Source organism: Brevundimonas aurifodinae, from assembly GCF_040195595.1.
Taxonomy (GTDB): Bacteria; Pseudomonadota; Alphaproteobacteria; order Caulobacterales; family Caulobacteraceae; genus Brevundimonas; species Brevundimonas aurifodinae.
Window position 1 is genome coordinate 167316 of sequence record NZ_JBEGDD010000006.1, and the last position, 54995, is coordinate 222310.

At 68.0% G+C, this 54995-nt stretch carries 56 protein-coding genes and 1 tRNA gene (2 of these 57 cut by a window edge); 33 read left to right on the plus strand and 24 right to left on the minus strand.

What is annotated here, in order from left to right:
• The 4 genes in view from ABN401_RS08995 to ABN401_RS09010 are tightly spaced (at most 2 nt apart) and all read left to right on the plus strand, a layout consistent with a single transcriptional unit that may run on beyond the window.
• Positions 1-853: the 3' portion of a leucyl aminopeptidase gene (locus ABN401_RS08995; RefSeq protein WP_349684501.1), read on the plus strand. It extends 620 nt beyond the left edge of the window; the window shows 853 of its 1473 coding nt (coding positions 621-1473); its start codon lies beyond the left edge, outside the window; the stop codon is at positions 851-853.
• A 2-nt stretch (positions 854-855) separates the two neighbouring features.
• Entirely contained in the window at positions 856-1317 is a 462-nt protein-coding gene (locus ABN401_RS09000) for a DNA polymerase III subunit chi (RefSeq protein ID WP_349684502.1), read from the plus strand.
• A complete protein-coding gene (locus ABN401_RS09005; RefSeq protein WP_349684503.1) occupies positions 1299-1649 on the plus strand; it encodes a hypothetical protein in 351 nt (116 codons plus the stop codon). Before ABN401_RS09000 ends, ABN401_RS09005 begins: the two co-directional genes overlap by 19 nt.
• Positions 1640-1921, plus strand: a complete 282-nt coding sequence (locus tag ABN401_RS09010; protein WP_349684504.1) for a peptidase inhibitor I78 — start codon at positions 1640-1642, stop codon at positions 1919-1921. The genes ABN401_RS09005 and ABN401_RS09010 overlap by 10 nt, the downstream gene beginning before the upstream one ends.
• 52 nt (positions 1922-1973) lie before the next feature.
• On the opposite strand, the gene ABN401_RS09015 is transcribed toward ABN401_RS09010, so the two are convergent.
• Positions 1974-3065 (minus strand): RcnB family protein, encoded by a 1092-nt coding sequence (locus ABN401_RS09015; RefSeq protein ID WP_349684505.1) that lies wholly within the window; start codon positions 3063-3065, stop codon positions 1974-1976.
• A 146-nt stretch (positions 3066-3211) separates the two neighbouring features.
• Here ABN401_RS09015 and ABN401_RS09020 point away from each other — a divergent pair, with 146 nt between their 5' ends.
• Entirely contained in the window at positions 3212-3937 is a 726-nt protein-coding gene (locus ABN401_RS09020) for a glutathione S-transferase N-terminal domain-containing protein (protein ID WP_349684506.1), read from the plus strand.
• Positions 3938-4112: 175 nt separating this feature from the next.
• Entirely contained in the window at positions 4113-4424 is a 312-nt protein-coding gene (locus ABN401_RS09025) for a sel1 repeat family protein (RefSeq protein ID WP_349684507.1), read from the plus strand.
• Between the two features lie 255 nt (positions 4425-4679).
• On the opposite strand, the gene ABN401_RS09030 is transcribed toward ABN401_RS09025, so the two are convergent.
• Complete coding sequence (locus tag ABN401_RS09030; protein WP_349684508.1) at positions 4680-5423, minus strand: polysaccharide biosynthesis/export family protein; 744 nt, start codon at positions 5421-5423, stop codon at positions 4680-4682.
• 71 nt (positions 5424-5494) lie between these two features.
• On the opposite strand from ABN401_RS09030, the gene ABN401_RS09035 reads away from it, so the two are divergent.
• Together ABN401_RS09035 and ABN401_RS09040 are read left to right on the plus strand one after the other, a co-directional pair.
• Positions 5495-6955, plus strand: coding sequence for a GumC family protein (locus tag ABN401_RS09035; RefSeq protein ID WP_349684509.1), 1461 nt, complete (start codon positions 5495-5497; stop codon positions 6953-6955).
• 48 nt (positions 6956-7003) lie between these two features.
• Positions 7004-7705, plus strand: a complete 702-nt coding sequence (locus tag ABN401_RS09040; RefSeq protein WP_349684510.1) for a P-loop NTPase family protein — start codon at positions 7004-7006, stop codon at positions 7703-7705.
• On the opposite strand, the gene ABN401_RS09045 is transcribed toward ABN401_RS09040, so the two are convergent.
• Genes ABN401_RS09045 through ABN401_RS09060 form a run of 4 tightly spaced genes read right to left on the minus strand, consistent with a single transcriptional unit; the run spans position 7686 to position 12595 of the window.
• Complete coding sequence (locus ABN401_RS09045) at positions 7686-8636, minus strand: glycosyltransferase family 2 protein (RefSeq protein ID WP_349684511.1); 951 nt, start codon at positions 8634-8636, stop codon at positions 7686-7688. The two genes, ABN401_RS09040 and ABN401_RS09045, sit on opposite strands and share 20 nt — an antisense overlap.
• A complete protein-coding gene (locus ABN401_RS09050) occupies positions 8636-9571 on the minus strand; it encodes a glycosyltransferase family 2 protein (RefSeq protein ID WP_349684512.1) in 936 nt (311 codons plus the stop codon). The genes ABN401_RS09045 and ABN401_RS09050 overlap by 1 nt, the downstream gene beginning before the upstream one ends.
• The gene (locus ABN401_RS09055; protein WP_349684513.1) at positions 9568-11016 is read right to left on the minus strand and encodes a lipopolysaccharide biosynthesis protein; all 1449 of its coding nucleotides are present in this window, start codon (positions 11014-11016) and stop codon (positions 9568-9570) included. The genes ABN401_RS09050 and ABN401_RS09055 overlap by 4 nt, the downstream gene beginning before the upstream one ends.
• A gap of 13 nt (positions 11017-11029) precedes the next feature.
• Positions 11030-12595: an exopolysaccharide biosynthesis polyprenyl glycosylphosphotransferase gene (locus ABN401_RS09060; RefSeq protein ID WP_349684514.1), complete on the minus strand. Its 1566-nt coding sequence runs from the start codon at positions 12593-12595 to the stop codon at positions 11030-11032.
• 152 nt (positions 12596-12747) lie between these two features.
• Between ABN401_RS09060 and ABN401_RS09065 the strand changes: the two genes are divergently transcribed.
• The 4 genes from ABN401_RS09065 (at position 12748) to ABN401_RS09080 (ending at position 19038) form a co-directional block, all read left to right on the plus strand.
• Entirely contained in the window at positions 12748-15210 is a 2463-nt protein-coding gene (locus ABN401_RS09065) for a DUF305 domain-containing protein (protein ID WP_349684515.1), read from the plus strand.
• Positions 15211-15342: 132 nt separating this feature from the next.
• Positions 15343-16392: an extracellular solute-binding protein gene (locus ABN401_RS09070; RefSeq protein WP_349684516.1), complete on the plus strand. Its 1050-nt coding sequence runs from the start codon at positions 15343-15345 to the stop codon at positions 16390-16392.
• Positions 16389-18005: an ABC transporter permease gene (locus ABN401_RS09075; protein WP_349684517.1), complete on the plus strand. Its 1617-nt coding sequence runs from the start codon at positions 16389-16391 to the stop codon at positions 18003-18005. The genes ABN401_RS09070 and ABN401_RS09075 overlap by 4 nt, the downstream gene beginning before the upstream one ends.
• A complete protein-coding gene (locus tag ABN401_RS09080; protein WP_349684518.1) occupies positions 17995-19038 on the plus strand; it encodes an ABC transporter ATP-binding protein in 1044 nt (347 codons plus the stop codon). The genes ABN401_RS09075 and ABN401_RS09080 overlap by 11 nt, the downstream gene beginning before the upstream one ends.
• On the opposite strand, the gene ABN401_RS09085 is transcribed toward ABN401_RS09080, so the two are convergent.
• Positions 19029-19220: a hypothetical protein gene (locus ABN401_RS09085; RefSeq protein ID WP_349684519.1), complete on the minus strand. Its 192-nt coding sequence runs from the start codon at positions 19218-19220 to the stop codon at positions 19029-19031. The two genes, ABN401_RS09080 and ABN401_RS09085, sit on opposite strands and share 10 nt — an antisense overlap.
• 98 nt (positions 19221-19318) lie before the next feature.
• Between ABN401_RS09085 and ABN401_RS09090 the strand changes: the two genes are divergently transcribed.
• The 3 genes from ABN401_RS09090 (at position 19319) to ABN401_RS09100 (ending at position 23178) form a co-directional block, all read left to right on the plus strand.
• Entirely contained in the window at positions 19319-21769 is a 2451-nt protein-coding gene (locus tag ABN401_RS09090) for a CehA/McbA family metallohydrolase (protein WP_349684520.1), read from the plus strand.
• Positions 21770-22037: 268 nt separating this feature from the next.
• Positions 22038-22706, plus strand: a complete 669-nt coding sequence (locus ABN401_RS09095) for a DUF5343 domain-containing protein (protein ID WP_349684521.1) — start codon at positions 22038-22040, stop codon at positions 22704-22706.
• A complete protein-coding gene (locus ABN401_RS09100; RefSeq protein WP_349684522.1) occupies positions 22699-23178 on the plus strand; it encodes a TIGR02391 family protein in 480 nt (159 codons plus the stop codon). Before ABN401_RS09095 ends, ABN401_RS09100 begins: the two co-directional genes overlap by 8 nt.
• 125 nt (positions 23179-23303) lie before the next feature.
• Here ABN401_RS09100 and ABN401_RS09105 read toward each other — a convergent pair.
• Positions 23304-23395, minus strand: a tRNA-Ser gene (locus ABN401_RS09105).
• Positions 23396-23480: 85 nt separating this feature from the next.
• Between ABN401_RS09105 and ABN401_RS09110 the strand changes: the two genes are divergently transcribed.
• From ABN401_RS09110 to egtB, 5 genes are all read left to right on the plus strand, one after another.
• Positions 23481-24473 carry a cupin-like domain-containing protein gene (locus ABN401_RS09110; RefSeq protein WP_349684523.1) on the plus strand — a complete coding sequence of 331 codons (993 nt, stop codon included), beginning with the start codon at positions 23481-23483 and terminating at the stop codon, positions 24471-24473.
• A gap of 61 nt (positions 24474-24534) precedes the next feature.
• Entirely contained in the window at positions 24535-26520 is a 1986-nt protein-coding gene (locus ABN401_RS09115; protein ID WP_349684524.1) for an SGNH/GDSL hydrolase family protein, read from the plus strand.
• 92 nt (positions 26521-26612) lie between these two features.
• Positions 26613-26918 carry an SCP2 sterol-binding domain-containing protein gene (locus ABN401_RS09120; RefSeq protein ID WP_349684525.1) on the plus strand — a complete coding sequence of 102 codons (306 nt, stop codon included), beginning with the start codon at positions 26613-26615 and terminating at the stop codon, positions 26916-26918.
• A 179-nt stretch (positions 26919-27097) separates the two neighbouring features.
• Positions 27098-28312 carry an acyl-CoA dehydrogenase family protein gene (locus tag ABN401_RS09125; RefSeq protein WP_349684526.1) on the plus strand — a complete coding sequence of 405 codons (1215 nt, stop codon included), beginning with the start codon at positions 27098-27100 and terminating at the stop codon, positions 28310-28312.
• A 118-nt stretch (positions 28313-28430) separates the two neighbouring features.
• On the plus strand, positions 28431-30587 hold the full coding sequence (egtB, locus tag ABN401_RS09130; RefSeq protein WP_349684527.1) for an ergothioneine biosynthesis protein EgtB: 2157 nt from the start codon (positions 28431-28433) through the stop codon (positions 30585-30587).
• A gap of 85 nt (positions 30588-30672) precedes the next feature.
• Here the strand turns inward: egtB and ABN401_RS09135 are convergent, their stop codons facing one another.
• Positions 30673-30900: a con-10 family general stress protein gene (locus tag ABN401_RS09135; RefSeq protein ID WP_349684528.1), complete on the minus strand. Its 228-nt coding sequence runs from the start codon at positions 30898-30900 to the stop codon at positions 30673-30675.
• 109 nt (positions 30901-31009) lie between these two features.
• Positions 31010-31156, minus strand: coding sequence for a hypothetical protein (locus ABN401_RS09140; RefSeq protein WP_349684529.1), 147 nt, complete (start codon positions 31154-31156; stop codon positions 31010-31012).
• 96 nt (positions 31157-31252) lie between these two features.
• Here ABN401_RS09140 and ABN401_RS09145 point away from each other — a divergent pair, with 96 nt between their 5' ends.
• A complete protein-coding gene (locus tag ABN401_RS09145) occupies positions 31253-31546 on the plus strand; it encodes a hypothetical protein (RefSeq protein ID WP_349684530.1) in 294 nt (97 codons plus the stop codon).
• 2 nt (positions 31547-31548) lie between these two features.
• Here the strand turns inward: ABN401_RS09145 and ABN401_RS09150 are convergent, their stop codons facing one another.
• Positions 31549-32250 carry an MBL fold metallo-hydrolase gene (locus tag ABN401_RS09150; protein WP_349684531.1) on the minus strand — a complete coding sequence of 234 codons (702 nt, stop codon included), beginning with the start codon at positions 32248-32250 and terminating at the stop codon, positions 31549-31551.
• Positions 32251-32483: 233 nt separating this feature from the next.
• Here ABN401_RS09150 and tig point away from each other — a divergent pair, with 233 nt between their 5' ends.
• From tig to ABN401_RS09165, 3 genes are all read left to right on the plus strand, one after another.
• Positions 32484-33827: a trigger factor gene (tig, locus tag ABN401_RS09155; RefSeq protein ID WP_349684532.1), complete on the plus strand. Its 1344-nt coding sequence runs from the start codon at positions 32484-32486 to the stop codon at positions 33825-33827.
• Positions 33828-34075: 248 nt separating this feature from the next.
• Positions 34076-34717: an ATP-dependent Clp protease proteolytic subunit gene (locus tag ABN401_RS09160; RefSeq protein ID WP_349684533.1), complete on the plus strand. Its 642-nt coding sequence runs from the start codon at positions 34076-34078 to the stop codon at positions 34715-34717.
• Positions 34718-35038, plus strand: a complete 321-nt coding sequence (locus ABN401_RS09165) for a hypothetical protein (protein ID WP_349684534.1) — start codon at positions 34718-34720, stop codon at positions 35036-35038.
• 168 nt (positions 35039-35206) lie between these two features.
• Here the strand turns inward: ABN401_RS09165 and ABN401_RS09170 are convergent, their stop codons facing one another.
• Entirely contained in the window at positions 35207-35854 is a 648-nt protein-coding gene (locus tag ABN401_RS09170) for an HAD-IB family hydrolase (protein ID WP_349684535.1), read from the minus strand.
• Positions 35855-36052: 198 nt separating this feature from the next.
• On the opposite strand from ABN401_RS09170, the gene clpX reads away from it, so the two are divergent.
• Complete coding sequence (gene clpX / locus ABN401_RS09175; RefSeq protein ID WP_349684536.1) at positions 36053-37315, plus strand: ATP-dependent Clp protease ATP-binding subunit ClpX; 1263 nt, start codon at positions 36053-36055, stop codon at positions 37313-37315.
• Between the two features lie 589 nt (positions 37316-37904).
• Here clpX and ABN401_RS09180 read toward each other — a convergent pair.
• From ABN401_RS09180 to ABN401_RS09195, 4 genes are all read right to left on the minus strand, one after another.
• On the minus strand, positions 37905-38984 hold the full coding sequence (locus tag ABN401_RS09180; protein ID WP_349684537.1) for a patatin-like phospholipase family protein: 1080 nt from the start codon (positions 38982-38984) through the stop codon (positions 37905-37907).
• Positions 38985-39011: 27 nt separating this feature from the next.
• The gene (locus ABN401_RS09185) at positions 39012-39860 is read right to left on the minus strand and encodes a 3-hydroxybutyrate dehydrogenase (protein ID WP_349684538.1); all 849 of its coding nucleotides are present in this window, start codon (positions 39858-39860) and stop codon (positions 39012-39014) included.
• Between the two features lie 96 nt (positions 39861-39956).
• On the minus strand, positions 39957-40721 hold the full coding sequence (yaaA, locus tag ABN401_RS09190; RefSeq protein ID WP_349684539.1) for a peroxide stress protein YaaA: 765 nt from the start codon (positions 40719-40721) through the stop codon (positions 39957-39959).
• 72 nt (positions 40722-40793) lie between these two features.
• Positions 40794-42200 carry an FAD-binding oxidoreductase gene (locus ABN401_RS09195; RefSeq protein ID WP_349684540.1) on the minus strand — a complete coding sequence of 469 codons (1407 nt, stop codon included), beginning with the start codon at positions 42198-42200 and terminating at the stop codon, positions 40794-40796.
• 59 nt (positions 42201-42259) lie between these two features.
• Between ABN401_RS09195 and ABN401_RS09200 the strand changes: the two genes are divergently transcribed.
• From ABN401_RS09200 to ABN401_RS09210, 3 genes are all read left to right on the plus strand, one after another.
• Positions 42260-42691 (plus strand): NUDIX hydrolase, encoded by a 432-nt coding sequence (locus ABN401_RS09200; protein WP_349684541.1) that lies wholly within the window; start codon positions 42260-42262, stop codon positions 42689-42691.
• Between the two features lie 87 nt (positions 42692-42778).
• Positions 42779-43756 (plus strand): SPFH domain-containing protein, encoded by a 978-nt coding sequence (locus tag ABN401_RS09205; RefSeq protein ID WP_349684542.1) that lies wholly within the window; start codon positions 42779-42781, stop codon positions 43754-43756.
• 15 nt (positions 43757-43771) lie between these two features.
• Complete coding sequence (locus ABN401_RS09210; RefSeq protein ID WP_349684543.1) at positions 43772-44230, plus strand: NfeD family protein; 459 nt, start codon at positions 43772-43774, stop codon at positions 44228-44230.
• A gap of 112 nt (positions 44231-44342) precedes the next feature.
• On the opposite strand, the gene rnhA is transcribed toward ABN401_RS09210, so the two are convergent.
• Complete coding sequence (gene rnhA, locus ABN401_RS09215; protein WP_349684544.1) at positions 44343-44795, minus strand: ribonuclease HI; 453 nt, start codon at positions 44793-44795, stop codon at positions 44343-44345.
• A 103-nt stretch (positions 44796-44898) separates the two neighbouring features.
• On the opposite strand from rnhA, the gene ABN401_RS09220 reads away from it, so the two are divergent.
• The 3 genes from ABN401_RS09220 to tatC are packed head-to-tail and all read left to right on the plus strand — an operon-like array spanning position 44899 to position 46609.
• Positions 44899-45114, plus strand: coding sequence for a twin-arginine translocase TatA/TatE family subunit (locus ABN401_RS09220; RefSeq protein WP_349684545.1), 216 nt, complete (start codon positions 44899-44901; stop codon positions 45112-45114).
• A gap of 26 nt (positions 45115-45140) precedes the next feature.
• The gene (gene tatB, locus ABN401_RS09225; protein WP_349684546.1) at positions 45141-45734 is read left to right on the plus strand and encodes a Sec-independent protein translocase protein TatB; all 594 of its coding nucleotides are present in this window, start codon (positions 45141-45143) and stop codon (positions 45732-45734) included.
• 44 nt (positions 45735-45778) lie between these two features.
• A complete protein-coding gene (tatC, locus tag ABN401_RS09230) occupies positions 45779-46609 on the plus strand; it encodes a twin-arginine translocase subunit TatC (RefSeq protein WP_349684594.1) in 831 nt (276 codons plus the stop codon).
• Positions 46610-46613: 4 nt separating this feature from the next.
• Here tatC and ABN401_RS09235 read toward each other — a convergent pair whose 3' ends face one another.
• The 3 genes from ABN401_RS09235 to ABN401_RS09245 form a co-directional block, all read right to left on the minus strand.
• Entirely contained in the window at positions 46614-47387 is a 774-nt protein-coding gene (locus ABN401_RS09235) for a class I SAM-dependent methyltransferase (protein WP_349684547.1), read from the minus strand.
• Positions 47388-47468: 81 nt separating this feature from the next.
• Positions 47469-48875, minus strand: coding sequence for a type I glutamate--ammonia ligase (gene glnA / locus ABN401_RS09240; RefSeq protein ID WP_349684548.1), 1407 nt, complete (start codon positions 48873-48875; stop codon positions 47469-47471).
• 61 nt (positions 48876-48936) lie between these two features.
• The gene (locus ABN401_RS09245; protein ID WP_349684549.1) at positions 48937-49275 is read right to left on the minus strand and encodes a P-II family nitrogen regulator; all 339 of its coding nucleotides are present in this window, start codon (positions 49273-49275) and stop codon (positions 48937-48939) included.
• A gap of 129 nt (positions 49276-49404) precedes the next feature.
• Between ABN401_RS09245 and ABN401_RS09250 the strand changes: the two genes are divergently transcribed.
• Complete coding sequence (locus tag ABN401_RS09250) at positions 49405-50226, plus strand: NAD(P)H-hydrate dehydratase (protein ID WP_349684550.1); 822 nt, start codon at positions 49405-49407, stop codon at positions 50224-50226.
• On the opposite strand, the gene ABN401_RS09255 is transcribed toward ABN401_RS09250, so the two are convergent.
• Positions 50223-52106: an ABC-F family ATP-binding cassette domain-containing protein gene (locus tag ABN401_RS09255; protein WP_349684551.1), complete on the minus strand. Its 1884-nt coding sequence runs from the start codon at positions 52104-52106 to the stop codon at positions 50223-50225. The two genes, ABN401_RS09250 and ABN401_RS09255, sit on opposite strands and share 4 nt — an antisense overlap.
• A gap of 85 nt (positions 52107-52191) precedes the next feature.
• On the opposite strand from ABN401_RS09255, the gene ndk reads away from it, so the two are divergent.
• Positions 52192-52611, plus strand: a complete 420-nt coding sequence (gene ndk / locus ABN401_RS09260) for a nucleoside-diphosphate kinase (RefSeq protein WP_349684552.1) — start codon at positions 52192-52194, stop codon at positions 52609-52611.
• A 99-nt stretch (positions 52612-52710) separates the two neighbouring features.
• Here ndk and purN read toward each other — a convergent pair whose 3' ends face one another.
• From purN to alr, 3 genes are all read right to left on the minus strand, one after another.
• Positions 52711-53310, minus strand: coding sequence for a phosphoribosylglycinamide formyltransferase (purN, locus tag ABN401_RS09265; protein ID WP_349684553.1), 600 nt, complete (start codon positions 53308-53310; stop codon positions 52711-52713).
• Between the two features lie 2 nt (positions 53311-53312).
• Positions 53313-54686: a M28 family peptidase gene (locus tag ABN401_RS09270; RefSeq protein WP_349684554.1), complete on the minus strand. Its 1374-nt coding sequence runs from the start codon at positions 54684-54686 to the stop codon at positions 53313-53315.
• 67 nt (positions 54687-54753) lie between these two features.
• On the minus strand, positions 54754-54995 hold the final stretch of the coding sequence (gene alr, locus ABN401_RS09275; protein WP_349684555.1) for an alanine racemase. It continues 793 nt past the right edge of the window; only the last 242 of its 1035 coding nucleotides appear in the window; the start codon falls outside the window, past its right edge — the gene reads right to left on this strand; its stop codon occupies positions 54754-54756.

Below are 54995 nucleotides of genomic sequence, written 5' to 3' on the forward strand. Positions count from 1 at the left end.
GATCCTGGGCGAAAAGGAGATGGAGGGCCTGGGCATGCACGTCCTCCTGGGCGTCGGCCAGGGCTCGGTGCGCGAAAGCCAGTTGGCCGTCATTCAGTGGAACGGCGGCAAGCCGGGTGATCAGCCCATCGCCTTCGTCGGCAAGGGCGTCTGCTTCGACACCGGCGGCATTTCCATCAAGCCCGCACAGGGCATGGAGGACATGATCTGGGACATGGGGGGTGCCGCGGCCGTCGCCGGGCTGATGCATGCGCTGGCGGGTCGCAAGGCCAGGGTCAACGCCGTGGGCGTGCTGGGTCTTGTCGAGAACATGCCCGACGGCAACGCCCAGCGCCCGGGCGACATCGTCAAGTCCATGTCGGGCCAGACCGTCGAGGTCATCAACACCGACGCCGAGGGTCGCCTCGTCCTGGCCGACGCGCTTTGGTACACGCAGGACCGCTTCAAGCCGAAGTTCATGGTCGATCTGGCGACCCTGACCGGGGCCATGATCGTGGCGCTGGGCCTCGACTACGCCGGGGTCTTCGCCAATGACGACGATCTGGCGAACGCCATCCTGGCGGCCAGCCCGAAGGTCGGCGAGAACGTGTGGCGCATGCCGCTGCCGCCCCAGTACGACAAGATCATGGACAGCGTGAACGCCGACGTGAAGAACTCGGCCGGTCGCGACGGTGGATCGATCACGGCGGGCTTGTTCCTGCAGCGCTTCACCAACGGCGTCCCTTGGGCCCACATCGACATCGCCCCCACCGCCTGGGTCAACAAGTCCACGCGGCCGACGGTCCCGGACGGCCCGGTGGGCTGGGGAGTCCGTCTGCTGGACCGGATGGTGGCAGACACCTACGAGGGCTGATCGTGGCCGAGACGTCCGGCGAGGTCTGGTTCTATCACCTGGAACGGTCGACGCTGGACCAGGTGCTGCCCGAGCTTCTGGATCGAACGCTTCAGCGTGGGTGGCGCGCGCGGGTGCGTGTCTCCGACGACAACCGGAGGCGCGACATCGACGAGCGGCTGTGGAGCTGGCGCGCGGAGGCGTTCCTGGCGCACGGCCTGGCCGACGAAGCCCATGCGGAGCGTCAACCGATCCTGTTGACGGCGGACGCGGCGAACCTGAACCGGTCTCAGGCGCTGTTCATCGTCGATGGATCAGACATGAGCCTGAAAGAGGAGTTCGAGCGGTGCTTCATCATCTTCGACGGACGGGACGACGCGGCCCTGACGACCGCGCGCGGTCGCTGGAAGGCGCTGAAGGAGGCCGGGGCGAACCTCGCCTACTGGAAGCAGTCGGACGAGGGTCGGTGGGAAAAGGCGGCCTGATCGCGGCCCCACTTTTGGCGAGCCTGTTTCTCGCCGCCTGCTCATCGACCCCGGATGTCGCCGATGCGCCCGCTCCCGCGGTGGTCGAACAGGCCGAGCGGAATCCCCCGGTCGGCAGCCGCATGCCCGAAGGGGAGCAGGACCTGTGCAAGGCGCGCGACCTGCAATATCTGGTCGGACGTCACCGGAACGAAATCCCGGTTCCCGTCGAGGTCGTCAATCGTCGCGTGGTCTGCACCACCTGCCCGGTGACGATGGACTTCTCGCCCTACCGGCTGAACATCTTCTACAACGCCGAGACCGAAATCGTGGAGCAGGTTCGATGCGGATGATGGTGACGATCGGCGGCGTGGCCGCCCTGCTGTCCGGCTGCGCGATGGCCCCCGAACCGGTGCCCGCGCCGGGGCCGGGCCCGCATCAGTGCGATGCGGCCGCAGCTGCCAGCCTGATCGGCAGCCACGTCGGCGCGGTCACCTTTCCGGCCGACAAGCCGGTGCGGATCGTCTGCACGACCTGTCCGACCACGCGCGACTACCGCCCGGACCGGTTGAACATCCGCTTCGAGGAAGCCACCGGGATCATCCGCAGCGTCGACTGCGGCTGATCCCGGCTTCGGCCGGCCCTGTCAGCGCCCGAGGTCTACCAGCGCCCGAGGTCTACCAGCGCCACGCGTCAAAGATGACCTCGATTATGTAGCCGTCGTAGGCGTCGATCAGATAGATGTGGTTGTCGACCGCCACCCACTGGGTTCCCGGCGGCGGGAAGCCAAGGCCAAAGGTGCGCCAGTCGTCCAGCCGATAGCGCCAGAAGACCGACGGCAGATAGTCGCCCGCGTACCACCGTTGGCCCCAGTAGTTCCTCGGCACCGAGTAATAGCCGTGGTTCGGGGCGAAATAGAAGCCGGATCGGAAGCCGGTGTAACCCCGGAAGCCCCGGTCGTCGCGCCACCAGTCATAGCCCCGGTTGCGGCTCCAGTCGCGCCGCCAGCTGTCCTGGTTCCAGCGGTTGCGGAAACCGTTGTAGTCGCGCCGCCCGTTGCGGTCGTTCGACCAGCCGCGACCACCGCCGTTGCGGTCCCGCTCCCAGCCCCCGCGATCCTGGCCGCCGCCGTTCCAGTTGCCGCCGGTCCAGCCGCCGCGGTTGCGGTCGTCACGGTCGCGGCGGTCACGGTCGCCATCCCTGCGGTCGCGATCGCGGTCACGGTTCTGATCCTGCTCGCCCCGGCGATCCCGGTCGCGGCCGCCGCCGTCACGGCGACCGTCCCCACCCCGGTTCCATCCGCCGCGACCGTCCTGACCGGGCACAGGGGGCGTGACAGCCGGAACCGTCGGCGTCGTGGGTTGGGTCCAGCCGCTCCCGCCGCCGCCTCGACGCTCGCCCCGGTCGCGTCGCGCGTCGCCGCGATCCTGACCGCCGCCCCGGTTCCAGCCGCTCTCGCCTCCGCGATCGCCGCCTCCGCGAGCCTCACCGCCACGACCGCGATCACCGCCCCGGCCCCGATCACCTCGGGCTTCGCCGCCGCCTTCGCGATTGCGACCACCGCCCCGTTCGCCGCCGCCGCGTCGTTCACCACCCCCGCGTCGCTCTTGGACGGAGGCCTGCTGGATCAGGGGGGTCGGCTCGGCCGCTCTGGACGGGCTGTCTGAAGTGGCCTCCATGGTCAGCTCCTGAGCCATTGCGAAAGTCGGGGCTCCGGCTGGGAGGGCCAGGGCGGCCAGGGCGGCGAACGCCGTCAGCATGGATTTCATTCTCGTCTTCCCCGCACGCCGAAAGGTCGGCGGCTCGAGGGCACGCTCGGGTCCGACGCATGAACGGTGTCTGAACGACGTCTTGCGGGCGGGGCACCCGCCGCCCAGATCAGTTCCCGTACCCTCGCACGCCGGAGTTCCCGCCCATGATCGCCCCCATCGAACTCTGGTACTGGCCCACGCCCAACGGGTGGAAGGTCTCGATCGCGCTGGAGGAGATGGGCCTGCCCTATGTGGTCAAGCCGGTGAACATCGGCCGGGGCGAGCAGTTTAACTCTGACTTCCAGGTCATCAGCCCGAACGGCCGGATGCCCGCCATCGTCGATCCGGACGGCCCGGACGGCGAGCCCCTGTCGATCTTCGAGAGTGGGGCGATCCTGCAGTATCTCGCCAACAAGTCAGGCCGCTTCTATCCGACCGACGTCCGCGCCCGCGCCGAGGTGGACCAGTGGCTGTTCTGGCAGGTCGGCGGGCTCGGACCCATGGCGGGCCAGACCCACCATTTCCGGCAGTACGCGCCGGCCCTGATCAAGGACCAGCGCCAGATCGCCTACGGCGTGCGGCGCTACACCGACGAGACCAACCGGCTGTACGGCGTGCTGGACCGGCGGCTGGCCGACCGCGACTTCCTGGCTGGCGAGTATTCCATCGCCGATATGGCCGCCTGGCCCTGGATCCTGCCGGAGCACCAGGGTCAGGACCTGGGTGACTTCCCCCATCTGAAGGCCTGGATGGAGCGGGTGGGGGCCCGTCCGGCGGTGGTGAAGGGCAGGGCGGTCGGCGACGAAATGCGCCGCAACCTCGCAGCCTCCGGCAAGGCGGCGGAGGAGGCCCGGAAGCTGCTGTTCGGGCAACGCGCCCGCCAAAGCTGAATCAGGCGTTTACAGTGTATTTCGCAGGTCTGAATCTCCTGCGGAGTATTCATTTTGCCTTTACTGAAAAGACTTTGTCCCTCCGGGCGCTGTTAACTTTAACTTCAAACCGGGGGTATTTGATCGCGTATCGAAAGGCGGGCCAGAAAGGTCCGACCATCGCAAGGATACGGTAATGAACGCGCAAGAAACCGCGCCGGACGCGACCAACGAAGTCGAGGCGGCCCCGCTGCCTCTGCCCACGCCCGACATGGACGGCGACGCCCTGTTCCGGCTTGGGATGATGTATTCCTCGGGCTCGGGCGGCTGTCCGATGGACCGGGTCTCGGCCCACATGATCTTCAACCTCGCGTCCATGAAGGGCTCGATCGAGGCCCGGGTCTATCGCCGCGAGATGTCCGAAGAGATGGAACGCGACGAGATCGCCGAGGCCCAGCGCGCCGCCCGCCGCTACATCGACGCCGGCGTGGTCAAGCTGGCGGCGTAACCCCTCGTTTCGTCATCTTCGGGCTCGACCCGAGGATCAGATGTTCCGCCCACCCCGTGCTGAAGGCATGCACGGAGATTTCCGCCTCGCTCCTAGGATGCACGCGCCGACAGCCCGATCCTCGGATCAAGTCCGAGGATGACGGGGGTGGGGAGGGGGCCCGGCCTCAAGCAGCGAGCGACCGCGTCGCGAGCGGTAGCGCCCCAAACACTGCGCTCAAGCAGCGAGCCGCCGCGCGGCGAGCGGTAGCGCCACTCAAAACTGCTGAAACTGCCCGTTGATCGAATAGTTGAACCCGATCGGAAGGGCGTTGCGGATCTGGGTGAAAAAGTTGGCCAGTTCCCCCAGCGTCGAGCGCGGCGCGAACAGGATGTCGCCACGCCTCAGCGCCACGACCTCGCCGCGACGGGGCCTCAAGTCCACCACCCGCATCATTCGGACACCGCCGGGCCCGCGCCGGATCAGCGCCACCTCCTGCGGCCTGGCGGTCGCCAGGAAGTCGCCCGCCTGGACCACCGCCTGATAGGCGTCGATGTCTCCGTTCATGTCATAGACGCCGGGCGTGCGGACCTCTCCCGCCACCCAGACCCGGATCGGCCCCGCCTGCTTCAGCGTTACCTCGACCACCGGCCGCACAAGTTCGGCCGCATAGGCCTCCGACAGGGTGTATTCCAGCTCCGACAGCGTCCGGTCCGCCGCCATGGCCTGACCGATCAGCGGCAGGGCGACCCGGCCGTCGGGCCCCACCCTCAGCGTCCGCGTCAGTTCGGTGGCGGTCGGCAAGGCGATCTCGATCTCGTCGCCGGGATAAAGCAGATATTCCGGCTCGGCGTCGGTCCAGTCGGCGAAGGCGATGTCGGAGAAGCCGCCCCGCTGCACCCGGTTGGGCGTGCGGCCCTGGCCCGAGGCGCAACCGGCCGTCGAGGCCGCGATTGCCGCGCCCAGAACGCCCCAAAGAATCCCTCGCCGATCGATCATGGAGCGAAGCTCGCCGATCATGGGTAATCAGTGGTTAACGCCGACCGGCGAAGGATCGGAAAGGTTCACCTTCCCACGGATTCGCCCTGTTCATGCGTTCGACGGCCACAGCCTACGTCTCGGCCCGCCCGCGCTACGGGTTCGGGGACGTCGTCGGCCTGCTGTTTCGCGAGCTGTGGGTGATGGTGCTGGTTTTTCTGGTGGTCCTGGCCATCGGGGCGGCGGCCGTCCTGACGCTGAAGAAGACCTATACCGCCGGGGCCAGCCTGTTCGTCGGGGCGGGCCAGGAATATGTCTATCAGCCGCGCGTCGGTGGTCTGACCGACCGCCAGTCCCAGCCGCCGGCGCCGGGCGAAGTGGCCCAGACAGAGGCCAACATCATCGGCAGCCGCGAGGTGAAGCTGCGCGCCGTGCGGGCTCTGGGCCTGCCGTTCTTCCAGAAGCCCGGCAAGGTCTCGACCGATCCCGTCGAGAAGCAGGAAGGCGACGCGATCAAGTTCATCAACGACAACCTGTCCATTTCCACGACGCCACAAGGATCGACCATCGGGCTCGGCTTCGAGAGCGACAGCGCCGAACAGTCGGCTCGCGTCTTGAACGCCATCATCGACCAGTATCTGATCTATCGGCGCGAGGTGTTCCAGGATCGCTCCACCTCCGCCATCGCCAGCCAGCGCCGGGCGTTCGAGGACGAGTTGAGCGAGGTCGACCGGACCTATGAGGCGTTTCTGACGTCCAACGACATCGGTGACTTCGCCGCGACCAAGACGGCGCTGGCGGCCGTCTATCAGACTACCCTGACCGAAAAATTCTCGGTCGAGAACCAGCTGAACCAGGCCGCGCGACGCCTCGTCACGATAGAGGCCCAGCTGGACCGGGTGCCCGCCGAGATCGCCTTGCAGCAGGACCTGAACGTTTCGGCCCAGGACCAGATCCTGACGCTTCGGACCGAGCGAGAGCAGTTGCTGGCCCGCTATCAGCCCGACAGCCAGCCGGTCCGGGATATCGAGGCGCGGATCGCGGGCTTGCAGGCCTATGTCGCCACCGGCACGACCGTGGGGGCCAAGGAGGTGCGCCTGGGGCCCAATCCGATCTGGACCGAGCTGGAGACCACCCGCATCACCACCCAGGCCGAACGCGATTCACTGTCGGCGCGCCTGGCCTCGGTGAACCGACAGCTGGCCGAGATCCTGGACCGTCAGGCCCGGATGACCCGTCAGGAATCCGAGAACGCCACCCTGGCCTCGAACCGCGACGTCCTGACCGCCTCGATCCGCGAGTTCCAGCAGCGCGAGACCCAGAGCCGCGCCGACAACGGCCTGGTCCGCGCCGGGGCCGACAACGTCCGGGTGATCGAGCGCGCCGTGGCGCCGACACGGGGCACCAGTCTGAAGATGCCCCTGATGGCGCTGGTCATCCTGTTCGCCGGCTTCACCGCCCTGTGCGTCGGCCTTCTGCGGGTCTTCACCCGACGTGGCCTGTCGACGCCCGGCATGGTCGGCCGCACGCTGGACATGCCGGTGCTCGCCGTCGCGCCCGTGAAGGCGGCCTGATGTCCGCGTGTTAGCCTTGCCCGCGTCAGTCACCGCGTAATCGATTCGATGGTCGATCTCACAAGCGAAATGGCGGGCCTCTGGGCCGCGCTGGGACCGGCCCCCGCGCATCGCGGACGGGTCGTGCAGATCGCCTGCGCCACGACCGGAGAGGGAGCCTCGACCGTGGCGCGGGAGTTCGCGCGGCTCGCCGCCGTCCGCGCGCGAAAGCCCGTCTGGCTGATCGATGCCGACCTGGACCAGCCCGGCCAGCAGGAGGCCGTCGGGGCCGACCCCGAACGCTATGGCCGGCTGGGGGCGCCCGCAGCCTCGTCGCCCAACGGAGCGACCTTCTTCGCCGTCACCCCGCCCGTGATCGGCCGCGACCGCAAGTCCGTGGCGCCCGCCCGCCTGATGACGGCGCGTCCCTGCCTCGGCGGGCGGCTGTGGATCACGCGTTTTCGGGCCGAGGTCCTGCGGTCGGGACAGCGGGCAGAGCCTCTCGCCGATCCGCGCTACTGGGACGCGATGCGCCGGTTCGCCGATACGGTGGTGATCGACGCGCCTGCCGCCGACCGCTCGGACCTGGCCATCACCCTGGCGCCCTTCGTGGACGCAACCGTTCTGGTGGTGGCGGCCGAGGCCACCTCGGCGGCCGAGCCCGTGATCCTGAGGGACGAGATCGAGGCCGTGGGCGGACGCATCGCCGGCGTGGTCGTCAACCGCTCGACCTATGCGCCGCCGCCGTTCCTCAGGCGGCTGACGGGCTGATCGTCTCCAGCCGCCGCAGTTCGCGCGCGCCATAGAAGCGCGGTTCGAACCCCTTCATCCAGAACAGCTTGCCCAGGCCGCGCGCGGCGCGGTCCATCATCTCCGCGCGACGGGGATGGGCGACGGCGGTCAGGCCGATGGCGGCGAGGCCCCACACCGCCGCCTGGGCCGTGCCGATCACCATCCAGCGGGCGACGCCCGCCCAGTCGCGCGCTTTGGCCGCCGTCTGGCTGGGCCCCTGCCCATAGGCGAAGGCACGGGCCAGGGCGTATCGCATCGTCGCGCGGTGGGGCGGCGCGAACTCCTCGACCCAGGCGTCGGCGGCCCAGCCGAAGCGACCGCCCCGGGTCTGAAGCGCCGCGAACAGTGCGTCGTCCTCTCCGCCTGTTTGATCTGCCCCGGTGTCGAACGGAGCGGGGCCGGGTAGGGCGGTCGACCGCACCATCAGCGAATTCCCACAGCCATAACCATGGTTGATCAAACCTGTGGACGCCGGTCCTTCGCGCCCGAAGAAGCGTTCGAGATAGGCGCTGGCCCATCCGGTGCCCTCGGGCACGCGCCCCGTGATCGGCCCGAAGACCGCGTCCGCGCCCGTTTGCTCCTGGGCCTGCAACAGGGCCGCCAGCCAGCCCGGCGACGCCGCCTCGTCATCGTCCAGGAACGCGATCAGCGGCGCAGGCGTCTCGGCGAGCGCGCTGTTGCGCGCCGTCGCCACACCCGGACGGGGTTCGTGTCGATAGGCGAGGGGAAAAGGGCTCCCGGAACGAAGGCTTTCGACGGCCTGTCGCGCCGTTTCAGCCGGGTCGTTATCGACGACCACGATCGACACCGGCCGCGTCGAGAGGTCGGTCTGGGCGAACACGGACCGCAACGCGCGCGTCACGCCCTCGGTCCGCCGCATCGTCGGGATGATGACGCAGACCGGCTGCATCACACGGTCTCGGCATAGAGGGCGGCGCGGTAGAGTCTCAGCGAGAAGGCTCGCGCGCCCGTCGGCGCCCACCCTGCGAGCGCGAACCGCTTCATCCACGGCCGCACACGGTCCAGGGCCGGCACGCGCTTCAGCATCCGCGCGACCTTGTAGCTGGGATAGGTTCCGACGATGTCGGGATGCCGGGCCACCACGCGGGCGAAATTCCCCGCGGACTGTTCGTATTTGCCGGCCAGCTGTTCGACCGTGTCCAGGCCCATATGGGTGGCCGGGTTGTCGACATGGATGACGCGAAAGCGACGCGAGACGCGCATGGCCCACTCCACGTCCTCCCAGCCCCAGCCGGTGAAGGTGGCGTCGAAGGCTTCGGCCTCGAACACGTCGCGCCGGACCAGCAGGTTGGAGGTGTAGACGTATTTCTCCGGCGTGCGGGCCCGCTCGCCATAGGCGACGCACTCGCCGTGCGTCGCCATGGCCCGGTGGACGGAAAAGCGCGCCTCGGTCGAGGCCTGCAGCAGGGAGAACCCGCCGAACGCGACTGCCGGATCCTCGCGCGCCACCAGGTCGGCCCAGGTCTGGAGGAACCGCCGATGGTCCGGCCGCATGTCGCTGTCGAGGAACAGCAGCGAGCCGCCTCGCGCCGCCGCCGCCAGCCGGTTGCGCCCCTTCGAGCGTCCCTCGTTCCGGGAAAGAGAGATCAGCCGGGTCGGCAGGGCCATGCGCCGAACCTGCGCCTGAAGCCTTTCCGTCAGGGTCGCGTCGCTGGTGCCGTCGTCCAGCAGCACGACCTCGACCGCGCCCCCCAGGGCCGCGGCTTCCTCGTCCAGCAGGCCCAGCAGTTCGCCCGGATCGTCGCGCAGAAAGGGGATCAGCACCGAGACCGCCGGTTTGGCAGCGCGGCGGCGCGCGTTGTCGGTCAGGATGGGACGACTCATGCCGTGGCCCTTCTCGTTCGGGCCTGAACCAGCCGGCCGGCCACGTCGCGCATGCCCGCTGCGTTCAGCACCAGCACGGCCATGCCGTAGACCACGGCCCCGACGCCGGCCTTCAGGATCAGCTCCCCCAGCCCGCCCCAGGCCGGAAGGACCAGCACCACGGCCGCCATCAGTCCGCTGGCCAGACCGCAGCGGCCCAGGGTGGTCCAGGGGATCGGCATGGCCACGCCGATGCGCCGTCCCATGACGATGGACGCCAGGGCGCCGACGGCGAAACTGAGGGTCGTGGCGATCGCCGCGCCCATGACGCCCATCGGCGGCACGAGGGCGAGGTTCAGCAACACATTGGCGGCGGCCGGAATGCACAGGGTCACCAGCAGCCGGTCGGTGCGCCGTCCCAGCACGAAGCTCTGGCTCAGATAATAGGCGGTGATCCCCGACAGCAGGGCCGACAGGGCGATCACCGGGGTGACCGAGGCGGCGGCCGTTCTCAGGTCCTCGCCGATCATGAACTCCGCCATCGGCCGGGCGACAAGGGCGACGCCGACCGCCGCCGGAAGGCCGATCAGGATGAAGGTCGAGGCTTGCTCGCGCGCCGCCGCGAGGAAGCCCTCACGGGTGCCCCGCTCCCAGGCCATGATGAGGGCCGGCGTGCCCGCCGCGCCGAGCCAGATGAACAGCACGTCCAGCGTCCGGCTCGCGAGGCTGTAGCCCGCATGATAGGCCCCGACCGCCGCCGGGCCCAGAAACGCATCCAGCAGGAACCGGTCCGTGGACGCCATGACCAGCGACAACCCCAGCCCCGCCGCGATCGGATAGCCGTAGCGGGCATAGGACCATAGTCGCTCCCGATACAGGGTCCCGCCGCGCGCCAGCCTCAGCTCTCCGGGCAGGATGAAAGGCAGGGTCAGCAGCGGCGCCAGGCCGAGACCGATCAGGGGGGAGGCGGCTCCCGCGCCCAGCAGCGCCGCCACGACGCCGAAGCCGAAGCCGCCCAGGCTGACGAAGATGTCCAGGGTCGCCGACTTGCGCACCGCGCCAGAAGCGCGGAACCGCTCCTGCGCCAGCTTCGACAGGCAGCGGATCGGAATGCCCGCCACCCCCGCCGCGATGGCCAGCTTCAGGCCGAGCCCGATGGGCAGGACCCAAAGGATCAGGGCGAACACCGGCAGGACGGCGGCCGTCATAACCGCAGCGGTGCGATAAAGCGTCAGGAAATGGTCGGCCAGGCTGCGGCCCTTCTCGGCCGCCCAGAACCGCGCCATCGAGGCTTCCAGCCAGCTGAAGGTCGCGACGTGGAACAGGGTCATGACCGAGAAGGCGATGGCGTAGCGCCCGAAATCCTCGGGCGTCAGCAGGCGCGTGAACACGACGATGGAGCCGAACCCCACCAGTCCCTGGATGATGTTGGCGGGCAGATAGCCCCACACACCGCGCCAGAACATCAGACCGGTCCCGTCACCGTTGGGCCGCCCGGTCGCCCAGCAGCACGGGCACGGTGACGAGCATGATCCAAAGGTCGAGCCACAGCGACTGACGCTCGATGTATTCGACGTCCAGCCGCACGCGCGTGCGCACCTCGGCGGCGGTGTGCAGCGGGCCTCGCGAGCCCTTGATGGCGGCCCAGCCCGTCATGCCGGGCTTCATCCGGTGACGGTGGGCGTATTCGGCGACCAGGCGCGCGGAATCGATCTGGCCCGTCTTCATGCCGATGGCGTGGGGACGGGGCCCGACGAGCGACATCTCGCCCTTCAACACATTGAACAGCTGGGGCAGCTCGTCGAGACTGGTCGAGCGGATGAAGCGCCCCAACCGCGTGACGCGATCGTCGTCTGCGGTCACCTGACGGCTGGCGGTAGCGTCGGCGGCCTCATGGCGCATGGAGCGGAACTTCCAGACCACGATCTCCTCGTGATTGAACCCGTGGCGACGTTGCCGGAAAAAGATCGGCCCAGGGCTGTCCAGCCGGATCGCCAGGGCCGTCAGGGCGATGACAGGCGACAGCAGGACCAGAGCCGCCGTCCCGACCACCATGTCCTGAATCCGCTTGTTGAAGGCCCGGCGATCGTCGTCGATGGTGCCGTCCAGCGAGGCGAGGGGGGCTCGCGCCAGGCGGTCCAGGGCCGCGCCGCGTTCGCTGGCATCGACCGGATCGACCAGCAGGGTCACCTCGTTGGGCAGGGTCGACAGCCGCGCCGTCAGCTCTCGCACCCTGGCCTCCGCCTTCGGGTCGATGGCCACGACGATCTTGTCGACATAGGGCGTCATCCGGTGGGTCATCAGGGCCTGGGCGTCGCCCAGCACCGGCACACCGGCCACGCTGTCGGGCGACCGCGCCAGCCGATCGTCGAAGATGCCCAGCACATTGATGTCGCGGCGTTGCAGCGCCTCGCGGATCAGACGTTCGGCGTGGCGCGTCGCCCCGACCAGCACGACATTGGGCGTCAGGGCCCCCTTCTTGCGCCAGTCGGCGACCTTCAGGCTCCAGCCCAGGTGAAGGCCGTACAGGGCAACGATCACGAATGCGGTCCACAGGAGATGGGCCGTCAAGTCCGGTTGCCGGGCCGACAGCGCGGCTTCCAGCCCGATGGCGAGGCCCCCGCCGACCAACGCCACGCCGGACACCGCCGCCAGATGGGTCGATACGCTCTGGCCCTTCGCGAACCGGTAGAGGCCGAGCGACCGCATCAGCCCCAGCACTGTCGCTGCTCCCAGCGCCAGGGGCAGGACGCGCCAAAGCGGGGCCTCGAGCAGGCCACCGGGCGTCATCACCCAGAGAAGGATCAAGGACAGGCCGACGACCACAGCCACGTCGACGCTGCGAAACCAATGGACCGCCAGGCGCGAGGCGTCGCGCTGCCTCGCATTCAGCCAGACCTCGGGACGGAAGGGGCCGCGCCGCGCCGCGCCTTCGGCTCCGGCGTCGATTTCAGCGTCGGCCACGGTGCGGGCCGCCAGCGCCTGAAGCGCGGGGGCGTCCAGCCGGGCGTCCGGATCGCGCGTCAGGTCGAGGGCCGTGCTCATGGCCGTCATCCTGCACAGGGGCCGTGGATGTCACGTTAACGGGCGCGTCTGGCGTTGCGACCCCGTGGCCGAACAATGGCGGCTTGGCCCGCGTCGCTGGCCGTGGTCAGATGTCCCAGGGACCAAGGGTCCGAAGATCGGGAGAGTTGTTGTTGCAGAAGTTCGCGCCGTCCGTCCGTCAAGCGTTGGGGGCCTCGGCCGCCGCCGCTGTCCTGCTGTTCGCCGTGGGGGCCGCGGCCCAGACCGCGCCCATCGTCCAGCCCGGCGCGCCCGGTCAGGCGACTCGAGCGCTGAGCGGCGACGAGGCCTCTCGCATCGCCGATAACCGTTTCTCCGCCGATGACGTCAAGTTCATGCAGGACATGATCCTGCATCACGCCCAGGCCGTGCAGATGGCTGCGCTGGTGAACGAGCGCACGAACACCGAGGCCGTGCGCGACATCGCGGGTCGGATCACGGCCTCCCAGGCCGACGAGATCGAGTTCATGCGCGGCTGGCTGACCGAGCGCGGCGAGACCGCGCCCGACCCGGCCGGCGGCGATTCAATGGCAGGCATGGATCACGGCGCGATGGATCACTCCCAGCACGGCGGTGGACACGCCGGCATGCCGGGAATGTCGACGCCCGAGCAGATGGCCGCACTCGCTGCCGCCGAGGGCCCCGCGTTCGATCAGCTGTTCCTGGAGCGGATGATCGCTCACCATGAGGGGGCCGTGCAGATGGTCGCCGACCTGTTCGGACGCCCGGGCTCGGCCTATGACCCTGTGCTGTTCCGTTTCGCGAACGACATCACCAACGAGCAGCAGGCCGAGATCAACCGCATGTCGCTGCTGCTGCGCGAGCGGGTCGGCGACCCCCGCAGCACCCTGGCCGCCGGCTTTCGCGACGCCGGACAGGCCGCCGCCAACCTGAACCTGGTCGCCAGCCTGCCCAAGCCCACCGGCTTCTTCGACCCCGCCAATCCCGAGGGCCTGCCGCCGCCGATCCCGTCCGAGACTGAAGATGGCGACGCCCGCGAAGGCACCGCCGCCCAGTTCGGCCGTCGCGCGCCCTTCCTCAGCTTCGCCAACACCGACATGGCCTTCCAGAACGACCTGCTGGCGGTCGGCAACTATCACGGCTTCAACCTGTACCGGATCAGCGAGGCCTCGCCCGAGCCGGAGCTCATCACCTCCGTGGTCTGTCCTGGGGGCCAGGGCGACGTCTCGATCGTCGGCGACCTGCTGCTTATGTCGGTGGAGTCCAACAACGGACGCGTCGATTGCGGCCGTCAGGGCGTGGGCGAGGGCGCGCAGCCCGATCGCTTCCGCGGCGTGCGCATCTTCGACATTTCAGACCGCGCCAACCCCGTCCAGGTCGGCCAGGTCCAGACCTGCCGGGGGTCGCACACCCATTCTGTCGTCTCCGCCGACGAGCGTCGCCTGATCGTCTACAACTCCGGCACCGCCGGCGTGCGCGACGAGGACGAACTGGCCGGCTGCGTCGTCGGATTCCCGGGAGATGAAAACACGGCGCTGTTCTCGATCGACGTGATCGAGATCCCGCTGGCCGATCCGTCCCAGGCCCGCATCATCGACAGCCCGCGCGTCTTCGCCGACGACGCGACCGGCGCGGTGGCGGGCTTGTGGCGCGGCGGGGACCACGGCGCGGGCACCCAGACGACCAACCGCACCGACCAGTGCCACGACATCACCCTGTTCCCGGCCAGGAATCTGGCCGGCGGCGCCTGTTCGGGCAACGGCATCCTGATGGACATTTCCAACCCGATGCAGCCGCGCCGGATCTCGGCGGTGAACGATCCCCGGTTCGCCTACTGGCACTCGGCTACCTTCAACAACGACGGCACCAAGGTGATCTTCACCGACGAATGGGGCGGCGGCGCGCGTCCGCGCTGCCGCGTGCAGGACCCGACCGATTGGGGTGCCAACGCCATCTACGATATCGTCGATGGCCAGATGGTGTTCCGCAGCTACTACAAGATGCCGGCGCCCCAGACCGCGCGCGAGAACTGCGTGGCCCACAACGGCTCGCTGATCCCTGTCCCCGGGCGAGACCTGTTCGTCCAGGCCTGGTATCAGGGCGGTCTGTCGATCAGCGACTTCACCGACTCGTCCAACCCGCGCGAGATCGCCTATTTCGACCGGGGTCCGCTCAGCGACGAGCATGACATCCTGGGCGGCTACTGGTCGGTCTACTGGTACAATGGCCGCATCTACGGCACCGAGATCGCGCGCGGCCTGGACGTGCTGGAACTGCAGCCCAGCGCCGACCTGACCGCCAACGAGATCGCCGCCGCCGCCATGGCGGACGAAGGCGGCACGGTGAACCCGCAGCAGCAGTTTCCGGTCCGCTGGCCCCACCATCCGGTGGTCGCCCGCGCCTATCTGGACCAGTTGGCGCGGGACGGAGGCCTGGCGGCCGACGTCATGGCCCGGATCACCACCGCCGTCGACGCGGCCGCGCCTCTGGTCGAGGCCGGGGGCCGTGACGCCTCGGCGGCCAGCGCGCTGCGGGCCGCTGCCGGCGATATCTCGGTGTCCGGGAATGACCAGACGGCGCGCCGTCTGCGCGGTCTGACCGAGACGCTGAACGGCATCGCCGAACGCATCGGTTGACGCTGATTGGGGGCCTGCGGCGGAAACGTCGCGGGCCTCGTCACCTTCATGTGTTGCGACTGCTTCGCAAGTTCACTATAGCGGAGCCGCAACATCGCCGCGGGTCAGCGGCCTCAGTCCGGAAACGTCACCATGTCCCTTCGTCGTACCCTGATGCTGGCCGTCGCCGGCGCGCTTGTCCTCGCCGGCTGCGGTCAGCCGTCCGAGACCCAGACCGACGGGGCCGATGCCGGAGTGGTGAACCTCTACACCGCGCGCCACTACGATTCCGATCTCAGGCTGTACGAGCGCTTCACCGAGCTGACCGGCATCCGCGTCAACCGCATCGAGGGCAACGCCGACCAGCTGATCGCGCGCATGCAGGCCGAGGGCGAGGCCAGCCCCGCCGACGTCTTCGTGGTTTCCGACGCCGGGGCCCTGTGGCGCGTCCAGACCGCGGGCCTGTTCCAGCCGGTCGCCAGCGAGACCCTGAACGCCGCCATTCCGGCCAACCTGCGCGATCCGGAGGGGCGCTGGTTCGGCTTCACCCGCCGCGCCCGCGTCGTCGCCTATGACCCTGCGAAGGTCCGCCCTGAAGAGGTCGATACCTACGAGGAAATCGCCTCGCCGCGCTTCCGAGGCAAGCTGTGCGTCCGCTCGGCGGACAACCCCTACAACCTGTCGCTGGTCGGTGCCCTGATCGAGGCCTGGGGCCCGGAGAAGGCGGCGGAATGGACCCGTGGCATCGCCGCCAACCTGGCCCGTCCGCCCGAGGGTGGCGATCGCGACCAGATCCGCGCTGTCGGCGCCGGCGTCTGCGAGATCGCCCTGACCAACACCTACTACTATGTCCTGCTGGGCAATGGCGACGACGCCGCCGACCGGGCTCTGGTCGAGCGGATCCAGCTGGCCTTCCCGTCGCTGGACGGGCAGGGGACCCATGTGAACGTGTCGGGCGGCGGCGTCGTCGCCGGTGCGCCGAATCGTGACAACGCGATCCGTCTGGTCGAATTCCTCGCCTCGGCCGAGGCCCAGACCATGGTCGCGGCCTCGAACGGCGAGTACCCCGCCAGCCCCTCGGTCCCGGCCCCGCCTCCGGTCGACGCCATCGCCGACTTCACCGCCCATCCGATGTCGGTGGCCGCATTTGGTCCCCGCACGGCCCAGGCGCTGGAGCTGATGACCGCCGCCGGCTGGCGTTGATCGAGACGGCGGTTCTTCCGGCCCGACGGGGGCTGCGGCTCCCGTCCACGCTGAGCGGGATCGCCGGCGTCGCCGTTATTGTGGTTCTCGCGCCGTTGCTGGGGGTGGCCCTGGCCGCGGCGCGAGGGCCCTGGGCGGGCCTGTCGGTGGGAACGCTGACGGATTATGCGACGACTTCCGCCGTCCTCGCGGTCGGTGTCGGCGTCCTGGCCTCGCTGCTTGGGGTCGGTTCGGCCTGGTTGGTGGCCCAGTACCGGTTTCCGGGGCGAGGGGCCTTCAGCTGGCTCCTCGTCTTGCCGCTGGCGGCGCCGACCTTCGCCCTGGCCTATGGCTATGCCGATCTCCTGGACGTCGCCGGGCCGCTGCGGACCTGGTTGCGTCAGGACTTCGACATCGAGGTGCCGGGCACGATGCGCAGTCTGCCGGGCTCGGTCATGGTCCTGTCGCTGGCCTTCTACCCTTACGTCTATCTGGCGGTTCGCGACGCCCTGCTGAATCGGTCCAGCTCGGCGCACGAAGCGGCGCGGGCGCTCGGAGCGTCTCCGGCGCGAGTGTTCTGGCGCGTCACCCTGCCCATGGCGCGACCCGCGCTCGCGGCCGGGCTGGCCCTGACCCTGATGGAGACCCTGGCCGACTACGGTGCTGTGAGTTTTCTCAGCGTCCAGACTCTGACCACCGGGGTCGTCCGCGTCTGGTCGGTGAACGGCTCGCCCGCCTCGGCGGCACTGTTGGGCCTGCCGCTGATCGGGACCGCGGCGGCCCTGCTGATCCTGGAGCGCTGGAGCCGGTCGCACCGGGCCTATGGCGTTCACGCTGGCGGATGGCGGCCTGTTCCCGGCCGAACCCTGACCGGCTGGCGCGCGGTCCTGGCGACCTCCGCGTGCAGCCTGCTGCTGGTCGTGGCCTTCATCCTGCCGCTGGGCTGGCTGGGCTGGAACGGGCTTCAGTCGACGCCCGAGTGGCCGCGTCTGGCGGCGGCGGCCGGACGCGTCGCGGCGCTGGGCGTCGCAGGGGCGCTGGTGGCGACCGCACTGGCTCTCGCCCTGGCGTTGGCGGGTCGGGGGCGGCCCTTGCTGACCCGTCTCGCCGGTCTCGGCTACGCGACCCCGGGTGCCGTCATGGCGATCGGGCTCCTGGTCCCCGCGGGTCTTCTGTGGCGCGCCATGCCGGGCCCCGGCTGGATGTTCGGCATCGGCCTCGTCTTGCTGATCTATGCCTATGCCTCCCGACTGATGGCGGCCGCCTTGGAGCCGATCGCCTCGGCCCTGACCCGCGCGCGCCCGTCCATGAGCGATGCCGCCCGCGCCCTGGGGCGGACGCCCCTGGGCACCGCCTGGTCGGTTCACGTCCCGCTGGCCAGCGGTGGCCTGCTGACGGCCGCGCTCATCGTCTTCATCGACGTGGTCAAGGAACTTCCGGCGACCCTGATCCTGCGTCCGTTCAACTTCGACACCCTGGCCGTGCTCGCCGACGCCTATGCCCGCGACGAGCGCATCGGCCAGGCCGCCTGGCCCGCCTTGATGATCGTCGTGGTGGCCATGCCCGCCTGTCTGTGGTTGACCCGTCGCATCTCGCGCGCCCGGCCGGGAGGGAGCCCCCAAGGTGACGATTGATCCCGTCTTGTCCGTAGAGGGCCTCGGCTTCGCCTATGGGGCCCGGACCGTCCTGTCCGACATCGACCTGACCGTCGACCCCGGCGAGCTGGTCGCGATCCTGGGGCCTTCCGGCAGCGGCAAGAGCACCCTGCTGCGCTTGATCGCGGGACTGGAGCGCCCCGCCGGCGGCCGCATCGCGATCGGCGGGACGACCGTGGCCGATGCCCGGTCCAGCCTTCCGGCCGAACGTCGCGGTCTGGGGCTGGTCTTCCAGGAAGACGCCCTGTTCCCGCACCTGACGATCCTCGACAACGTCGCCTTCGGTCTGAAGGGCCTGCCGCGATCCGAGCGCCGCGCCCGTGCGCTCGACGCGCTGGATCGCCTGGGGCTGGCCGACCGCGCCGACGATTGGCCCCATCGCCTTTCCGGGGGCGAGCAGCAGCGCGTGGCCGTGGCCCGCGCCCTGGCCCCCCGGCCGGCCCTCGTCCTGATGGATGAGCCCTTCTCGCGACTGGACTCGGCGCTGCGCCAGCAGATCCGCGAGGACGTCGTCGCTGTGCTGCGTGATACGGGCGTCGGCGTCGTCCTCGTGACCCATGACGCCGAGGAGGCGATGTCCAGCGCCGATCGGCTGGTGCTCATGGCCGACGGCCGCATGCTTCAGACAGGTACCCCGGAGGCCTGCTACCACCGACCCGTTTCGGTCGAGGCCGGGCGTCTGCTGGGGCCGCTGAATGTCGTTCCGGTCGAGGCCGAGAAGGAAGGCGTCGTCACGCCGTTCGGGCGGCTGACGCTCGACGGGTCGACGACAGGCATAGGGGACTTGGCCTTTCGCCCCGAGACCCTGATGCGATCCAGCGACGGCGTCGAGGCGCGGGTCGTCTCGCGCACCTTCGCGGGGGCGGTGACCCGCTACCTGCTGTCGGTCGGCTCCGTCCGACTCGAAATGAAGAGCTTCGGTGCTGACCCTGAGCTTGTCGAGGGGCAGACGGTTCGGGTCGCTCTACGAACTGAGACCGCTCCGACGATCTTGAGCCGCGATCAGCCGTAAATCCGGCGCAGCAGTTCGATCAGGGTGGAGAGCTCGCCCCTGGCGAACCTTTCGGAGAACCGGCGCTCGCGCGCCTTCGCCAGATTCTTGATCTGAACCAGGAGGTCTTTCAGGACGGCCCCGCCGAGCCGGCTGGGGCAGCGGCGATGTTCGGTGCCGGTCCGACGCCACCCGGTCTCCACCGCCGGGCGCGCGGCCGGGCAAGCGCCGCCTCCCCGCCATTGCCAGGTCGGGCACCTTGGAACACAGTCCTCTTCCAGGCGAGTGAAGGTGACCCCCCATGACCATGATCCAGAAGCGCCCTTTCGCGTTGCTGGCGGCGGCGCTCTGGCTCGCGTCGCCTGCCGTGGCGACGGCGCAGTGGACCCACCAGTACCCCAAGGTCGAGGGCTTCGGCCACCAGCTCTATCTCGAGCAGGAGAACCTCCCGATCCTGTCCTCCGGGCCGACCTATCCGGCCGCGTCTCCTGACGGGGCCACGCTCGCCTTCGCGCATCAGGGTTGGATCTGGTTGCTCGATCTCGACGGCGGCGTCGCGCGGCGTATCACCGATGCGAGCGAGGTCGACGCGCGGCCGCGCTGGTCGCCGGACGGCACGCGCATCGCCTTGGTTCGTGACAGTGGAACCGACACCGCCATCGTGATCGTGGGGCTGGATGGCGCGATCCTGTCCGAGATCGACACTCCGGCGATCGACCTGGACCCTGAGTTCACGCGGGACGGCGGGTCCCTGATCTATACCTCCGCGCGCGGGGGCCGGCTGGATCTCTGGCGTCGGAACCTTGAGACCGGGACCGACGAGGCCGTGACGTCCGGGGCCCGGGCGGCGCGCGCCGCGAGGGCGCTGGGCGACGGCCGGATCGTCTATCAGGAAGCGATCGGTCCCGCCGTGGGCCTGAGGCTCCGCAACCTCGACGGGACACAGGGCCCGGTTCTGTTCGAGCAGGGCTGGATGGCGCATCTGAACCCCGACGCCCATCCGACCGAGCGGGCCATCGTCTATGGGGTCGGCGACGGCAATACCGTTCGGCTGGCCGTGATGGACGTCGACCGGCCTGCCTTTCCGCGATGGCTCACCCCGGCGGGCGAGAAGGCCCTGTTTCCGACCTGGTCCGGGGACGGCGCCCGCATCTATTACGCCTTGGCCGACGGGGACCAGCAGTTCCAGTTGATGATGATCCCGGCGGCCGGAGGGACGCCGCGAACGGTTCCGATCGAGAGGTGGGACTATGGCGTGGGAACGGGCGAGCTTTCGATCGCCACCCGCCTGTCGGGCGAGGACGGCGCGACACGGCCGGGGCCCGCGCGGTTGTCGATCACGCGGGCGGACGGGCACCCGATCGCGAACCCCGCCGGGCCGACCTATGTCGATAACCAGAACGGCCCGGCCTACTTCTACACCGATGGTCAGACCACCCTGCGGCTGCCCCAGGGCGATTACCGCGTCGTCGCCACCCACGGGCCGTTCTCCCTGCCGCAGACGATCCAGGTTCGCGTCGATGCCGACCGGGCTGTCTCCGCCGCGCTGGATATTCCGCGGATCTGGGACGCGGAGGCCGCCGGCTATGCCTCGGCGGATCACCATGTCCATCTGAACGGCAGCGGGGTCAACGAGCTGGATCTGGACGATCTGCTGCTGCCCATGCAGGGCGAGGACCTGGACTTCTCGGCGCCCATGGCCTGGAACCAGTACAACCGGTTCATCGACGCCGACCGCATCGGTCAGAAGGCGGCGGCCCCGGACGGCACGGCGGCCTGGCTGACGCAGGAAGTGCGCTCCGACTATCACGGTCATGTCGGAATGATCGGGGCGACCGAGGCCTTCCAGCCCTGGTTCTTCGGCCCGACCAACCCCGTCTATGGCAATCGCGACCTGCACAACGGTCTGGTGAACCCGTTCGCGAGGGCCCAGGGTGCCCTGGCGACCTACGTCCACCCCGTCGGCGGGGACAGCGACCCCTTCCTGGACCTGGCGGCCAACGGACTGCCTCTGGAACTGGTGGTCGATGGCGTGCTGTCCGACGGCATGGGTCTGGAACTGGTCTGCCAGTGGACCAGCCCGTTCGGCACGGCCCAGGCCTGGTACCGGTTCCTGAACATCGGCCGCGCCATGCCCGCCACCTCCGGCACCGACATGATGGCCAACTTCTATCGCGTGCCGGCCGTCGGAACGGCGCGGGCCTATGTCCCCGTCGCGAACGGTGAGGACAGCTATGCCGCCGCGATCGACCAGGTGCGCTCAGGCGAGGGCTTCGTCACCACCGGACCCGCGCTGCTGTTCGAGGTCGATGGCCGGGCGCCGGGTGCGACCGTGGCCGAGGGTCGCCAGGACTGGTCGATCGATCTGATCAGCGTGCGACCGGTCGAACGCGTCGAGATCATCGTCAACGGCCAGGTCGTCCAGACCCTGGACGGCTTCGGCGGCGACAGTCGCAAGCGCTATTCCGGCACGGTCGACCTGCCGTCCGGTGGATGGATCGCGGCCCGCGCCGTCGGAGGCCAGACGGGGTGGCCGGTCATGTCCTATGTCCACTTCGCCCATACCCAGCCGGTGTGGATCGACCACGTCGGCAGCACCGAGCCGGTGGCCGCGCGGGCTGCGGCGGCGGACCTGCTGAAGGCGCTGGACCACTCCGAGGGTCGCTTCGCCGAGAGTTACGGCGACGCGATCCCACCGGGCCTGCGTGCGCGCCTGACCGAAGCCCGGCGGCGGCTCACGCCCCCCGCCTGAGCACAATCCGTGATCACTTCCCGCTCGGCGGGGCATAGCGGGTCAATCCCTGAGGTGCTGGCGGAGACGGTGCTCAATACACCCCGCCACCATTGAGTTCTGGCCGGTTTGGTGTGCCAAGCGAGGCACCACTGGCATTCAGCTAGGTGGAGATCGCGTTATCACGGTTTCCGCCATTCGACGGAAATCACCCTTAAGTGCCGACCTTGACCGCTGTTCTGTGACGGCTCAACCTGTGCGGTAAATCAAACCAACCTGAGATACCGATTTGGCATCGCACCCTTACATCTCTGGCCCCGGCAACATCGCCCAAGCCATCACGCTCCTCAAACGTAACTTTCCGGCTACGGTGACCTCTGAGACGATAAAGAGGTTCAACTTAGCTTCGAACAACGAAAGCTACGTTATCAACGCGCTCCAGTTTATTGGTGTGATCGACGCCGAAGGAAAGCGCACCGAAGCTGGCCAACACGTTTTCACCCTTCACGACGAGAAGGCATTCCAGCCTGCTTTCGCGGATCTTGTTCGCGCCGCGTATCACGACCTGTTCGATCTTCGTGGAGAGGACGCGTGGTCGCTGAACCGCAACGAACTGATCGGCTATTTCAGGTCAGCTGATAAGACTAGCGAGATCATCGGTGCCCGGCAGGCGGGCGTTTTCAAGGTCCTGGCTGCTGTAGCTGGTTTCGGCGATGTCGTAGAACAAGTGGCCCCGAGGAAGCCTACGAACGAGCGGGCGAGCACCCGCAAGGTTGTGGCGAGCAAGCGAGAGCCAAAGTCCCCCTCGCAACAATCCGTTGAGGCCGCCGCCCCCTCAAAAGGAGGCAAGGAAATCTCCCTGGGCGTGAGGATCGAAATCAACCTACCCGCCGGTGCAAGCCGAGAAAACTACGATGACATTTTTCAAAGCATTCGAGCAAACCTGCTGAATGGTTGATCCACTAGCCCACTTCCAGGCGCTGGCCGAGCGAACCGGCGCGTTTGTCACCTCGGAGGAGGCTACTCAGGAACCGCTAGTTCACCCTTTTGAGCAGCGTAATTTCCATCCTCAAATCGTCTCGGTATCGCGTAAGCTATTCGATGACGGTCACTACTCCCAGGCGACTTTCGAAGCCCTGAAGCGTCTTGATCGGGAGGTGAGCAAACTCTCCGGCGTTCAAGAGTCGGGCTTTAAGCTCATGATGCAGGCCTTCAATGAAGCCAAACCGCTCTTAAAGCTCAACAAGTTGCAGAATGCGTCCGACCAAGATGAGCAGCTTGGAATGAAACACATATTTGCCGGAGCGATGTCCGCCATTCGAAATCCGCGTGCGCACGAGGTCCTCACAGATCAGATCGACCTCTGCTTGGACCACCTCTCGGTGGCCTCATGCCTATTTAGGGTCTTGGACGCGCGTCCCCCCGCGTAACCATCAGACGAGTGCCATCTGGTCATCCTTGCAGCGGGTGCCATCCCAAAATCCGATGGCGGGAGTGTGCCAAGTTGGCACCCCTCGCCAAGGTTCACTAAGTCTTTGATTTCATTGAGGGTAGCTGGCGGAGACGGAGGGATTCGAACCCTCGGTACCGGTTACCCGGTACGACGATTTAGCAAACCGTTGCCTTCAGCCACTCGGCCACGTCTCCAGCAGACGGGTCGATAGCCGAGCCGGCGCGGCGGCGCAATCCGCGAAGCGGTGACCTGGACATCGCGCCCCGCTATCGTCGTCCGATGCTCGCCACGCCCGCGCCCCTCACGTCCCTCGACCGTATCGACCGCGCCCGCTTCGAGGCCGAGATCGTGCCGGCCGGACAGCCGGTCGTGCTCCGGGGGCTCGTGGCGGACTGGCCCAGCGTGCGAGCCGACAACATCCTGGGTCACCTGCGCGACCAGCCGGCCCCCCATCCGGTCGGGGTCTTCGTCGGCGACGCGGCCATGGGCGGGCGGTTCTTCTACGCTGATGATCTGCGCGGCCTCAATTTCCAACGGATACAGCTCCCGTTGTCCGAGCTGCTCGACCGCCTGGCGGCGGGCGGGCCGGACTACCTGTACGCCGGGGCCATTCCCGCGCCGTCGCATCTGCCGGGGTTCGCCGAGGCCCACCCCATGCCGCTGCTGGCCCCCGATCGCGAGCGCCTGACCTCCCTCTGGCTCGGCAACCGCACGATCACCGCCGCGCATTGGGACCTGGCCCAGAACCTGGCATGCGTCGTCGCCGGACGCCGCCGCTTCACCCTGTTTCCGCCCGACCAGATCGGCAATCTCTACGTCGGGCCTGTGGACAACACCCTGGCGGGCCAGCCGATCAGTCTGGTCGATTTCGACTCTCCCGACCTGGACGTCCATCCCCGGTTCGCCGAAGCCATGCGCCACGCCCGCGTCGCGGAGCTCGACCCCGGCGACGGGATCTACATCCCCAGCCTGTGGTGGCATCACGTCCGGTCGCTCGACGACGTCGGGGCACTGGTGAATTTCTGGTGGCGCGACGGGCCGGAGTGGATGGTGACGCCGATGTTCACCCTGTGGCACGCCATGCTCACCCTGCGCGACCTGCCGCCGAACGAGCGCCAGGCCTGGGGCGCCTTCTTCGACCACTATGTGTTCCAGACGGAGGGCGACCCCCTGGCCCATATTCCGGTCGAGGCGCGCGGCCTGATGGCCCCGATGACGCCGGAGATCATGGCCCGGCTGAAGCGCCTGTTGATGGGCCCGCTTTCTCGTTGAGGTAGAGCTGGCCGCCCCGACATACCCATGTTACTCAAGTCTCGCATCTTGGGAGATCGACATGAAGCGCGGTTGGGCAGGGCTGGTGCTGGCGGCCGTTGTGTCCGTGACGGGGGCCGGCGCGAACGCTCAAGACGTCGATAGCCCTTCGGTCATCGAGTGGCGCGTAAAGGACCGCTTCCGGCTCTGGGATCAGGCTCGGAGCGGCCCGCGCAATCTGAGTCTCGAGGATCTGCTGAACAATGTCGCAGACGCGGAGAACGCGAGCGGCGTGGAGCAGGCGATGCTCGCCTTCCTCGGGTCCCAACCGAATCTGCATCGCCGCGCATACTGGCGCGAGGGCGAAGAGACCTATGATCGCGATTTCATCTGGCCGCTCGGTTACCGGGTCGTGCTGTCGGTCAGAGGCGAGGCAGGCGAGACCTGCCGATGGAGCGCCGATCTCGAAGGGTTCGTTCCGGTCGAGCGACCCTGCGATAATCCCTTCGAAATGGCTCTGCCCAGGGTCGAGACGGTACAGGGCGAGCAGGTGCGTCTCGGCTCGCCTGCGGTCGAGGTGGTCGTGACTCCCGAGGGCGGAACGCCGATCCGGACCACGGTCCAGGTTCGCGACCGCTTGATCGCCTCCATCGGCGACTCCTATGCGTCGGGCGAGGGTAACCCGGATCGCCCGACAGACCTGGGTCCGATCCCGAGACGGTTCGATGCGTGGGATCAGACGTGGGACGGGCGTTGGGTCGGTCGTGATCCGGTCATATCCGACAGCAGCGAGCCGGAGTGGTGGGATCAGAGGTGCCATCGCTCCTTCCTGTCGCAGCACATGGTCGCGGCGCTTCGCTACGCGGCCGAAAACCCTCATGTCGCGACGACCTTTCTCACCTTCGCCTGCTCGGGCGCCCAGACCTTCTCCGGGGTCCTCGCGACCCAGCCCGAACCTCCAGGCTTCGCTGACGTCGGAGGCAACGCCCGGCTGAACTATCCTCAGGTCGAGGTTCTCCTGGCCAATATGTGTCCCCGGCCCCCGAATGGCCGCAGCCGCGACAGCACGACGGACGTCGAGCGGTCTCCACGCTACTGGAACGGTCAGAGTGCGACCCGCTGGCGCTGCACAGACTACCGCCGGGCCCGCGCGATCGACGCCCTTCTGGTCTCGATCGGCGGCAACGACATCGGCTTCGCTCCTGTCATTCAGGAGGCCCTCCTGCCCGAGCCGACCGGGCGTTCGCGCACCGAGCGTCGGCTCCTGAATTTTCTCCGGGGCCGAGCCTCCACGCCCGACGAAGCGTTCGCCCAGATTGGCGAGCCGGGTCAAACCACCGCGCCGCTGCCTCGGAATCTGGCTGCGATTCGTGACCGGCTGGAGGAGATTCTGCCTCCCGGTGCCCCGGTGCTGCAGACGGTCTATCCCAATCCGCTGAATGACGAGAAGGGCGCGTTCTGTGGCCCGGACACCCGACGGAGAAATGACGATATCGGGGTCCATGCCCAGGCGCTCACCAGCGTCGGCGCCTTCTGGCCGGAGCTCGAGATACTGGGGACCGCCGACTGGAGATCTGTCATCACCAAGGGCGAGATCACCGAGATTCAGAACAAGCTCGTGACCCCTCTTAATGGCGTCATTCGCAATCATGTCGATGCCGGGAGAGGCAGGTGGCAGATCGTCGATGCTTTCGAGCCGGCGTTCCGGACGCGTGGCTGGTGTGCGGTCGCGCCGACGGGAGACCTTCAGGAACTGGCCCTGCCGAACTGGCGTCGAGTTGACGGCGATGACCGTGGAGAATGGCACGACTGGGCGCCTCAGCAGTGGGACCCGTATGCCTCCCGGCAGCGGCTGTTCCGGACGCCGAACGACGCGGCCCTGACCCAACAGCCCATGGCACGCAACCGCTTCGGTTTAGGTGGCTGGGTCCTCGGTGGGGTGCTCACGCCCCGCCAGGGGGCCGTGCTGGCCGCCATGTCCGGTGCCTTCCACCCCACGTTCGAGGCCCACGCCATCATCGGCTGGAGCCTGGGCGAGGCGTTGATCGCGACGCCCTTGCCAGACTAGCCGCTGGAGCCCGCATGTTTCCCCGACGTGATCTTGTGACCGGGGACGCGGAGGGCTACGGCTGGGGTTCAACCGCTTCCAGGGAGAGCGACATGGCCGATCTCAATCAGGTCACCGAACACATCCGCGGCGCCGTCGGCGACAACTCCGGTCTGGGCAAGACCGTGAAGCTGGACCTGGGCGACCACGGCAAGATCTACATCGACGGGGCCTCGGTGCCGAACACGGTGACCAACGAGGACAAGCCCGCCGACGCCACCGTGTCGATGGCCTGGGACGACTTCATGGCCCTGTCGAACGGCCAGCTCGATCCCATGATGGCCTTCATGCAGGGCAAGCTGAAGATCGCCGGCGACATGATGATCGCCCAGAAGCTGGCCCCGCTGCTGAAGCGGTAGACGCGCACGCAACCTCTCCCTCCCCCCGCGAGGGGAGGGCAGGCGGCGAAGCCGCCGGCGGGGGCGGCAAGGCAACAGACAGCCGATATTCGGTTTGCCTGACCGGGCCGTCCCCACCCGGTCTCCGCTTCGCTCCGACCACCCTCCCCGAACGGGGTGGGAGAAACCGAGAGCACGACATGCATTTCCAGCACTCCGACCGCGGTCTCCACTACCAGGAGCGCGTCGCCCGCTTCCTCGAGGACCGCGTCCTGCCGCGCGCGAAGGACTATTTCGCCGAGGTCCACACCGACCCGACCCGCCAGCCGCCGACCATGGAGGCGATGAAGGCCGAGGCGCGCGAGGCAGGTCTGTGGAACATGTTCCTGCCCGGCGATCACGGCACGGGCCTGACGAACCTGGAATATGCCCCGCTGGCCGAGGCCATGGGCAAGGCGGGGCTGTGGACGCCCGAGGTGTTCAACTGCAATGCCCCCGACACCGGCAATATGGAGGTCCTCCATATGTACGGGAACGCCGGGCAGCAGGACCGCTGGCTCAAGCCCCTGATGGCCGGCGAGATCCGTTCGGCCTTCCTGATGACCGAGCCCGAGGTCGCGTCCTCCGACGCCACCAACATCCAGACCTCGATCGTCCGCGACGGCGATCACTATGTCATCAACGGCCGCAAATGGTGGTCGACCAATATGGCGCATCCGAACGTCGCCATCGCCATCGTGATGGGCAAGACCGACACCGGCGCGGCCACCCACGCCCAGCAGTCCCAGGTCCTGGTTCCCACCGACACCCCCGGCTTCCGGGTCGAGCGGATGCTGACCGTGTTCGGCTATGATGAGAAACCGATCGGCCACGCCGAGGTGGTGCTCGACAACGTCCGCGTGCCTGCCGAGAACCTGATCGCCGGCGAGGGCAGGGGGTTCGAGATCGCGCAAGGCCGCCTCGGGCCCGGGCGCATCCACCACTGCATGCGCGTCATCGGTTGCGCCGAGCGCGCGCTGGAACTGATGTGCGAGCGGCTGCTCAACCGTACGGCCTTCAAGAAGCAGATCGCCGAGCATTCCGTCTGGGAACAGCGGGTGGCCGAAGCGCGCACCAACATCGAGATGTGCCGCCTGATGGTGCTGAAGGCCGCCTGGATGATCGATCAGGCCGGGGCCAAGAACGCCAAGTCCGAGATCGCCCAGATCAAGGTCGCCGCGCCCCGCATGGCGCTCCAGGTCATAGACGACGCCATCCAGGCCTTCGGCGGAGCGGGCGTTTCCGGCGACACGCCCCTGGCCGAGCTCTATGCCACGGTCCGCACCCTGCGCATCGCCGATGGCCCCGACGAGGTCCACAACCGCACCATCGCCCGGCTGGAATACGCCAGGCATGGAGGCCGCCCGGTGAAGTGACACCGGGTGTCAGCAACGTCGCAGGGGGCGCCGGTTTCGGCAACGAAACCAGAACGGGCGTGTTAGCGTAGTCCGCTACCAAGCGGGCCGACCCCCTGCCGTCACGGAGCCGACCTTGATGCAAGCGCCAGCGCGTCCCCTGGCGGTCGACGCCGACGACCTCGCCCGCTTCCGCGCCGTGCGCGCGGCCATGCCGGCCCTGGCCCAGGGCCTGTCGACCGAAGACCTCTCCGCTCAGGCCATGGCCGACGCCAGCCCGGGTAAATGGCATCTGGCCCATTCCAGCTGGTTCTTCGAGGCCATGATCCTGGCGACCCGGCCGGGCTATCATCCCGTGGACCCGCGCCTGCAGACCCTGTTCAACTCCTACTACGAAAGTCTCGGCCGCCGCGTCGAGCGGCACGAGCGCGGGCTGATGACCCGCCCCTCGGTAGAAGACGTTCTCGCCTACCGCGCCGAGATCGACCGCCGCATGGAGGGCCGCATCGCCGAGGGCTTCGAGGGCGACCTCGACGCCTATCTGTTCATCCTGGGCCTGCATCACGACCAGCAGCATCAGGAGCTGTTCCTGATGGACATCCTGGCCCTGATGGCCCGCTCACCCCTGGACCCCGCGGCCTATGCGACGGAGCCCCGGCCCGGCGGTCCGCCGCAGCCCGCGCGCGGCGGCGCGACGCGGTTCGAGGGCGGTCTGGTGGAGATCGGCCACCACGGCCCCGGCTTCGCCTTCGACAATGAGGGGCCCTGTCACAAGGTCTGGCTCGAACCCTTCAGCCTCGACCACGACCTGGTCACCAATGGTCAGTGGATCGATTTCATCCAGGACGGCGGCTATCGCCGTCCCGAGCTCTGGCTCGCCGACGGCTGGGCCACGGTCAAGGCCGAGGGTTGGGACGCGCCGCTCTACTGGCGCAATGACGACGGGGCCTGGACCACCCTGAGCCTGACGGGCCGCATCGCCGTCGACCCTGACGCCCCCGTCCGTCACATCAGCGCCTATGAGGCCGAGGCCTTCGCCGCCTGGTCCGGCCGTCGCCTCCCGACCGAGGCCGAGTGGGAGAGCGCCGTCGCCACCGCGCCGGACGTCTTCTCCAATCTGTTCAACGAGGTGTGGCAGCACACCTCATCCGCCTACGCGCCCTATCCGGGGTTCAGGCCGACCCAGGGCACGGCGTCGGAGTACAACGGCAAGTTCATGGCCAATCAGCGCGTCGTGCGCGGCGGCTGTTTCGCCACCCCGCCGGGCCACACGCGGCGCACCTATCGCAACTTCTTTTATCCGCATCAGAGGTGGGCCTTCATGGGCTTGAGACTGGCGTCCGACGCCGCTCCCGCCGACCGCCCACGCATCGAGGCGGTCGAGACCGCCCGCTTCCGCGCCGAACTGATCGCCGGGCTGTCGCGCCCGCAGAAGGCCGTCTCGCCCAAGTGGTTCTACGACGCCGCAGGCTCGGACCTGTTCGAGGACATCACCCGTCTGCCGGAATACTATCCGACGCGTCAGGAGGCGGCCCTTCTGCGCAGCCTGGCCCCCGCCCTGACCGATCGGTTCGGCGAGAACGCGGTCCTGGTCGAGTTTGGCTCGGGGGCCAGTGAGAAGACCCGCATCCTGCTCGACAGCGCCTCGACGCTCGCGGCCTATGTCCCCATCGACATCAGCCCCGACGCTCTGAACGTCGCCGCCGCCTCGATCGCCGAGGCCTATCCCCATCTGGAGGTCGCGCCGATGGTCGGCGACTTCCTCAACCTCGCGCCCCTGCCCGAACTGGGTCGCGGTCGCCGGATCGGCTTCTTCCCGGGATCGACGATCGGCAATCTGGAGCCGGATCAGGCCGTCGCCTTCCTGGCCAATGCCCGCGAGCGGCTGGGGCCGACCGCCCTGTTCATCCTCGGCGTCGATCTGGTCAAGGATCCGGCCATACTGGTCGCCGCCTATGACGACGCCAAGGGCGTGACGGCCGCCTTCAACCGCAACCTGCTGGTCCGCGCCAATCGCGAACTCGGCGCCGACTTCGACCTAGACGGCTTCGTCCACGAGGCCCGCTGGAACGCCGACCGGTCGCGCATGGAGATGCATCTGAAGGCGACGCGCGCGATGACCGTCCGGATCGGCGATCAAACCGTGTCCGTCGCGCCCGGCGAGACCATCCACACGGAGAGCTCGCGCAAGTTCACGCGAGGCTCCGTCGCCGCCATGGCCCAGGCCGCGGGCTGGCGCGTCGCCGACTTCCAGATCAGCCCCGAACCGTCCGTGGCGATCGCCGTGCTGGCATGAGTGACCCTCTCCCTATGGGAGAGGAGAAAAGAAAGGGCGGCCGGTGATCCACCGGCCGCCCTTCATTCAGCGAAGGTCTCGGACCCTATTCGGCCTGGCCCTCGACGTCGTTCGGACGACGCGTCCCGTGCGAGGCCTCGCCGCCCTTGCGGCCGGCCTGGGCGGCCAGGCTGCGATCCTGAGAGAAACTCCGCTTCTCGCTGGGCACGCTCGCGCCGCCCTTGCGGGCGATCTCGCGCTGGCGGGCGGGGTCCATCGACGCGAAGCCTCGCTTGGAGACTCCAGACGGACGGGTGGGTTGTCCTTCGGCCATCAGATGATCCCTTTACTGTCCTGGTGCTGGCGGTTGGATTTGAAACCCCGCCGTCCCGCCAAGGTTCCAAAGGTCCGCGATATCAACCGCGTGCGAATCAACTGGCGGCTTACTCCGTCCCCGGCCACTCGACCTGACCGTCATTGTCGCCCGGCTGGGGCGGGACCTCGTCGGGCGTGCCGGCGGGGTCGATCTCGGGCTGGGGCGGCACGGGATTCATCGGCGGGATTTCGGGTTGGGGGGTCGGGTCGGTCATGTCGGCTCTCCGGGTGAAACAGGGTCGCCCTTCCGGAACCGCCCTGAAGCCCCGGGGTTCATTCCGGCAGTACCAACGCGTCCCGGAGACCTCCCCATGACCGACCTCAATCCGACCCTGAACGCCGAAGACATCGTCGACGACATCGACACCGGCCGCGACGAGACCCTCGACGCCGAGGGCGACCGCTGGATGGTGGACGGCGAGCGCAGGGCCTTCGCCCGCGAGCAGGGCCTGCGCCAGGCGCTCCGCAGCGATCTCGACACCGGCCGCAGCTGGGCCCGCGACCGCGCCACCCTGGCCCGGGCCCGGATCGAGGAAGAGCCGATGAAGGCGACCCTCTACGCGCTCGGTGCCGGCGTCCTCATCGGCATTCTGCTGCGCCGCTGAGGTCAGGCGGGTCCGGACGCCGCCCGCGCGGGCGGCGTTCCGGCCACCGCCCGATCCGACACGAACGGATTGGTCCGCCGTTCTTCGCCGAAGGTCGAATGCGGCCCGTGCCCCGGCACGAAGGTCACGTCGCCTCCCAGCGGCCACAGCTTTTCGATCACCGATCGGATCAGCGCCTCAGGATCGCTCCTCGGGAAGTCGGTTCGCCCGACCGACCCTTTGAACAGCACATCACCGACCTGGGCGAACCGAGCCGCCTCGTTGAAGAAGATCACATGTCCCGGCGTGTGCCCTGGACAATGCCGCACCGCCCAGCGTGTCTCGCCCAGCGTCAGTTCGTCGCCTTCGTCCAGCCAGCGCGTCGGGTCGAATCCGCGGGCTTCCGGCAGGCCATACATCTGGCCTTGCGCCGCGATCCCGTCGATCCAGAACTGGTCGTCCGGATGTGGCCCGATGATCGGCGCGCCCGACTTCTCGGCCATCTCGGCGGCGCCGCCCGCGTGATCCAGATGCCCGTGGGTGATCCAGATCTGATCCAGCGTGAGCCCTCGCCGCGCCACCTCGCCCATGACCGCGTCGACCGACCCGCCCGGATCGATCACCGCCGCCTTCATCGTCTTGGTGCACCATACGGTCGTGCAGTTTTGCTGCAGAGGCGTGACCGGCGTCACGAACACGCCGACCGGGGAGGGGGACTGAGTCATGCGACGACCATAGCCTCTCCCTCCCCGGTGGGGGAGGGTGGTCGCGCAGCGACCGGGTGGGTGCGGCCCCGAGAGCCGGGAGGGGGGGATGCCGCCCCCGCGTTGACCTTTCGCCCGCCTCTCGACATAAGGGCGGGCTTCGAGGTGCCGCTCCGGATGGGGCGGCCTTTCTGCTTTCACATCCCCCGCGTGCGCCCGCCCTGTGGTGCCGCCCCAGAGCGTCAGATCCGTCCATGCAAGTCGTCCAGAAATCCACCGAAGGCCTCAGCCGCGTCATCGCCGTGACCATCCCGGCCGCCGAGCTGACCGCCAAGCTGGACGCCAAGGCCGCTGAGTTCGCTCCCAAGATGAAGCTCAAGGGCTTCCGCCCCGGCAAGGTGCCGGTCTCGCACGTCAAGAAGACCTTCGGCCGCGACATGATGGGCGAGATCGTCAACGACGCCATCAACGAGTCGAGCGCCAAGGCGCTGGACGAGGTCAAGGTCCGCCCGGCCGCCCCCGCCGAGATGAAGCTGACCTCGGACATGGACAAGGTCCTGGCCGGCTCCGACGACCTCGCCTACGAGATGGCGCTGGAGGTCATGCCCGACTTCGAGCCGGTCGATCCCAAGACGCTGAAGCTGGAACGCCCCGTCTACGAGGCCTCCGACGAGGACCTCGACGAGGCGCTGAAGGAGTTGGCCGGCCAGGCCAAGTCCTACGAGGACAAGAAGGGCAAGACCGTCAAGGCCGCCGACGGCGACCAGCTGACCATCGACTTCCTGGGCAAGCTGGACGGCGAGCCCTTCGAGGGCGGCGCCGCCGAGGACGCCGATCTGGTGATCGGCTCCAACCGCTTCATCCCCGGCTTTGAGGAGCAGCTCAAAGGCGCCAAGGTCGGCGAGGAGAAGACCATCGAGGTGACCTTCCCCGAGGACTATCAGGCCAGGAATCTGGCCGGGAAGCTGGCCACCTTCGACGTCAAGGTGAAGGCCATCAAGGCCGAGGCCGAGACCAAGATCGACGACGAGTTCGCCAAGCGCATCGGTCTGGAGAGCCTCGACAAGCTCAAGGACCTTCTGCGCCAGAACCTGAACCAGCAATACGCCGGCGCGGCCCGCTTCAAGCTCAAGCGCGCCCTGCTGGACGAACTCGACAAGAAGCACAGCTTCGACCTGCCGCCCAAGATGGTTGACGCCGAGTTCGACGGCATCTGGCAGCAGGTCCAGGCCGACAAGGAAGCCGGCAACCTGACGCCCGAGGACGCCAAGAAGTCCGAGAAGAAGCTCAAGGACGAATACCGCAAGATCGCCGAGCGCCGCGTGCGCCTGGGCCTGGTGCTCGCCGAGATCGGCCGCGCCAACAACGTCGGCGTGACAGATCAGGAGCTGAACAACGCCATCATGGCCGAGGCCCGCAACTATCCGGGCCAGGAACGCCAGGTGCTGGACTTCTACCGCCAGAACCCCAACGCCGCCGCCCAGATGCGCGCCCCGATCTATGAGGAAAAGGTCTGCGACCTGATCTTCGACCTGGCCAAGGTCAAGGACACGCCGATCTCCAAGGACGACCTGCTCAAGGACGAAGACGAGGGGTAGTCCGCACGCGGCTTTTCCCTCCCCCTCAGGGGAGGGTGGTCGGAGCGAAGCGGAGACCGGGTGGGGGCGGCATGGCGAGCCAAACTCCGGTCGCCGATGTCTTGCCTCGACCTCCCCACCCGGTCGCTTCGCGACCTGCCCTCCCACGAGGGGGAGGGAGAGATGCCTTGCACTCGCTCCCCACGATCGCGATATCAGGGGGACAAGGCGACCGGCCGAGTCGCCCGCCCTGCATCCAGCGAGACCTCATGCGCGATCCCATCGACTATATCTCGAACAACCTCGTCCCCATGGTGGTGGAGCAGTCCAGCCGGGGCGAGCGGGCCTTCGACATCTTCTCGCGCCTGCTGCGCGAGCGCATCATCTTCCTGACTGGTCCGTTCGAGGACGGCATGGCCAGCCTGATCTGCGCCCAGCTGCTGTTCCTGGAATCGGAGAATCCGAAGAAGGAAATCTCCATGTATATCAACAGCCCCGGCGGTCAGGTGACCTCGGCGCTCGCGATCTACGACACCATGCAGTACATCAAGTCGCCGGTCTCGACCGTGGTCATGGGCATGGCGGCCTCGGCCGGCTCCCTGATCCTGACGGCCGGCGAGGCGGGCCAGCGCATCGCTCTGCCGAACGCGCGCGTCATGGTCCACCAGCCCTCCGGCGGCTTCCGCGGCACGGCCTCGGATATCGAGCGTCACGCCGAGGACATCATCGCCACCAAGCGTCGGCTGAACGAGATCTACGTCCAGCACACCGGCCGCACCTATGAAGAGGTCGAGCGCACCCTGGACCGCGACCACTTCATGACGGCGGAAGAGGCCAAGGCCTGGGGCATCGTCGACCACGTCTACGACAAGCGCGAGCAGGCCGAAGGCGACGGCGTGAAAACGGTCTAGGTGCAGAGAACGCGCGACAATTCCGGCACCGTCGTCGTCGACGGCGAGACCTACGAGTGGGAAATCCGCCGCCAGCCCCGGCCGGTGGCGGACGGCAAGTGGGAGGGCATCGCCATCTCGCTGAGGCTCCAGGGCTATCAGCGCGAGGCGATCGTCCAGTTCCCCATGCCCATGCATCCCAGCGGCCGACCCGAGATGGAAAAGCAGCGCATCGACCTGGATGCCGTGACCACCTCGGTCACCTCGATCATCGAGGCGGGCTGGGACCCGACCTCGCGTGGCCGGGCCATGGTCTTCGACGTCGACGCCCAGGGTCGCTGACGGCCCTCTCCCTCCCCCTCAGGGGTGGGTCCTCGCGCAGCGAGGGGGTGGGGGCGGCCGGGCGACGTCAGGCAGAGCAGGGCAGATCCCACGGCGCGATGGCTCGGGCCGCCCCCACCCGGTCTCCGCTGTGCTTCGACCCCCCTCCCCGAACGGGGAGGGAGAGCCTCAGGGCCTTTCTCGAAACACCCTGAACCCAACCTCGTCGGCGATGGCCAGCATCTCCGTGTCGCCCGAGGTGTCGCCGTAGGCCGCCGCCAGCCGCAGGTCCGGCCCATAGGCGGCCCTCAGCCGGCGCACCTTCTCTTCGCCGCGACAATTGGGGCTCTCGAACGCGCCCGTGACCCGGTCGTCGGCGTCGAACGTCAGGTCGGTCCCCAGGAGCCCGTCGGCCCCCAGCCGTTTCGCGAACGGCGCGACCGTCAGGGCGGGGGATGCGGTGACGATCACCCGATGCGCGCCCCTCTGACCCCAGTCGTTCCAGACCTCCAGGGCGTCCGGCCGCATCAGCCTGCGCCAGGCCCGGGCCGCATAGGCCTCGGCGTCGGCCTCCAGTTCGGAGCGGCTGACGCCCTTCAGGAACTCCTTCACCGCCGCCGCCTTGATCGCCCCCCGGTCCCGGTCGCGGGCATAGGCCGCCGTCGCCGGGGCCAGCCGAACCAGCCCCATGGCCCAGCCCCGTCGCCCCGCGCGTTTTCTCAGGAAGGTCGTGAAGCTGTCCCGGACCGTCAGTGTCCCGTCGAAATCGAAGGCGACGATGGCCTGTCCGGGGGCGGGGGGCTGGCGAACGCCCGGTGTGGCCCCCATGTCACCCATTCGCCGCAATCCCCGCCCAGCCTGAACCGATCCCCGGCGAACCATCCCCGTCTAAGCCGATATGCCCCCCTCTGGCGGGGTTGTGGCGGGCCTCGGGATGGGTGATTGTCATTTTTTGAATATCTTCGCGTCCATAGTGGTGGAATCAACGCGAGGCCAGCGCGTTCCCTCCCCGGGATGCGAGAGTGAGAAGGGTCCATGACCAAAGCCGCCGGCACTGACGCCAAGTCGACGCTCTACTGCAGCTTCTGCGGCAAGAGCCAGCATGAGGTGCGCAAGCTCATCGCCGGACCGACCGTGTTCATCTGCGATGAATGCGTCGAGCTGTGCATGGACATCATCCGCGAAGAGCACAAGATCGGCTTCGTCAAATCCAAGGACGGGGTCCCGACGCCCAAGGAAATCCGCGAAGTCCTCGATGACTATGTGATCGGTCAGAGCCACGCCAAGAAGGTGCTGAGCGTCGCCGTCCACAACCACTACAAGCGCCTGAATCACGCGACCAAGAACAACGACGTCGAGCTGGCCAAGTCCAACATCATGCTGATCGGGCCCACGGGCTCGGGCAAGACGCTGCTGGCCCAGACCCTGGCGCGCATCATCGACGTGCCCTTCACCATGGCCGACGCCACGACCCTGACCGAGGCCGGTTATGTGGGCGAGGACGTCGAGAACATCATCCTCAAGCTGCTCCAGGCGTCCGACTACAACGTCGAGCGGGCCCAGCGCGGCATCGTCTACATCGACGAGATCGACAAGATCTCGCGCAAGTCCGACAACCCATCGATCACCCGCGACGTCAGCGGTGAGGGCGTGCAGCAGGCCCTTCTGAAGATCATGGAGGGCACCGTCGCCTCCGTGCCGCCTCAGGGTGGACGCAAGCACCCCCAGCAGGAGTTCCTGCAGGTCGACACCGCCAACATCCTGTTCATCGTCGGCGGCGCCTTCGCCGGCCTGGAAAAGGTCATCTCCGCGCGCGGTGCCGGGGCCTCGATCGGCTTCGGGGCCAAGGTCAAGGACGTGGACGAGCGCCGCACCGGCGACATCCTGAAGGGCGTCGAGCCCGACGACCTGATGCGCTTCGGCCTGATCCCCGAGTTCATCGGCCGCCTGCCCGTTCTGGCGACGCTGGAAGATCTGGACGAGGCCGCTCTGGTCACCATCCTGACCGAGCCCAAGAACGCCCTGGTCAAACAGTACAAGCGCCTGTTCGAGATGGAGAACGTCGGCCTGACCTTCACCGACGACGCGCTCAACGCGGTCGCCAAGAAGGCCATCACGCGCAAGACCGGCGCGCGTGGCTTGCGCTCGATCCTGGAGGGCATCCTGCTCGAGACCATGTTCGAACTCCCGACCTTCGACGGCGTCGAGGAAGTGGTCGTCAACGCCGAGGTCATCGAGGGCCGCGCCCAGCCCCTGCTGATCTACGCCGAAAAGAAAAAGGCCGACGGCGCGGCTTAAAGAGCCCCTCTCCCAGAGGGAGAGGTAGATTGTTCAATCATCCGCGCTCGCCCGGATTCCCCCAACGAATCCAACGCCCGCCGAGTTCGAAGCCCCGCGAACGCGCCCGCATTGACGTGCATGCTACCCTCCCCCTCGGTTCCGTCGCCTGGGAAGGGCGCAAGGCCTTGCGAGCTTGTCGCGGCGGAAGCGGTTGGAGCGGGGGCTCTTGAAGTCCAACGACCGGAGGCCGTGAAGAGCGGTCATCCGGCGTCCCGGGCCGAAGGAGTGGTTCGCGCGATCTTCGGATCGCGCGGCGAAAAGGCGGCGAGCAGAAGACTCGCCGCGTTCAGGGGATCGGCTCTCGCAAGGACGCCGACCCTCCCGCCGGAGGCTGAGGTAACGGCAAGGCTCTAACAGAGCCGTTGGTCCTGTGCGTTGCTTCGAGCATGGCAGGCCGTCCGCTTCCGTTCAGACCAGCCGCGCGGAGCAGATGACGCGAAGCCGAAACTAAACACCACACGGTCTCCGGGCCTCGCGCCCGCCGCTCCGCCCGCCCTTCCCACCCGTTCACAGCGGAAGAGCGATGACGCATGGCCGTCGTCGGGCCTCAGCCGAATCGGGCTTGAAGATCGACGCTGGACTGGACCCCGACCTCGGCGAGGCAATGGGACAGCCAGTCGTCCGCCGCCGCCCGCCCGCGCGCCTTGAGGTCGTTGAGGAAGGACCATTCGGTGTTGAACTTGGACCCCAGCGACAGGTCGCCCAGCCAGCTGTCCGCCTCGATCGCGTGCATCAGGACGTTGCGGTACCGGTCCTGGGCCGAGGACGTCAGACGGCCCTGTTCGATCAGCTCCTGCACGAAGGCCACGGCCCGAAGCTCGGCCACCAGAGGCGCGTTGAACACCACCTCGTTCAGCCGGTCGACGATATCCCCCGCCGCCTTTGGCGTGTCGGCCCGCTCGAAGGCGTTCAGCGTGACCAGAAGCACGTCGTTCGGCGTGTCTTCGTAGAACAGCGGCCACAGCGGCGGATTGGCCAGATAGCCGCCGTCCCAATAGGGCTCGCCCTCGATCTCCACCGCCTGGAACAGGTGTGGCAGGCAGGCCGAGGCCAGCAGGACCTGATCGGTGATCTCGCCGGAGCGGAACACCCGCGACCTGGCGTGTCTGACGGCGGTCGCGGCGACGAACAGCTTCACCTCGGAGTTCCGCACCGCCTCGAAATCGATCGAGGCGTCCAGCACCCGCTTCAGAGGATTGAGGTTGAACGGATTGAATTCATAGGGCGACATCGACAGGGCGAGGGTCTCGCCCGCCCGCCAGAAGGCCGAGTCCTTCAGCCAGCCGGGCGTCAGGGCGTTCGACCAGATGGAGCTGTCGCCGAACACGTTCTTGCCGCCGGACTGGTTGGTCTCGCGCCACAGCCTGTCCAGCGCCGCCCGGGCACCGTCCGTCCCGCCGGTCGCCAGCCCCGAGACCAGAGCCGCGCCGTTCATCGCCCCGGCCGACGAAGCCGTGACGGCCCGAATGTCCAGCACGTCAGCCTCCAGCAGACGATCCAGCACGCCCCACTGGAAGGCCCCGTGCGCCCCGCCGCCCTGGAGTGCCAGGCAGATCGGTCGCCGCGCCGGCCCGGCCACGACCGGCTGGGCCGCTTCGGCTCGCGTCTTTCGCTTGAACAGCGCCATGCCCGCCCCCCGGCGTCGTCGTTCGCCCTATTGCGCGGTCCAGCCGCCGTCGATCGAGAAGCTGGCCCCGTTGGCCGAGGCACCCAGGTCCGAGATCAGATACAGGAAGATGCCCGCCAGCTGATCGGTCGTGACGAACTGCTTGGTCGGCTGCGCCTCCAGGATCACGTCCGTCACGACCTTCTCCTTGGAAATGCCGCGCGTCCGCGCCTGATCGGCGATCTGCTGGGCGACCAGGGGCGTCTCGACGAAGCCGGGGCAGATCGCGTTGCAGGTGATGCCGTCGCGCGCGACCTCCAGGGCCACGGTCTTGGTGAAGCCGATCACCCCGTGTTTGGCGGCGACATAGGCGGACTTGAACGGGCTGGCGACCAGGCCATGCGCCGAGGCGATGTTGACGATCCGGCCGCGCCCCTGGGCCTTCATGATCGGGATGGCGGCCCGGGTCGCATAGAAGGTCGAGGACAGGTTGATCGCGATGATCTGTTCCCACTTCTCCGAAGGGAACTTCTCCACCGCCTCGACGTGCTGCACGCCGGCGTTGTTCACCAGGATGTCCAGCCGACCCAGCTGATGCTTGGCATAGGCGACCATGTCGGCCACCTCGTCGCCCTTCAGCATGTTGGCGGCGTGATAGCGGACCCGCACGCCGCAGCTGGCTTCCATCTCCGCCCGCGTCCGCTCGATCTCGGAGGGATCGCCCAGCCCGTTCAGCACCACATCGCCGCCGCGAGACGCCACCGCCCGGGCCAGCGCCAGGCCGATGCCAGACGTCGAGCCCGAGATGACCGCGACCTGGCCACGCAGATCTTCGGGGTTGCGATAGACGGGGCGTTCGGTCTCGCCGCCGTCCTTCTTTCCGGGCCACTGGAACATGAGGCTGTCGTCCGTTCTCGTTTCTTGCCGCCGTCCGCGGACGTCGGGGTCAGGGTTCGGAGGACACTAACCGTTCGCGCCTGCGAAGGCGACAGGTCAGGACGCCCGGATGAAGGCCCAGTCCAGCTCCGTCGAGGCGGCCTTGTCGAAGGCATAGCCGTCGCGGTCGAAGGCCTTCAGGTCGGCGACGCGCTCGACGCGCTCCTCGACGGCGAAACGCGCCATGGTGCCCCGCGCCTTCTTGGCGAAGAAGGAGACGATGCGGCTCTCGCCGTCCTTGGCCTCACGGAAGTGGCACGTCACGACCGGAATCTTCAGCGCCTTGGCGTCGACCGCGCCGAAATACTCCTGACTGGCCAGGTTCACCAGGGTCGGATCGGCGTGACCCTCGGCGTCCGCGTTCAGCTGCTTCGACAGCCGATCGCCCCAGAAGTCGTACAGGCTGGACCCGCGTCGCGTCTTCAGCCGCGTTCCCATTTCCAGCCGATAGGGCTGGATCCGGTCCAGCGGCCGCAGCAGGCCATACAGACCCGACAGGATCCGAATCCTGTCCTGGGCGAAGGCCAGGGCCTCGGCGTCGAGGGACCGCGCGTCCAGTCCCTGATAGACGTCGCCGGCGAAGGCGAAGGCGGCGGGCGTTCCGTCCTGCGATTCGGGATCGAAGGCCTGGAAGCGCTCGCGATTCAGCCGGGCCAGATCGTCCGAAATCCCCATCAGCCGACGCAGGTCCGCCTTGGTCTGGCGCCGAGCCGTTTTCGCCAGGCTGGCCGTATCTTCGGCCAGGCGCGGCAGGGTCGGCTCCACAGCGACCGGAGCTTCGGAGAAATCCAGCCGCTTGGCCGGGGACAGGACGATCAGCAAGGCGGGAGGCTCCGTTCGTTCGGCGGGCGGTTTAGGCGCGTTCGGCGACGGTTTGAAGCGGGGCGCGACGATCTAGAACAGGACGGCCGGGTTCATGATCCGCTTCGGGTCGATCGCCAGCCGGACGGCCTGCATGGTCGAGACTTCCAGCGCGGACTTGTACCGGCGGGCCTCGGCGGTCTTCAGCCGGCCCAGACCGTGCTCGGCGGAGATCGAGCCGTCGTATTTCGCGACGATGTCGTGAACGACCTCGGACCCCGCCTGCCAGCGGCCGAGGAAGGCCGTCAGGTCGCCGCCGGGGGGGCACAGGATGTCGTAGTGCATGTTGCCGTCGCCGACGTGGCCGAAGGCGCTGACCCGCGCCCCGGGCTCGAACCGTTCGACGGCGGCGGTGGCTTCCTCCAGGAAGTCGGCGATCTGGCTGACGGGGACGGAGACGTCGTGCTTCCAGCCGCCGCCCTCGGGCTTCTGGGCGGCGGACTGTTCCTCGCGCAGCTTCCAGAAATCTCGGACCTGGGTCTCGTTCTGGGCGATGGCGGCGTCGACGATCAGGCCCCGGTCGAACGCGGCCTCCAGGATGCGCTCCATCCCGGCCTCGGCCGCGCCGGGCTCTCCCGACGTCAGTTCGATCAGGACATACCAGGGCTGGACGCTATCCAGGGGCTCGCGCACCCCGGGAACGTGGCGCAGCGCGAACTCGACGCCGATCCGCTTCATCAGTTCGAAGGCCTCGACCCCGCCGCCGGTCTCGGCCTTGGCGGTGGCCAGCAGTTCGATTGCGGCGTGGGCGGTCTCCAGGCCGACGACCGCCGTCGCCCGGCTACGCAGGATCGGAAACAGCTTCAGCGTCGCGGCGGTAACGACGCCCAGGGTGCCTTCGGCCCCGATCAGCAACTGCTTCAGGTCATAGCCGGTGTTGTCCTTCCTCAGCCGCTTCAGGCCGTTGAACATCTGCCCGTCCGGCATGACGGCCTCGATGCCGAGGACGAGATCGCGCATCATGCCGTAGCGCAGAACCGCGGTGCCGCCCGCGTTGGTCGAGATCACCCCGCCGATCGTGGCCGTGCCCTCGGCCGCCAGGCTGAGCGGGAAGAACCGACCCGCCGCCGTCGCCGCCTGCTGCGCCTCCAGCAGGGTGACGCCCGCCTCGACCGTCATGGCGTCGTCCAGTGGGGTCACGTCACGAACCGCGCGCAGCCGCCGCGTCGACAGCAGCACCTCGCCATAGGGAATCTGCCCGCCCACCAGCCCGGTATCGCCGCCCTGAGGGACGATGGCCACGCCGTGCCGCGCGCAGATTTCCACCGCACGCGCGACTTCCTCGGTCGATCCCGGTTTGAGCATCAGCGGCGTGTGCCCCTGCCACTTGTTGCGCCATTCGGTCAGCCAGGGCGCGATCTCCTGCGCGTCCTCGGTCCAGCCGGAGGGACCGAGCGCGGCTTTGAGTTCGGCGATGGCGGCGGGGGGAGGGGAGGCCATGCCTCGTTGTCTCAAAGCGTCGCCGCCAGCGCCAGTGCAAACCGTCTAGGCTGTTCCACATGTCCGAGTCGCTTCCCCCTCCGATCCCCGCCGTCGGCGTCGTCTGTCTGCGCGGCGACGAGGTCCTGCTGATCCGGCGTGGCACACCGCCCCGGGTCGGCGAGTGGAGCCTGCCCGGTGGGCGGATCGAGCCGGGCGAGACGGTGCGAGACGCCGCCCTGCGGGAACTGCGCGAGGAGACCGGGATAGAGGCGCGGCTGATCGGGTTGATCGATGTGGTGGACGGAATCTTTCCCGAGGCCGGTCGCCACTATCTGCTGATCGACTTCATGGCCGAGTGGACTGGCGGCGAGCCCGTCGCCGGTGACGATGCTGTGGAAGCCCGCTTCTTTCCTCGGGCCGAAGCCGGACAGAGGGTGGCGTGGAGCGAGACCCGGCGAATCATCCAGGCGGCCCTGACGATGCGCGACGCGGCGTCTGCGTCGGGCTGAGCCCTGTCAGCAATCGTATGGCCGCGGTCGTCCGGTTTCGGTGGCGTGGCGCCGGGCGTCCGGCTAGCCTGAGCTCAGGAGGACTTCATGACCTATTTCGTGCTGGCGCTGGTCGTCTTCGCCGCCGTGTTCCTGTTCAGCCTGGTCAAGATCGTGCCTCAGGGGCGCGAGCTGACGGTGGAGCGGTTCGGCAAATACACCAAGACCCTGAAGCCCGGGATCAGCATCCTGGTGCCCTTCGTCGAGCGCATCGGCCGACGCATGAACATGATGGAACAGGTGCTGGACGTTCCCCAGCAGGAGGTCATCACCAAGGACAACGCCATGGTGAAGGTCGACGCCATCGTCTTCATCCAGGTGATGGACGCGCCGAGCGCCGCCTATCGGGTCGAGAACCTGCCCTATGCGATCACCCAGCTGTGCTCGACCAACCTGCGGACCGTCGTCGGTTCGATGGACCTGGACGAGGTCCTGTTCCAGCGCGACAACATCAACTCGCGCCTCTTGACCGTCATCGACGCGGCGACGGAGCCGTGGGGCGTCAAGGTCAACCGGATCGAGATCAAGGACCTGACGCCGCCGGTCGACATCACCAACGCCATGGCCCGTCAGATGAAGGCCGAGCGTGAACGGCGCGCCGTGATCACCGAGGCCGAGGGCGAGAAACAGGCCGCCATCGCGCGGGCCGAGGGGGCCAAGCAGGCCGCGATCCTCCAGGCCGAGGGCCGAAAGGAAGCCGCCTTCCGCGACGCCGAGGCCCGCGAGCGGGAAGCCGAGGCCGAGGCCAAGGCCACCGCCATGGTGTCCGAGGCGATCGCCCGGGGCGACGTCAACGCCATCAACTACTTCGTGGCCCAGCGCTACGTCGACGCCTTCGCCGAGCTGGCCCGGAACCCGACGGCCAAGACGGTGATCGTGCCCGCAGAGATGAGCGGCCTGGTCGGCACCATCGCCGGCATCGGCGAATTGGTCGGCCTCGCCCGCGAGCAGCAGGGGCCCACCCGAGCGGCACCGCCGCCTCCGCCCCGTGCCGCGCGCGGCGGCAGCGTTCCCCCCACGACCTGACCGGAGACGACGGCGATGGATGCGGTGATCGAGGTTTACAACAGCCAGCCCTTCTGGATCTGGCTGGCCATCGGCGTGCTGCTGCTGGCCGTCGAGGCGGCGGCCTCGACCGAGTGGCTGCTTTGGCCGGCGGTCGCCGCCGGTGTGGTCGCCGTGCTGACCGCCCTGGGGCTTCAGATCGGGTTCGCCGGCGAGGTCGGACTGTTCGCGGCTCTGACGGTCGTGGCGACCCTGTTCTCGCGACGGCTGATCCAGCGAGTCAACCCGGGTGATCGGCCTGACATCAACGACCGCGACGCGCGTCTGATCGGGCAGAGGGCGCGCGTGGTCTCGCCCTTCGTCGACGGGCGCGGGCGGGTCTTCGTCTCGGGCGCCGAATGGGCCGCCGAGATCGACGGGCAGGGCCCGCCGGTCGGCGACAGCGTGATCGTCGAGGCCAGTCGCGGCGGCGACCTGAAGGTGCGCGCGGTCTAGGGTCTGATCCGGAAAAGTGTGAGCGGTTTTCCGGTCGGATCAGACCCCAGAAAGCTGCTGGACCTTGTTTCACGGCATCGGCGGAATCGCGAAGCGATTCCTCCTCAGCCGATCAGGCCTTGGTCTTCGCCGCCCGCATCTCCTCGATGCCGCGATTGGCGAGTTGGTCGGCGCGTTCGTTCAGTTCGTGGCCCGCGTGGCCCTTGACCCAGTGCCACTTGACCTCGTGACGCGCGCGGGCGGTGTCGAGCCGTTTCCACAGGTCGTCATTCTTGACCGGCTTCTTGTCCGCAGTCTTCCAGCCGCGCGCCTTCCAGCCGTGGATCCAGCCGGTGATGCCGTCCATCACATATTTGCTGTCGGTGTGCAGATCGACCTTGCAGGGCCGTGTCAGCGCCTCCAGCGCCATGATCGCGGCGGTCAGTTCCATCCGGTTGTTGGTCGTCAGGGGCTCGCCGCCCGACATCTCCTTGGCCCGGTCCCCGAACTGCAGGATCGCGCCCCAGCCGCCGGGGCCGGGATTGCCCTTGCAGGCACCGTCGGTGTGGATGATGACATGACTCATTCACGCGGCCTTACAGCTTCCCTTGGCGCGTCGCCATCCGGTGGCCTATATGCAGCGTATGTTCGATCCGGGCCGAGACTGGTCCGTCTGAGGAGAGTACGCCGTGGGCGCTATGAGCATCTGGCACTGGGCCATCGTCATCGTCGTCGTGGCGCTGCTGTTCGGCGGGCGGGGCAAGCTGTCTGGCCTGATGGGCGACGCCGCCAAGGGCATCAAGGCCTTCCGCGAAGGCCTGAAGGACGACGACAAGTCGGGCCCCACGGAGGGCGTGTCCAGCCTGCCGCGCACCGACGCGGAAAAGGAAGAGCTGAAGCGCTGAACCCGCTGGCGGAAAGAGCCTGACGCATGGGCGGCCTCGGCCCCGGGATCGGGGGCCTCGAATATCTCGTGATCGCCGCCGTCGCCCTGATCGTCGTCGGGCCCGAGCGGCTGCCCGTCATGCTGCGCCAACTCGGCAAGTGGGTCGCCAAGATGCGCGGCATGGCCAGTGAGTTCCGCGCCAGCTTCGACGAAATGGCCCGCCAGTCCGAACTCGATGAGCTGAGGAAGGAGGTAGAGGCTTTGAGGACCGGACAGGGTGCCGTCGGCCAAGGCATGGTCCGGCTGGGGGCCGAGGCCGATGCCGCCTTCAAGGACATCAAGTCTGAACTCGACAAGCCGGCCCTCCCGGGGCCCCCGCCGCCGATCGCGTTGAACCAGCCCGAGTTTCCCGAGCCGGTCATGACCCCACTCCCATCGACAGAGGCCGAGGTGGCGTCGGCCGCTGTGGCTGACGCCAGCCCGCCCAAGCGCGCCGCGAAGCCCCGCGCCGGCAAGATCGCGACGTCCGCGTCACCGCCCGTGCCTGGCAAGGCCCGAAAGCCCGCTTCCGCCAAGACGTCGCCCGCCACTCCCGCGCGGAAGCCGCGCAATCCGCGCACGCCGAAGACCGAAACGTGACCGACCACGACGAAGCCGAGATCGAGGCGTCGCGGGCGCCGCTGATGGATCATCTGATCGAGCTGCGCGGCCGGCTGATCTGGTGCGTGGCCGCGTTCGCTGTCGCCTTCATCGTGTGTTTTTTCTTTGCCGGCCCGATCTATGTCTTCCTGGTCAAGCCGTTCGCGGCGGCCAGCGCGCTTTATGCCGGAAGCGATGGGCACAATGTGTCGCCGATCCTGCTGATCCAGGTGACGGCGGGGCTCGCTCCGATGCCGCCCACCACGGCCGAGGCGGCCCAGCTGATCTATACGGCGCCGCTCGAGATCCTGTTCACCAAGATGAAGCTCGCGGGCTTCGGCGCGGTCTTCCTGGCGTTTCCGGTGCTGGCGTTCCAGCTCTGGCGGTTCGTGGCCCCCGGCCTTTACCGGAACGAGAAGGGTGCCTTCCTGCCCTTCCTGATCGCCTCGCCGATGCTGTTCATCCTGGGCGCCGCCCTGGTCTACTTCATCATGTTGCCGTTCGTGATGTGGTTCTCGCTGAGCCAGCAGATCAGCTCCGAGACCGTCGCGGTCGCCCTGCTGCCCAAGGTGTCGGAGTATCTGAACCTGGTCACGGCACTGATCCTGGCGTTCGGCCTGTGCTTCCAGCTGCCAGTGGTGATGACGCTGCTGGGCCTGGCGGGGCTGATCTCGTCCAAGCTGATGAGCGAGGGTCGCCGCTATGCCATCGTTGCTGTCGTGGTGCTGGCCGCCATCGTGACGCCGCCCGATCCGATCAGCCAGCTGATGCTCGCGATCCCGCTGGTCATTCTCTATGAGATCTCGATCTGGTGCGTCCGCGTGATCGAGCTGCGCCGGACGCGCGAGGACGAGGCCGGCGGCGTGGCCGCCTAGGTGTTCAGTCCCGACGGAGCAGCAGGACGATTTGTTCCGTCGTCAAGGCCTCGCGCGTGTAGGCGGTCAGCAGTTCCGCCGGTGGCTCGCGGTCGACGCGATCAACCTGGCGGCGGAGGGCGGTGAAGCCCGGGGCATGCAGCCGGGCGTCGAAATCCAGCGCGGTGAACCGGTTCAGCCGCAGGAACAGCTTCCAGTGCAGCTCGCGTTGCCGCTCGTTCAGGGACGAAGCCTCAAGGTCCTCCCGGACTTCGCTGAGCTCGCGGGTCAGATGCTGCCAGTCGGTGTAGCCAAGGGCCCAGAGGTGCGAGCCTTCCGGGCTGAAGAACAGGGGCGATACCTGCATGAACAGCAGCCCGCCAGGCTTCAGACGGGTCTTCAGTCCTGCCACGACCGCGTCGAACTGGTTGCGCTGGACGTGTTCGAACACCGACCAGCTGACGATCAGATCGAAGTCGTCCTCATCTCCAACCTCGCCAAGGGGCACCGTGCGGAAGGACAGGTTGGCGGGCGGGATGAGGCCGAGAGGCTTGAGCACCGCCGGCAGGCCATCGGGCTGGTCGGTGACCTCCAGACCGACGACGCTCGCCGTGGGCTCGGCATAGGCCAGACCCGCCGCAAGCTCGCCGAGGCCGCAGCCGAAATCCATGATCCTGCGACCGGCCAGGCCACCGTGCGGCTCGGCCCAGTCGGCGATGATGGCGGGCAGGATCAGCAGCTTCTGCCGCAGGTCCGGCGACGCGGTCTCGGCCAAGGATCGGAAACGGTCGGCGTCCATCCGTCCTAGCTGCCGGACGGCCGCCCAAAAGGAAAGGGCCGGGCGTCGTCGCCCGGCCCTTCCAGCTCATCTGCCGTCGGATCAGCAGCTATAGTACATGTCGAACTCGACCGGGTGGGGGTGCAGCTGCAGTCGCATCACCTCTTCCATCTTCAGCTCGATGTAGCTGTCGATGAAGTCGTCATCCATGACGCCGCCCTTCTTGAGGAAGGCGCGGTCCTTGTCGAGGCTCTCGAGCGCCTCTTTCAGGCTGCCGCAGACCTCGGGGATCGAGCCGCGTTCTTCTGGCGGCAGGTCATAGAGGTTCTTGTCGGCCGGCGCGCCCGGATCGATGCGGTTCTCAATGCCGTCCAGGCCCGCCATCAGCAGGGCGACGAACGTCAGATAGGGGTTGCCCATCGGATCGGGGAAGCGCGCCTCGATACGCTTGGCCTTGGGCGAGGACACCCACGGAATCCGGATCGAGGCCGAGCGGTTGCGCGACGAATAGGCCAGTTTGACCGGGGCTTCGTAGCCGGGGACCAGACGCTTGTAGGAGTTGGTGGTCGAGTTGGCGAAGGCGTTGATGGCCTTGGCGTGCTTGATGATGCCGCCGATGTACCAGAGGCAATAGTCTGAGAGGCCAGCATACTTGTCGCCCGCGAACAGGGGCTTGCCGTCGCGCCAGATCGACTGGTGGACGTGCATGCCCGAGCCGTTGTCGGCGTACATGGGCTTGGCCATGAAGGTCGCCGTCTTGCCGTAGGCCGCCGCGACGTTGTGGATGACGTACTTATAGAGCTGCAGCCGGTCGGCCATGGTCAGCAGGTCGGAGAACTTCAGACCCAGCTCGTGCTGGGCCGGGGCGACCTCGTGGTGGTGCTTCTCGGGCTGGAGGCCCAGGTCGCGCATGACGCCCAGCATTTCGCCGCGCAGGTCCTGGCCGCTGTCGACCGGGTTGACGGGGAAATAGCCGCCCTTGGGCCCCGGGCGGTGGCCCATGTTGCCCTCGGTGTATTCCGCGCCCGTGTTGGCCGGCAGTTCGGTCGAGTCATAGGCGTAGCCGGTGTCGTGCGGCTGGGTCGACCAGCGCACGTCGTCGAAGATGAAGAACTCGGCTTCCGGGCCGAAATAGACCGCGTCGCCCACGCCCGAGGACTGGACATAGGCCAGGGCCTTCTTGGCCATCGAGCGGCTGTCGCGGTTGTAGGGCTCGCCCGTGTCCGGGTTCATGACGTCGCAGAACAGGAACATCGTGGTCTGCTGGTAGAAGGGGTCGATATAGGCCGTGGTCAGGTCGGGCTTGAGCAGCATGTCCGACTCGTTGATCGCCTTCCAGCCGGCGATCGAGGAGCCGTCGAACATCGTGCCTTCTTCGAGGAACTCCTCGTCGATCAGGTCGATGTCGAAGGTGACGTGCTGCAGCTTGCCGCGCGTGTCGGTGAACCGGACATCGACGTATTTCACGTCCTTGTCCTTGATCTCTTGCAGGATTTTCTTGGCGCTCATGAGTTCGATGATCCTTTTCGCGTTTCTTCTGGGGAGGAAGCTTTACTGAAGTGGGCCAGCCCTAGACGGCCTGGGCACCGGTCTCGCCGGTGCGGATGCGGATGACGTCGGCGATGTCGGAGACGAAGATCTTGCCGTCACCGATCTTGCCGGTGCGGGCGGCGGTCTGGATCGCCTCGACAACGGCCGGAGCCAGGTCGTCGGCGACCACGACCTCGATCTTGATCTTGGGCAGGAAGTCGATGACGTATTCGGCGCCGCGATACAGTTCGGAGTGGCCCTTCTGGCGGCCGTATCCCTTGGCCTCGAGCACCGTCATGCCCTGGACGCCGATGTCCTGGAGGGCTTCCTTCACGTCGTCCAGCTTGAACGGCTTGATGACGGCTTCGATCTTCTTCATGGGCGACCCCGAGGCGGCGCGAACCCGGCCGTTCTCGGGCCGGACGCTCGGGAACCAAAGGGACACCGCATCGCACAATAAGGCAAGGGCCGGACTGAATTTTCAGGTGTTCCGACGACGGAGGATCGAATGGCTGAAGTGAACGACCCCGCCCTGTGGCGAGACGCCCTGCCTTGGCCGGGGGCGGAGACGCACAAGCATAACCGGGGACGACTGGGCGTGGTGTCGGGCGGTCCCCTGAACACCGGGGCGGCGCGTCTGGCCGCGCGGGCCGGGCTGCGGGTCGGTGCGGGGCTGGTCAAGGTGCTGTGCCCGCCGGATGCGGCCCCCATTGTTGCCAGCGCGCTGGAAGCCGTGATGGTCGAGGCGTTCGCTTCGCCGGACGGGTTGGAAACCCTGGCCGAGGCGATGGATGCCGTCGTCATCGGTCCCGCCGCCGGACTGAACGAGGCGACGGTGCAGAACCTGGCGGCCCTGGCCCGCACCGGAGCGGTCCTGGTGGTCGATGCCGACGCCCTCACGATCTTCAAGGGCCGGGGCGTGGATCTGTTCGCCAGCCTGGACCGCGACGACGTCCTGACGCCGCACGAAGGCGAGTTCGAACGGGTGTTTCCGGGTCTGCTGGCCCAGGGTCGAGAAGCGGCCGCGCGGGAAGCCGCGACGCGGGCGGGCTGTCATGTCGTGTTGAAGGGCGCCGAGACGGTGATCGCTGCGCCGGACGGTCGGTCGCGGGTCAACGGGAACGGTTCGCCGTGGCTGGCCACGGCCGGCAGCGGAGATGTGCTGGCCGGTCTGATCGGCGGCCTGGTGGCCCAAGGCATGGCCAGCTTCGAGGCCGCCAGCGTCGCCGTCTGGATACACGGCGCGGCGGCCGAAGCCTTCGGCCCCGGGCTGATCGCCGAGGACCTGCCCGACCTGATCCCCGCCGTCCTGCGCGGCCTGCGACCCTAGGCCACCTCGGCCAGGGCCTCCTCGGCCTGCATCCATGCGGCTTCAGCGGCGTCGAGGTCTGATTGCGACTTCGCGCGGGCGCGGGTCAGGCCCTCCAGCGCCTTGGGGTTGGACACGGCGGCGTTGGCCAGGTCGTCATCGATGCGGGCGATCTCGGCGGTGAGGGCAGCGACACGTTCCTCGGCTTTCCTGGCCGCATGGCGCAGGGTCGAGGGCGAGGGTCCGCCCTTCTTGCGTTCGTTCTTGGCGGCTGTGTGGGTCGGGGCGGCCTGGGGGGCCTCGGCCTTGATCTGGCTGGGCTTGACCGCGGCCTGTTTGGCGCGCTCCAGAACGAAGCGTGCATAGTCGTCCATGTCGCCGTCATAGGGCCGCACCGTGCCGTCTGCCGCCAGCCACAGGCGGTCGGCGACCAGTTCCATCAGCGACCGGTCGTGGGTGATGAGAATGACCGCGCCGGAATAGTCGTTCAGCGCGTCCAGCAGGGCCCGGCGGCTGTCGATGTCCAGGTGGTTGGTCGGTTCGTCCAGGATCAGGACGTGGGGCGCCTCCATGGCCACCATGTTCAGCAGCAGGCGGGCGCGCTCGCCGCCGGACAGGGCCTCGACCTTGGTCTCCTGTTTTTCGTAGCTGAGACCGAACTGGGCCAGCTTGGAGCGGCGGGCGCTCTCGGGCGCGTCCGGCATGGCGCGGCGGATGATCTCCAGCGGCGTGTCGGTCGGGTCCATGGCCTCGATCTGATGCTGGTGGAACCAGCCGACGCGCATCTTCTTGTCGCGATGCAGCTCGCCCTCGGACACGTTCAGGGCCCCGGCGATCATCTTGGCGAAGGTCGACTTGCCCGCGCCGTTGACGCCCAGAAGGCCGATGCGGTCGTCCAGATCCATGCGCAGGTTCAGATTGCGCAGGATCGGCTTGCCGGTCTCATAACCGACATTCGCCCGCTCCAGCCGGATCAGGGGCGGCGCCAGCGGGCGGGGCGGCGAGGGCAGGGTGAAGGGCGCGACGCGTTCCTCGATCGTGGTCGAGACCGGCTGCATCTTGGCCAGACGCTTCATGCGGCTCTGCGCCTGGGCGGCCTTGGAGGCCTTGGCCTTGAACCGGTCGACGAAGGCCTGGAGGTGGGCGCGCTCGGCGTCCTGCTTGGCCTTGGCCGACAGTTGCAGCCGGGCCTTCTCGGCGCGGGCCTGTTCGAACTGGTCGTAGTTGCCGGTGTAGATCTCCAGCTTGCGGTTCGCGAGATGCAGGATGTGGGTGCAGACCTCGTTCAGCATTTCGCGGTCGTGGGAGATGATCAGGGCGGTCGCGGGGTATTTCTTCAGCCGCGCCTCGAGCCAGAGAGCGCCTTCCAGGTCGAGGTAGTTGGTCGGTTCGTCCAGCAGCAGCATGTCGGGCTGGGCGAACAGGGCGGCGGCGAGGGCGACGCGCATGCGCCAGCCTCCCGAATAGTGCGACATCGGCCGCTGCTGGTCCTCGTGGTTGAAGCCCAGGCCCGCCAGGATCTCGGCCGCGCGGCTGGGGGCGCCGTCGGCGTCGATCTCGATCAGCCGGGCCCAGATCTCGCCCATCTCCTCGGGCTCCGCTGTCTCGAGGCGGCCCAGCAGGTCGTGACGCTCGGTGTCGGCCTCAAGGATGGTTTCCAGCACGCTGACCGGCGTGGCCGGGTGTTCCTGATCGACCGAGCCGATGCGGGCGGTCTTGGGCAGACTGACCTCATCGCCGTTGCCGGCCAGTTCGCCCAGGATGATCTTGAACAGGGTCGACTTGCCGATGCCATTGCGGCCCACAAGCCCGACCTTGGCGCCGGGCGGCAGGCTGACTGAGGCGTCGTCCAGAAACTGGCGACCCCAGGCGTTGAACGTCAGGTTGGTGATCTGGAGCATAGAAGGGTCAGACTGCGGGTTGGCGCGGGGGAGGGGCGTCGCTATAAGCCCGCGACCTTCAATCTCCCAAACAAGAAGTCACATCATGGCCGAACGTACCTTCTCGATCCTCAAGCCCGACGCCACGCGCCGCAACCTGACCGGCGCGATCAACGCCGTCATCGAGGGCGCGGGTCTGCGCATCGTCGCCCAGCGCCGGGTCAAGCTGAGCGAGGCCCAGGCCAAGAAGTTCTACGAAGTCCACGCCGAGCGCCCGTTCTACGGCGAACTGGTCGGCCAGATGACGGCCGAGCCTGTCGTGGTCCAGGTGCTGGAAGGCGACAACGCCGTGGCCAAGTACCGCGAAGTCATGGGCGCGACGAACCCGGAACAGGCCGCCGAAGGCACGATCCGCAAATCGTTCGCCCTGTCGATCGGCGAGAACTCGGTCCACGGTTCGGACTCGCCGGAGAACGCCCGGATCGAGATCGCCCAGTTCTTCACCGACGACCAGATCGTCGGCTAAGGCGGACAGGCTAAGCCCACGCTCAAGCAGCGAGGCTCCGCGAGCCGAGCGCCAGCGTCCAAGACAAGGGGCCCCGGATCGATCCGGGGCCCCTTATCCTTACGGCCTGAACCGGTCGATGCAGAAGCGCGCCAAAGCCTCAGGGTAGAGCGCGTGCTCGGCCGCGAGCACGCGCTGAGACAGGCTGGTGGGCGTGTCATCCTTGAGCACTGACACCTGTGCCTGGGCCAGGATCGGACCCTCGTCCACACCCTCGGTGACAAGGTGGACGGTGCAACCCGCCACGGAATCCCCGGCGGCCAGGGCGCGCGCGTGGGTGTCGAGGCCAGGATACCTCGGCAGCAGGCTGGGGTGGATGTTCACCAACCGATCCGCCCAGCGACCGACCAACCAGGGCGTCAGCAGCCGCATATAGCCGGCGAGGGCGACGATCTGGGTCTCCGCTGCCGCCAGTTGGGCCTGGACGAGGGCTTCATGGCCGGCCCGGTCCTTGCCGAAGGGTCGATGGTCAATCGCTACGGCCGCCACCCCCTTCGCCCGCGCGATCGCGAGACCGCCGGCGTCGGGATCGTTGGAGACGACCAGAACCACCTCATACGGCGCGTCCGGCCGCTGCCCGGCATCGATCAGGGCGGCCATGTTGGAGCCGGCGCCGGAAATCAGGACGGCCACGCGAACGCGGCCACGCGTGTCGTTCATCGTCAGTTGGCGGGTGCCGGGTCGCCGACCGAGACGAAGGCCCCCGCCGGGCCCGGGAAGACGACCGGGCTCTCGTAGCCGGCTTCCGACACGGCCGAGACGCCGAAGAAGTAGTCGTCGATGGGGATGCCGGCGAGCACCAGGCTGGTGGCGTTCCCGGCCCACCGGCTGTGGGTCCATTGCGGTGCCGTGGTGGAGCGCCACCAGACGCGGTAGCCCGCTGCGCCCGGAGCGGCGGTCCAGGTGAGCGTCGTGTCCGGTCGCACAGCCCCGGCGATCGTCACGCCCGACGGCACCATGGGCGCATTGGCCAGGGCCGCCATCGTCGCGATGTTCAGGCGGGCGACCTGGCCGAGGTATTCGAAGTCCATCTCGTCGATGGTGTCGCCATAGACCACGCCGTTCTCGGTCCGCAGATCCTGGTGCTGGTGATCGTAGTTCTCGGCTCCCTCCGAGATTCGAACGGCCGGGAAGCCGGCGCGCAGCATCTCGACCTGGTCACCGCCCCGGCCGAAACGGTCCGTACGATAGATCATGTCCACGTCGAAGTTGGTCAGATAGCGATCGGCGATGCCGTCGACGTAGCGCGCGAGATTGCGCGAGGAGCTGTCGACCTCGCCGCCGTTGTAGCGACGCCGGTCGGCTTGGGCGGTCGTTTCGACCGTCTTGGTGCCTTCAGAGAAGACGCGGACGCGGGTGGTGTCGCGAACACCGGACTGACCCTGGGAGTTGCCGACGATGTCGTTGTTCAGATTGGCCTCGACGACCCAGCCCTGGGCCTTGGCGTAGTCGGCCAGGATGCGGCCGCCGAACAGGCCCTGCTCCTCGCCCGACAGTACGGCGTAGACGAGAGTCGCGTCGAACCGGTGCTTCGAAAGCACCCGCGCCGCTTCCAGCACGGCGGCGACGCCCGAGGCGTCGTCGTTGGCGCCCGGCGCGTCGGAGGTGAAATCCATGACGTCGGAAACGCGGCTGTCGATATGGCCGGAGATGACGATGACGCGGTTAGGATCGCCGGTGCCGCGCTGGATGGCCACGACGTTGACGACCTCGACAGGCTCCGGGATGCGCGGACCCGTCACCATATCTGCAGGGAGGGCGATCTCGAGACAGTCGCCGCACTCGCTGGAGATTCGCCGGAACTCGCGCTCGGTCCATCGCCGCGCGGCACCGATGCCCCGCGTCTCGGACCGGGTCTCGGACATGGTGTGGCGCGTGCCGAAGCCGACCAGGGCCGTAACGTCGGCCAGCAGTCGATCCGGCGACACTTCGCCCACCACCTCATGCAGCAGCGGCTGTTCGACCGCCGCAGGGGTCTGGGCCAGGGCGGAGGCCGGCAGGGCGGCGAGAAGGGCGGCGAGGGCGATGAGGCGCATGCGAGACTCCGACGAAGCGGCCGGGACTTTGGAGCGGGGCCCCGCCGACTTCAACCCCGCCTCGGAGTCACAGGTAGAGCCGATCCACGCGCGGCCTGATCGAGGTCAAAAGTTCGTAGGAGATGGTGCCGGCCGCAGTGGCCGCGTCGTCCAGCAGCCGGTTGGCCCCGAACAACTCGATCCGGTCCCCGACGGCGACGTCCGCGCCAGTGACGTCCACGGCGATGACGTCCATGGAGACCCGCCCCAGAATCGGGCGCGGGGCACCGGCCGCCCAGACTTGCCCAACCTGGCTCTGGCTGCGCAGGA

Excerpts from the sequence above, each read along its gene's own strand:
- ABN401_RS09040 (WP_349684510.1), top strand. The coding sequence starts at position 7,004 with ATGGTCGATCTCACAAGCGAAATGGCGGGCCTCTGGGCCGCGCTGGGA.
- ABN401_RS09205 (WP_349684542.1), top strand. The coding sequence starts at position 42,779 with ATGACCTATTTCGTGCTGGCGCTGGTCGTCTTCGCCGCCGTGTTCCTG.
- ABN401_RS09120 (WP_349684525.1), top strand. The coding sequence starts at position 26,613 with ATGGCCGATCTCAATCAGGTCACCGAACACATCCGCGGCGCCGTCGGC.
- ABN401_RS09125 (WP_349684526.1), top strand. The coding sequence starts at position 27,098 with ATGCATTTCCAGCACTCCGACCGCGGTCTCCACTACCAGGAGCGCGTC.
- ABN401_RS09245 (WP_349684549.1), bottom strand. The coding sequence starts at position 49,275 with ATGAAGAAGATCGAAGCCGTCATCAAGCCGTTCAAGCTGGACGACGTG.
- ABN401_RS09210 (WP_349684543.1), top strand. The coding sequence starts at position 43,772 with ATGGATGCGGTGATCGAGGTTTACAACAGCCAGCCCTTCTGGATCTGG.
- ABN401_RS09070 (WP_349684516.1), top strand. The coding sequence starts at position 15,343 with ATGTCCCTTCGTCGTACCCTGATGCTGGCCGTCGCCGGCGCGCTTGTC.
- ABN401_RS09035 (WP_349684509.1), top strand. The coding sequence starts at position 5,495 with ATGCGTTCGACGGCCACAGCCTACGTCTCGGCCCGCCCGCGCTACGGG.
- ABN401_RS09145 (WP_349684530.1), top strand. The coding sequence starts at position 31,253 with ATGACCGACCTCAATCCGACCCTGAACGCCGAAGACATCGTCGACGAC.
- egtB (WP_349684527.1), top strand. The coding sequence starts at position 28,431 with ATGCAAGCGCCAGCGCGTCCCCTGGCGGTCGACGCCGACGACCTCGCC.
- ABN401_RS09170 (WP_349684535.1), bottom strand. The coding sequence starts at position 35,854 with ATGGGTGACATGGGGGCCACACCGGGCGTTCGCCAGCCCCCCGCCCCC.
- ABN401_RS09185 (WP_349684538.1), bottom strand. The coding sequence starts at position 39,860 with ATGTTCCAGTGGCCCGGAAAGAAGGACGGCGGCGAGACCGAACGCCCC.
- ABN401_RS09140 (WP_349684529.1), bottom strand. The coding sequence starts at position 31,156 with ATGACCGACCCGACCCCCCAACCCGAAATCCCGCCGATGAATCCCGTG.
- ndk (WP_349684552.1), top strand. The coding sequence starts at position 52,192 with ATGGCCGAACGTACCTTCTCGATCCTCAAGCCCGACGCCACGCGCCGC.
- ABN401_RS09180 (WP_349684537.1), bottom strand. The coding sequence starts at position 38,984 with ATGGCGCTGTTCAAGCGAAAGACGCGAGCCGAAGCGGCCCAGCCGGTC.
- ABN401_RS09010 (WP_349684504.1), top strand. The coding sequence starts at position 1,640 with ATGCGGATGATGGTGACGATCGGCGGCGTGGCCGCCCTGCTGTCCGGC.
- ABN401_RS09030 (WP_349684508.1), bottom strand. The coding sequence starts at position 5,423 with ATGATCGGCGAGCTTCGCTCCATGATCGATCGGCGAGGGATTCTTTGG.
- clpX (WP_349684536.1), top strand. The coding sequence starts at position 36,053 with ATGACCAAAGCCGCCGGCACTGACGCCAAGTCGACGCTCTACTGCAGC.
- ABN401_RS09235 (WP_349684547.1), bottom strand. The coding sequence starts at position 47,387 with ATGGACGCCGACCGTTTCCGATCCTTGGCCGAGACCGCGTCGCCGGAC.
- ABN401_RS09020 (WP_349684506.1), top strand. The coding sequence starts at position 3,212 with ATGATCGCCCCCATCGAACTCTGGTACTGGCCCACGCCCAACGGGTGG.
- ABN401_RS09135 (WP_349684528.1), bottom strand. The coding sequence starts at position 30,900 with ATGGCCGAAGGACAACCCACCCGTCCGTCTGGAGTCTCCAAGCGAGGC.
- ABN401_RS09115 (WP_349684524.1), top strand. The coding sequence starts at position 24,535 with ATGAAGCGCGGTTGGGCAGGGCTGGTGCTGGCGGCCGTTGTGTCCGTG.
- ABN401_RS09195 (WP_349684540.1), bottom strand. The coding sequence starts at position 42,200 with ATGGCCTCCCCTCCCCCCGCCGCCATCGCCGAACTCAAAGCCGCGCTC.
- tatC (WP_349684594.1), top strand. The coding sequence starts at position 45,779 with ATGGATCATCTGATCGAGCTGCGCGGCCGGCTGATCTGGTGCGTGGCC.
- purN (WP_349684553.1), bottom strand. The coding sequence starts at position 53,310 with ATGAACGACACGCGTGGCCGCGTTCGCGTGGCCGTCCTGATTTCCGGC.
- ABN401_RS09090 (WP_349684520.1), top strand. The coding sequence starts at position 19,319 with ATGACCATGATCCAGAAGCGCCCTTTCGCGTTGCTGGCGGCGGCGCTC.
- ABN401_RS09100 (WP_349684522.1), top strand. The coding sequence starts at position 22,699 with ATGGTTGATCCACTAGCCCACTTCCAGGCGCTGGCCGAGCGAACCGGC.
- glnA (WP_349684548.1), bottom strand. The coding sequence starts at position 48,875 with ATGAGCGCCAAGAAAATCCTGCAAGAGATCAAGGACAAGGACGTGAAA.
- ABN401_RS09060 (WP_349684514.1), bottom strand. The coding sequence starts at position 12,595 with ATGAGCACGGCCCTCGACCTGACGCGCGATCCGGACGCCCGGCTGGAC.
- ABN401_RS09025 (WP_349684507.1), top strand. The coding sequence starts at position 4,113 with ATGAACGCGCAAGAAACCGCGCCGGACGCGACCAACGAAGTCGAGGCG.
- ABN401_RS09160 (WP_349684533.1), top strand. The coding sequence starts at position 34,076 with ATGCGCGATCCCATCGACTATATCTCGAACAACCTCGTCCCCATGGTG.
- ABN401_RS09045 (WP_349684511.1), bottom strand. The coding sequence starts at position 8,636 with ATGCAGCCGGTCTGCGTCATCATCCCGACGATGCGGCGGACCGAGGGC.
- ABN401_RS09150 (WP_349684531.1), bottom strand. The coding sequence starts at position 32,250 with ATGACTCAGTCCCCCTCCCCGGTCGGCGTGTTCGTGACGCCGGTCACG.
- ABN401_RS09110 (WP_349684523.1), top strand. The coding sequence starts at position 23,481 with ATGCTCGCCACGCCCGCGCCCCTCACGTCCCTCGACCGTATCGACCGC.
- ABN401_RS09250 (WP_349684550.1), top strand. The coding sequence starts at position 49,405 with ATGGCTGAAGTGAACGACCCCGCCCTGTGGCGAGACGCCCTGCCTTGG.
- ABN401_RS09055 (WP_349684513.1), bottom strand. The coding sequence starts at position 11,016 with ATGTTCTGGCGCGGTGTGTGGGGCTATCTGCCCGCCAACATCATCCAG.
- ABN401_RS09050 (WP_349684512.1), bottom strand. The coding sequence starts at position 9,571 with ATGAGTCGTCCCATCCTGACCGACAACGCGCGCCGCCGCGCTGCCAAA.
- ABN401_RS09200 (WP_349684541.1), top strand. The coding sequence starts at position 42,260 with ATGTCCGAGTCGCTTCCCCCTCCGATCCCCGCCGTCGGCGTCGTCTGT.
- rnhA (WP_349684544.1), bottom strand. The coding sequence starts at position 44,795 with ATGAGTCATGTCATCATCCACACCGACGGTGCCTGCAAGGGCAATCCC.
- tig (WP_349684532.1), top strand. The coding sequence starts at position 32,484 with ATGCAAGTCGTCCAGAAATCCACCGAAGGCCTCAGCCGCGTCATCGCC.
- ABN401_RS09270 (WP_349684554.1), bottom strand. The coding sequence starts at position 54,686 with ATGCGCCTCATCGCCCTCGCCGCCCTTCTCGCCGCCCTGCCGGCCTCC.
- ABN401_RS09015 (WP_349684505.1), bottom strand. The coding sequence starts at position 3,065 with ATGAAATCCATGCTGACGGCGTTCGCCGCCCTGGCCGCCCTGGCCCTC.
- ABN401_RS09255 (WP_349684551.1), bottom strand. The coding sequence starts at position 52,106 with ATGCTCCAGATCACCAACCTGACGTTCAACGCCTGGGGTCGCCAGTTT.
- tatB (WP_349684546.1), top strand. The coding sequence starts at position 45,141 with ATGGGCGGCCTCGGCCCCGGGATCGGGGGCCTCGAATATCTCGTGATC.